54 protein-coding genes and 1 pseudogene (2 of these 55 running past the window's edge) are annotated in these 55303 nt (G+C 73.2%); 23 read left to right on the forward strand and 32 right to left on the reverse strand.

Features of this window, described 5'->3' with window-relative positions; all coding sequences use genetic code 11:
* A protein-coding gene (locus tag ACFW6A_RS17355) for an NAD(P)H-quinone dehydrogenase (protein ID WP_351850592.1) crosses the window boundary here: on the reverse strand, positions 1–1382 show its 5' portion. It extends 58 nt beyond the left edge of the window; the window shows 1382 of its 1440 coding nt (coding positions 1–1382); the start codon lies at positions 1380–1382; its stop codon lies off the left edge, out of view.
* 231 nt (positions 1383–1613) lie between these two features.
* Between ACFW6A_RS17355 and ACFW6A_RS17360 the strand changes: the two genes are divergently transcribed.
* The 3 genes from ACFW6A_RS17360 (at position 1614) to ACFW6A_RS17370 (ending at position 5035) form a co-directional block, all read left to right on the forward strand.
* A complete protein-coding gene (locus ACFW6A_RS17360; protein ID WP_043227006.1) occupies positions 1614–2051 on the forward strand; it encodes a gamma-glutamylcyclotransferase in 438 nt (145 codons plus the stop codon).
* Positions 2052–2225: 174 nt separating this feature from the next.
* On the forward strand, positions 2226–3029 hold the full coding sequence (locus tag ACFW6A_RS17365) for a purine-nucleoside phosphorylase (RefSeq protein WP_351099485.1): 804 nt from the start codon (positions 2226–2228) through the stop codon (positions 3027–3029).
* Between the two features lie 353 nt (positions 3030–3382).
* Positions 3383–5035, forward strand: a complete 1653-nt coding sequence (locus tag ACFW6A_RS17370; protein WP_351850591.1) for a phospho-sugar mutase — start codon at positions 3383–3385, stop codon at positions 5033–5035.
* A 145-nt stretch (positions 5036–5180) separates the two neighbouring features.
* On the opposite strand, the gene ACFW6A_RS17375 is transcribed toward ACFW6A_RS17370, so the two are convergent.
* The 6 genes from ACFW6A_RS17375 to ACFW6A_RS17400 form a co-directional block, all read right to left on the reverse strand.
* The gene (locus ACFW6A_RS17375) at positions 5181–6020 is read right to left on the reverse strand and encodes a phosphate ABC transporter ATP-binding protein (RefSeq protein ID WP_386641309.1); all 840 of its coding nucleotides are present in this window, start codon (positions 6018–6020) and stop codon (positions 5181–5183) included.
* 22 nt (positions 6021–6042) lie between these two features.
* Positions 6043–6465 carry a hypothetical protein gene (locus ACFW6A_RS17380; RefSeq protein WP_351850588.1) on the reverse strand — a complete coding sequence of 141 codons (423 nt, stop codon included), beginning with the start codon at positions 6463–6465 and terminating at the stop codon, positions 6043–6045.
* A gap of 78 nt (positions 6466–6543) precedes the next feature.
* A complete protein-coding gene (locus ACFW6A_RS17385; protein WP_386485042.1) occupies positions 6544–6915 on the reverse strand; it encodes a DUF1508 domain-containing protein in 372 nt (123 codons plus the stop codon).
* 142 nt (positions 6916–7057) lie between these two features.
* Positions 7058–7702 (reverse strand): PH domain-containing protein, encoded by a 645-nt coding sequence (locus ACFW6A_RS17390; protein WP_351850585.1) that lies wholly within the window; start codon positions 7700–7702, stop codon positions 7058–7060.
* Between the two features lie 217 nt (positions 7703–7919).
* The gene (locus ACFW6A_RS17395; protein ID WP_386641312.1) at positions 7920–8540 is read right to left on the reverse strand and encodes a class F sortase; all 621 of its coding nucleotides are present in this window, start codon (positions 8538–8540) and stop codon (positions 7920–7922) included.
* Between the two features lie 132 nt (positions 8541–8672).
* Positions 8673–10211, reverse strand: a complete 1539-nt coding sequence (locus tag ACFW6A_RS17400; RefSeq protein WP_386641315.1) for a hypothetical protein — start codon at positions 10209–10211, stop codon at positions 8673–8675.
* 437 nt (positions 10212–10648) lie between these two features.
* Between ACFW6A_RS17400 and deoC the strand changes: the two genes are divergently transcribed.
* The 4 genes from deoC to ACFW6A_RS17420 all read left to right on the forward strand — a co-directional run bounded on the left by deoC (position 10649) and on the right by ACFW6A_RS17420 (position 15432).
* The gene (deoC, locus tag ACFW6A_RS17405) at positions 10649–11608 is read left to right on the forward strand and encodes a deoxyribose-phosphate aldolase (RefSeq protein ID WP_351850580.1); all 960 of its coding nucleotides are present in this window, start codon (positions 10649–10651) and stop codon (positions 11606–11608) included.
* A 5-nt stretch (positions 11609–11613) separates the two neighbouring features.
* Entirely contained in the window at positions 11614–13050 is a 1437-nt protein-coding gene (locus tag ACFW6A_RS17410; protein ID WP_386485046.1) for an aldehyde dehydrogenase family protein, read from the forward strand.
* On the forward strand, positions 13043–13933 hold the full coding sequence (locus tag ACFW6A_RS17415) for an aldehyde dehydrogenase family protein (RefSeq protein ID WP_351850577.1): 891 nt from the start codon (positions 13043–13045) through the stop codon (positions 13931–13933). The genes ACFW6A_RS17410 and ACFW6A_RS17415 overlap by 8 nt, the downstream gene beginning before the upstream one ends.
* Positions 13934–14010: 77 nt before the next feature.
* On the forward strand, positions 14011–15432 hold the full coding sequence (locus ACFW6A_RS17420; protein WP_351850575.1) for a TerD family protein: 1422 nt from the start codon (positions 14011–14013) through the stop codon (positions 15430–15432).
* Positions 15433–15453: 21 nt separating this feature from the next.
* On the opposite strand, the gene ACFW6A_RS17425 is transcribed toward ACFW6A_RS17420, so the two are convergent.
* Positions 15454–15858 (reverse strand): hypothetical protein, encoded by a 405-nt coding sequence (locus tag ACFW6A_RS17425; RefSeq protein WP_386641320.1) that lies wholly within the window; start codon positions 15856–15858, stop codon positions 15454–15456.
* Positions 15859–15910: 52 nt separating this feature from the next.
* Between ACFW6A_RS17425 and ACFW6A_RS17430 the strand changes: the two genes are divergently transcribed.
* A complete protein-coding gene (locus ACFW6A_RS17430) occupies positions 15911–16606 on the forward strand; it encodes a hypothetical protein (RefSeq protein WP_351850571.1) in 696 nt (231 codons plus the stop codon).
* Positions 16607–16738: 132 nt separating this feature from the next.
* Here ACFW6A_RS17430 and ACFW6A_RS17435 read toward each other — a convergent pair whose 3' ends face one another.
* Complete coding sequence (locus ACFW6A_RS17435; protein WP_351850569.1) at positions 16739–17461, reverse strand: SigE family RNA polymerase sigma factor; 723 nt, start codon at positions 17459–17461, stop codon at positions 16739–16741.
* Positions 17462–17634: 173 nt separating this feature from the next.
* On the opposite strand from ACFW6A_RS17435, the gene afsQ1 reads away from it, so the two are divergent.
* The 5 genes from afsQ1 (at position 17635) to ACFW6A_RS17460 (ending at position 21367) form a co-directional block, all read left to right on the forward strand.
* Positions 17635–18312 carry a two-component system response regulator AfsQ1 gene (afsQ1, locus tag ACFW6A_RS17440; RefSeq protein ID WP_351850567.1) on the forward strand — a complete coding sequence of 226 codons (678 nt, stop codon included), beginning with the start codon at positions 17635–17637 and terminating at the stop codon, positions 18310–18312.
* Positions 18309–19868 (forward strand): ATP-binding protein, encoded by a 1560-nt coding sequence (locus ACFW6A_RS17445; RefSeq protein WP_351850566.1) that lies wholly within the window; start codon positions 18309–18311, stop codon positions 19866–19868. Before afsQ1 ends, ACFW6A_RS17445 begins: the two co-directional genes overlap by 4 nt.
* On the forward strand, positions 19865–20470 hold the full coding sequence (locus tag ACFW6A_RS17450) for a hypothetical protein (RefSeq protein ID WP_351850564.1): 606 nt from the start codon (positions 19865–19867) through the stop codon (positions 20468–20470). The genes ACFW6A_RS17445 and ACFW6A_RS17450 overlap by 4 nt, the downstream gene beginning before the upstream one ends.
* A 39-nt stretch (positions 20471–20509) precedes the next feature.
* Positions 20510–21070 carry a VanZ family protein gene (locus ACFW6A_RS17455; RefSeq protein WP_351850562.1) on the forward strand — a complete coding sequence of 187 codons (561 nt, stop codon included), beginning with the start codon at positions 20510–20512 and terminating at the stop codon, positions 21068–21070.
* Between the two features lie 90 nt (positions 21071–21160).
* Positions 21161–21367: a PspC domain-containing protein gene (locus ACFW6A_RS17460; RefSeq protein WP_351850561.1), complete on the forward strand. Its 207-nt coding sequence runs from the start codon at positions 21161–21163 to the stop codon at positions 21365–21367.
* Between the two features lie 73 nt (positions 21368–21440).
* On the opposite strand, the gene ACFW6A_RS17465 is transcribed toward ACFW6A_RS17460, so the two are convergent.
* Positions 21441–21827, reverse strand: coding sequence for a hypothetical protein (locus tag ACFW6A_RS17465; RefSeq protein WP_351850560.1), 387 nt, complete (start codon positions 21825–21827; stop codon positions 21441–21443).
* Between the two features lie 186 nt (positions 21828–22013).
* Positions 22014–23168: an adenosine deaminase gene (locus ACFW6A_RS17470; RefSeq protein ID WP_351850558.1), complete on the reverse strand. Its 1155-nt coding sequence runs from the start codon at positions 23166–23168 to the stop codon at positions 22014–22016.
* Between the two features lie 105 nt (positions 23169–23273).
* Between ACFW6A_RS17470 and ACFW6A_RS17475 the strand changes: the two genes are divergently transcribed.
* Together ACFW6A_RS17475 and ACFW6A_RS17480 are read left to right on the forward strand one after the other, a co-directional pair.
* Positions 23274–24071 (forward strand): GNAT family N-acetyltransferase, encoded by a 798-nt coding sequence (locus tag ACFW6A_RS17475; protein WP_386477147.1) that lies wholly within the window; start codon positions 23274–23276, stop codon positions 24069–24071.
* A gap of 88 nt (positions 24072–24159) precedes the next feature.
* On the forward strand, positions 24160–24939 hold the full coding sequence (locus ACFW6A_RS17480) for an alpha/beta hydrolase (protein WP_351850555.1): 780 nt from the start codon (positions 24160–24162) through the stop codon (positions 24937–24939).
* On the opposite strand, the gene ACFW6A_RS17485 is transcribed toward ACFW6A_RS17480, so the two are convergent.
* Positions 24925–25914, reverse strand: coding sequence for a LysR family transcriptional regulator (locus tag ACFW6A_RS17485; RefSeq protein WP_351850554.1), 990 nt, complete (start codon positions 25912–25914; stop codon positions 24925–24927). The two genes, ACFW6A_RS17480 and ACFW6A_RS17485, sit on opposite strands and share 15 nt — an antisense overlap.
* Positions 25915–25976: 62 nt before the next feature.
* Here ACFW6A_RS17485 and ACFW6A_RS17490 point away from each other — a divergent pair, with 62 nt between their 5' ends.
* The 3 genes from ACFW6A_RS17490 (at position 25977) to ACFW6A_RS17500 (ending at position 29109) form a co-directional block, all read left to right on the forward strand.
* Entirely contained in the window at positions 25977–27248 is a 1272-nt protein-coding gene (locus ACFW6A_RS17490) for an MFS transporter (protein ID WP_351850553.1), read from the forward strand.
* 101 nt (positions 27249–27349) lie between these two features.
* A complete protein-coding gene (locus ACFW6A_RS17495; protein ID WP_351850552.1) occupies positions 27350–28057 on the forward strand; it encodes a L,D-transpeptidase family protein in 708 nt (235 codons plus the stop codon).
* A gap of 80 nt (positions 28058–28137) precedes the next feature.
* A complete protein-coding gene (locus ACFW6A_RS17500; protein WP_351850550.1) occupies positions 28138–29109 on the forward strand; it encodes a sigma-70 family RNA polymerase sigma factor in 972 nt (323 codons plus the stop codon).
* A 4-nt stretch (positions 29110–29113) separates the two neighbouring features.
* Here the strand turns inward: ACFW6A_RS17500 and ACFW6A_RS17505 are convergent, their stop codons facing one another.
* On the reverse strand, positions 29114–29413 hold the full coding sequence (locus tag ACFW6A_RS17505; RefSeq protein ID WP_386477153.1) for an STAS domain-containing protein: 300 nt from the start codon (positions 29411–29413) through the stop codon (positions 29114–29116).
* Positions 29414–29431: 18 nt separating this feature from the next.
* Between ACFW6A_RS17505 and ACFW6A_RS17510 the strand changes: the two genes are divergently transcribed.
* Positions 29432–30085: an HAD family hydrolase gene (locus tag ACFW6A_RS17510; protein WP_351850548.1), complete on the forward strand. Its 654-nt coding sequence runs from the start codon at positions 29432–29434 to the stop codon at positions 30083–30085.
* Here ACFW6A_RS17510 and ACFW6A_RS17515 read toward each other — a convergent pair.
* From ACFW6A_RS17515 to ACFW6A_RS17570, 12 genes are all read right to left on the reverse strand, one after another.
* Entirely contained in the window at positions 30078–30668 is a 591-nt protein-coding gene (locus ACFW6A_RS17515) for a Uma2 family endonuclease (protein ID WP_386477157.1), read from the reverse strand. The genes ACFW6A_RS17510 and ACFW6A_RS17515 overlap by 8 nt on opposite strands.
* 107 nt (positions 30669–30775) lie before the next feature.
* On the reverse strand, positions 30776–32053 hold the full coding sequence (locus tag ACFW6A_RS17520) for a thymidine phosphorylase (RefSeq protein ID WP_351850544.1): 1278 nt from the start codon (positions 32051–32053) through the stop codon (positions 30776–30778).
* Between the two features lie 85 nt (positions 32054–32138).
* Positions 32139–32543 (reverse strand): cytidine deaminase, encoded by a 405-nt coding sequence (locus ACFW6A_RS17525; RefSeq protein ID WP_351850543.1) that lies wholly within the window; start codon positions 32541–32543, stop codon positions 32139–32141.
* The gene (locus tag ACFW6A_RS17530; protein ID WP_351850541.1) at positions 32540–33802 is read right to left on the reverse strand and encodes an ABC transporter permease; all 1263 of its coding nucleotides are present in this window, start codon (positions 33800–33802) and stop codon (positions 32540–32542) included. The genes ACFW6A_RS17525 and ACFW6A_RS17530 overlap by 4 nt, the downstream gene beginning before the upstream one ends.
* Positions 33799–34917 (reverse strand): ABC transporter permease, encoded by a 1119-nt coding sequence (locus tag ACFW6A_RS17535; RefSeq protein ID WP_351850539.1) that lies wholly within the window; start codon positions 34915–34917, stop codon positions 33799–33801. Before ACFW6A_RS17535 ends, ACFW6A_RS17530 begins: the two co-directional genes overlap by 4 nt.
* Positions 34914–36524, reverse strand: a complete 1611-nt coding sequence (locus ACFW6A_RS17540) for an ABC transporter ATP-binding protein (RefSeq protein ID WP_351850537.1) — start codon at positions 36522–36524, stop codon at positions 34914–34916. The genes ACFW6A_RS17535 and ACFW6A_RS17540 overlap by 4 nt, the downstream gene beginning before the upstream one ends.
* A gap of 214 nt (positions 36525–36738) precedes the next feature.
* A complete protein-coding gene (locus tag ACFW6A_RS17545; protein WP_351850535.1) occupies positions 36739–37791 on the reverse strand; it encodes a BMP family ABC transporter substrate-binding protein in 1053 nt (350 codons plus the stop codon).
* A gap of 237 nt (positions 37792–38028) precedes the next feature.
* Positions 38029–39252 (reverse strand): amidohydrolase, encoded by a 1224-nt coding sequence (locus tag ACFW6A_RS17550; RefSeq protein WP_351850533.1) that lies wholly within the window; start codon positions 39250–39252, stop codon positions 38029–38031.
* A gap of 192 nt (positions 39253–39444) precedes the next feature.
* Positions 39445–40545 (reverse strand): hypothetical protein, encoded by a 1101-nt coding sequence (locus ACFW6A_RS17555; protein WP_386641326.1) that lies wholly within the window; start codon positions 40543–40545, stop codon positions 39445–39447.
* Complete coding sequence (locus ACFW6A_RS17560; protein ID WP_351850531.1) at positions 40542–41435, reverse strand: N-acetylneuraminate synthase family protein; 894 nt, start codon at positions 41433–41435, stop codon at positions 40542–40544. The genes ACFW6A_RS17555 and ACFW6A_RS17560 overlap by 4 nt, the downstream gene beginning before the upstream one ends.
* 18 nt (positions 41436–41453) lie before the next feature.
* Entirely contained in the window at positions 41454–42659 is a 1206-nt protein-coding gene (locus tag ACFW6A_RS17565) for a cytidylyltransferase domain-containing protein (protein WP_386641329.1), read from the reverse strand.
* Positions 42659–43948: a DUF6716 putative glycosyltransferase gene (locus ACFW6A_RS17570; RefSeq protein WP_351850528.1), complete on the reverse strand. Its 1290-nt coding sequence runs from the start codon at positions 43946–43948 to the stop codon at positions 42659–42661. The genes ACFW6A_RS17565 and ACFW6A_RS17570 overlap by 1 nt, the downstream gene beginning before the upstream one ends.
* 219 nt (positions 43949–44167) lie before the next feature.
* Here ACFW6A_RS17570 and ACFW6A_RS17575 point away from each other — a divergent pair, with 219 nt between their 5' ends.
* Entirely contained in the window at positions 44168–45199 is a 1032-nt protein-coding gene (locus ACFW6A_RS17575) for a glycosyltransferase family 2 protein (protein WP_351850526.1), read from the forward strand.
* On the forward strand, positions 45196–46521 hold the full coding sequence (locus ACFW6A_RS17580) for a polysialyltransferase family glycosyltransferase (protein ID WP_351850524.1): 1326 nt from the start codon (positions 45196–45198) through the stop codon (positions 46519–46521). Before ACFW6A_RS17575 ends, ACFW6A_RS17580 begins: the two co-directional genes overlap by 4 nt.
* A 46-nt stretch (positions 46522–46567) precedes the next feature.
* Here the strand turns inward: ACFW6A_RS17580 and ACFW6A_RS17585 are convergent, their stop codons facing one another.
* The 4 genes and pseudogenes from ACFW6A_RS17585 to ACFW6A_RS17600 form a co-directional block, all read right to left on the reverse strand.
* Positions 46568–47389, reverse strand: coding sequence for a MerR family transcriptional regulator (locus ACFW6A_RS17585; RefSeq protein ID WP_351855751.1), 822 nt, complete (start codon positions 47387–47389; stop codon positions 46568–46570).
* Positions 47390–47426: 37 nt separating this feature from the next.
* Positions 47427–47813 (reverse strand): annotated as a pseudogene (locus ACFW6A_RS17590) (zinc ribbon domain-containing protein); the annotation flags it as partial.
* Between the two features lie 305 nt (positions 47814–48118).
* Positions 48119–48778 carry a leucine efflux protein LeuE gene (gene leuE / locus ACFW6A_RS17595; protein WP_351855749.1) on the reverse strand — a complete coding sequence of 220 codons (660 nt, stop codon included), beginning with the start codon at positions 48776–48778 and terminating at the stop codon, positions 48119–48121.
* A gap of 56 nt (positions 48779–48834) precedes the next feature.
* Positions 48835–50415: a methylmalonyl-CoA mutase family protein gene (locus ACFW6A_RS17600; RefSeq protein WP_351855746.1), complete on the reverse strand. Its 1581-nt coding sequence runs from the start codon at positions 50413–50415 to the stop codon at positions 48835–48837.
* A gap of 202 nt (positions 50416–50617) precedes the next feature.
* Here ACFW6A_RS17600 and ACFW6A_RS17605 point away from each other — a divergent pair, with 202 nt between their 5' ends.
* On the forward strand, positions 50618–51475 hold the full coding sequence (locus tag ACFW6A_RS17605; protein WP_386641334.1) for a L,D-transpeptidase family protein: 858 nt from the start codon (positions 50618–50620) through the stop codon (positions 51473–51475).
* Between the two features lie 157 nt (positions 51476–51632).
* Here ACFW6A_RS17605 and ACFW6A_RS17610 read toward each other — a convergent pair whose 3' ends face one another.
* On the reverse strand, positions 51633–52805 hold the full coding sequence (locus ACFW6A_RS17610) for a hypothetical protein (RefSeq protein WP_386641337.1): 1173 nt from the start codon (positions 52803–52805) through the stop codon (positions 51633–51635).
* On the reverse strand, positions 52805–53500 hold the full coding sequence (locus tag ACFW6A_RS17615; RefSeq protein WP_351855737.1) for an RNA polymerase sigma factor: 696 nt from the start codon (positions 53498–53500) through the stop codon (positions 52805–52807). Before ACFW6A_RS17615 ends, ACFW6A_RS17610 begins: the two co-directional genes overlap by 1 nt.
* A 601-nt stretch (positions 53501–54101) precedes the next feature.
* Here ACFW6A_RS17615 and ACFW6A_RS17620 point away from each other — a divergent pair.
* Positions 54102–54995 (forward strand): NAD(P)-binding domain-containing protein, encoded by an 894-nt coding sequence (locus tag ACFW6A_RS17620; RefSeq protein WP_351855736.1) that lies wholly within the window; start codon positions 54102–54104, stop codon positions 54993–54995.
* 201 nt (positions 54996–55196) lie between these two features.
* Here ACFW6A_RS17620 and ACFW6A_RS17625 read toward each other — a convergent pair whose 3' ends face one another.
* Positions 55197–55303 carry the end of an acyl-CoA dehydrogenase family protein gene (locus ACFW6A_RS17625; protein WP_386641340.1) on the reverse strand. Its footprint extends 1069 nt past the window's final position, so 107 of the gene's 1176 nt are visible here — the last part of the coding sequence; the start codon falls outside the window, past its right edge; its stop codon occupies positions 55197–55199.

Genomic DNA, 55303 nt, shown 5'->3' on the forward strand with positions numbered 1-55303 from the left:
CCCGACAGGGAGGGGTACACGGTGAAAGCATTTGCGATCTGTTCGACCGTCAGATTGTTGTCGACCGCGATCGAGATCGGGTGGATCAGCTCGCTCGCCCGGGGGGCGACGACACAGCCGCCGACCACGATGCCGGTGCCGGGGCGGCAGAAGATCTTGACGAAGCCGTCCCGGATGCCCTGCATCTTCGCGCGGGGGTTGCGCAGCAGCGGCAGCTTGACGACCCGGGCGTCGATCTTGCCCGCGTCCACGTCCGCCTGGGTGTAGCCGACGGTCGCGATCTCGGGGTCGGTGAAGACGTTCGACGAGACCGTCTTGAGGTTGAGCGGGGCCACCGCGTCGCCGAGGAAGTGGTACATCGCGATCCGGCCCTGCATGGCGGCGACCGAGGCGAGCGCGAAGACGCCGGTGACGTCGCCGGCGGCGTAGACGCCCGGGGCGGAGGTGCGGGAGACCTTGTCGGTCCAGATGTGGCCGGAGTCCTTGAGCCGGACGCCGGCCTCCTCCAGGCCCATCCCGGCGCTGTTCGGGATCGCGCCGACGGCCATCAGGCAGTGGGTGCCGGAGATGACCCGGCCGTCCGCGAGGGTGACCTCGACCCGGTCGCCGACCCGCTTGGCGGACTCGGCGCGGGAGCGGGCCATGACGTTCATGCCGCGGCGGCGGAAGACGTCCTCCAGGACCGCGGCGGCGTCGGGGTCCTCGCCCGGCAGCACGCGGTCGCGGCTGGACACCAGGGTGACGCGGGAGCCGAGGGCCTGGTAGGCGCCGGCGAACTCGGCGCCGGTCACGCCGGAACCGACCACGATGAGCTCCTCCGGGAGCTCCTTGAGGTCGTAGACCTGCGTCCAGTTCAGGATCCGCTCGCCGTCGGGCTGGGCGTCGGCCAGCTCGCGCGGGTGGCCGCCGGTCGCGATCAGCACCGCGTCGGCGGTCAGCGTCTCCTCGGTGCCGTCGGCCGCCGTCACGATCACCTGGCGGGAGCCGTCGACGGCCTGGCGGCCGGAGAGCCGGCCCCGGCCGCGCAGCACCCGGGCGCCGGCCCGGGTGACGGAGGCGGTGATGTCGTGCGACTGGGCGAGCGCGAGCCGCTTCACCCGTCGGTTGACCTTGCCGAGGTCCACGCCGACGACGCGGGCGGCCTGCTCCACGTGCGGGGTGTCGTCCGCGACGATGATGCCCAGCTCCTCGTAGGAGGAGTCGAAGGTGGTCATCACCTCGGCGGTGGCGATCAGGGTCTTGGAGGGGACGCAGTCGGTCAGGACGGACGCGCCGCCGAGGCCGTCGCAGTCGACGACGGTCACCTCCGCGCCGAGTTGGGCGCCCACCAGGGCCGCCTCGTATCCGCCGGGTCCGCCGCCGATGATCACGATCCGGGTCACTGGGATCTACGCCTCGCGCTCTCGTTCTGCCGGGGGTGTGCGGCCCCCGCTGGGCTGCAGTGCGTACGCCATTGTCCCGCACGCTTCAAGTGCGTACCCCATTGTCCCGTACCGGGCGGACTCCCTCGCGCCGGGGCCGGAAAAACCCCGCCGGGACGCGGCGGAGGCCCCCGTACGGCCGCCACCTCGGGGTTCGCCGGACACCCCCGTCCCTCCCGTACCCTCGGACCCATGTCGCTCTACGCCGCGTACGCCGGCAACCTCGACCCGCGGCTCATGACCCGCCGCGCCCCGCACTCCCCGCTGCGCGGCACCGGCTGGCTGAACGGCTGGCGGCTCACCTTCGGCGGGGAGCAGATGGGCTGGGAGGGCGCGCTCGCCACCCTCGTGGAGGCCCCGCGCCAGCAGGTCTTCGTGGCGCTGTACGACATCGCCCCGATGGACGAGGACTCCATGGACCGGTGGGAGGGCGTCGGGCTCGACATCTACCGGCGGATGCGGGTCCGGGTGCACACCCTCGACGGCGAGGAGCCGGCCTGGGTCTACGTGCTCAACGCGTACGAGGGCGGGCTGCCGTCCGCGCGCTACCTCGGCGAGGTCGCCGACGCGGCGGAGTCGGCGGGGGCGCCGCACGACTACGTGATGGAGATCCGCAAGCGGCCCTGCTGAGGCCTTCCCCCGTCCGGGCGCCGGAGCGCCTTCGTGGGAAACGACAAGACAACGATCGCATGTCCGTCCGCGCCGTCATCTACGCGCGTAGGAATTCTCCGGCTAGGCTTCTTCGCGAACGAATTCCGTCCGGGGCCACCTCCCTCGGACCCCCTCCCCGAGGCGAGAGAGCCAGTGAACGCTACTGCCACCCCGTACGAGGCCGCCGAGGCCGCAGCCGCGCGACTGCGCGAGCTGACCGGAGTCGAGAACCACGACGTCGCCCTGGTCATGGGCTCGGGCTGGGCCCCGGCCGTGGACGCCCTGGGCGCCCCCGAGGCCGAGTTCCCCGTCACCGAGCTGCCGGGCTTCCCGCCGCCGGCCGTCGAGGGCCACGGCGGCAAGGTCCGCTCGTACAAGATCGGGGAGAAGCGCGCCCTGGTCTTCCTCGGCCGCACCCACTTCTACGAGGGCCGCGGCGTCGCCTCCGTCGCACACGGCGTCCGCACCGCCGTCGCCGCCGGCGTGAAGACCGTCGTCCTCACCAACGGCTGCGGCGGCCTGCGCGAGGGCATGCGCCCCGGCCAGCCGGTCCTCATCAGCGACCACATCAACCTGACGGCCGCCTCGCCGATCGTCGGCGCGAACTTCGTCGACCTCACCGACCTGTACTCGCCGCGGCTGCGGGCCCTGTGCAAGGAGGTCGACGAGACGCTGGAGGAGGGCGTGTACGTCCAGTTCCCCGGCCCCCACTACGAGACCCCCGCCGAGATCAACATGGTCCGGGTCATGGGCGGCGACCTCGTCGGCATGTCCACCGTCCTGGAGGCCATCGCCGCGCGCGAGGCCGGCGCGGAGGTCCTCGGCATCTCCCTCGTCACCAACCTGGCGGCGGGGCTCTCGGGCGAGCCGCTGAACCACGAGGAGGTGCTCCAGGCGGGGCGCGACTCGGCGGCGCGGATGGGTGAACTGCTGACCCGGGTCCTCGACCGGATCTGACGTCCTCTCCGCGGCCCCCGCACCGCCGGCCCGGAGCCGGGCGGACGGCCGCGGGAGCGCGGGCCCGGCGGGACGGGGGCCGCTGCGCGGGGCCTCTCCCCGCCCCGCCCCTTCCCGAAACCGGGGCTCCGCCCCGGATCCCGGCCCTCAGGTGCCGGACGGGCTGATTTCAGCCCGTCCGGCACCTGAGGACACGGCCGAAGGCCGTACGGGGCCCGGGGGCTCGCCCCCGGTTTCGGGAAGGGGCGGGGTGGGGGAAGGCTCCGCGCAGCGGACCACCGCGCCCCACCCGCGCACCCCGCACCCTCCCCCACCACCCCACCACCCCGCCCGCACACGAAAGGCGCACCACCGTGACGCAGGACGAACTCCTCGCCCGGGCCCAGGCCTGGCTCGCCGAGGACCCCGACAGCGAGACGCGCGACGAACTCGCCGCGCTGATCGAGAACGGCGACACCGACGAGCTGACCGTCCGCTTCGCCGGGACGCTGCAGTTCGGCACCGCCGGGCTCCGCGGGGAGCTGGGCGCCGGGCCCATGCGGATGAACCGGGCCGTGGTGATCCGGGCCGCCGCAGGTCTCGCCGCGTACCTCAAGGCGCAGGGGCAGGCCGGCGGACTGGTCGTCATCGGGTACGACGCCCGCTACAAGTCCGAGGACTTCGCGCGCGACACCGCCGCCGTGATGACGGGCGCCGGGCTGCGCGCCGCGCTGCTGCCGCGCCCGCTGCCGACGCCGGTCCTCGCGTACGCCATAAGGCACCTGGGCGCGGTGGCCGGCGTCGAGGTGACGGCGAGCCACAACCCGCCGCGCGACAACGGCTACAAGGTGTACCTGGGCGACGGCTCGCAGATCGTGCCCCCGGCCGACGCCGGGATCGCGGCCGAGATCGACGCCGTGCGGGCGCTGGCGGACGTGCCGCGCCCGGACGGCGGCTGGGAGGTGCTCGGCGAGGAGGTCCTGGAGGCGTACCTGGCCCGCACCGACGCCGTCCTGACCCCCGGCTCGCCGCGGGGCGCGCGGACCGTCTACACCGCCATGCACGGGGTGGGGAAGGACGTCCTGACGGCGGCCTTCGCCCGGCACGGCTTCCCGCCGCCGGCGCTCGTCGCCGCGCAGGCCGAGCCCGACCCGGCGTTCCCGACCGTCGCCTTCCCGAACCCCGAGGAGCCGGGGGCCATGGACCTCGCCTTCGAGGCGGCCCGGGCCGTCGGCCCCGACCTGGTCATCGCCAACGACCCGGACGCCGACCGCTGCGCCGTGGCCGTGCCGGACGCGTCCGTGGAGGGCGGCTGGCGGATGCTCCGCGGCGACGAGGTCGGCGCGCTGCTCGCCGCGCACCTGGTGCACAAGGGGGCGCGGGGCGTCTTCGCGGAGTCGATCGTGTCGTCCTCGCTGCTCGGCCGGATCGCGGAGGCGGCCGGGGTCGGGTACGAGGAGACGCTGACCGGCTTCAAGTGGATCGCCCGCGTCGAGGGGCTGCGGTACGGCTACGAGGAGGCGCTCGGCTACTGCGTGGATCCGGAGGGCGTCCGCGACAAGGACGGCATCACGGCGGCGCTCCTCGTCGCCGAGCTGGCCTCGGAGCTGAAGGAGCGGGACCGGACGCTGACGGACCTGCTCGACGACCTGGCGGTCGCGCACGGCCTGCACGCCACGGACCAGCTGTCGGTGCGCGTGGAGGACCTCGGGATCATCGCGAACGCGATGGCCGCGCTGCGCGAGAAGCCCCCGGTGCGGCTCGCGGGGCTGGCCGTCGTCTCGGCGGAGGACCTGACGAAGGGCACGGAGTCGCTGCCGCCGACGGACGGCCTGCGCTACCACCTGGACGGCGACTTCAAGGCCCGCGTGATCGTCCGCCCCTCCGGCACCGAGCCCAAGCTCAAGTGCTACCTGGAGGTCGTGGTCCCGGTCGCCGACGCGAGCGGCCTGGCCTCGGCGCGGGCGACCGGCGCCGAGGTGCTGGGCGCGCTGAAGAAGGACCTGGCGGCGGCCGCGGGGCTGTGACCGGGGCGTGAGGCACGGGGAAGGGCCGGTACGGGGTTCCGTACCGGCCCTTCCCCGTGCCCCGCCGCCGGTTCCGGTTCCGGTTCCGGCTCCGACCCCGGCTCCGGTTCCGGTTCCGCCGCCGTCGTCGTCGGCCCGGGTTCCGTCAGCCGAAGCGGCCGCTGACGTAGTCCTCCGTGCGGGGGTCGGCCGGGGAGCCGAACATCGTCTCCGTGGGGCCGTGCTCGACGATGACGCCGGGCGTGCCCTGTTCGGCGAGGAAGAAGGCGCAGGAGTCGGAGACCCGGGCGGCCTGCTGCATGTTGTGGGTGACGATCACGATCGTCACCTCGGACTTGAGCTCGGCGACGGTCTCCTCGACCCGGTGGGTGGAGGTCGGGTCGAGGGCCGAGCAGGGCTCGTCCATGAGGAGCACGCGGGGGCGGACGGCGAGCGCGCGGGCGATGCAGAGGCGCTGCTGCTGGCCGCCGGAGAGGGCGCCGCCGGGCTGCCGGAGCCGGTCCCTGACCTCGTTCCAGAGCCCGGCCCTGGTCAGGCACTCCTCGACGAGGGCGTCCTTCTCCTCGCGGCTCGCCCGGACGCCGCCGAGCCTGAGGCCGGCGAGGACGTTCTCGTACAGGGACATCGCGGGGAAGGGGTTGGGCTTCTGGAAGACCATGCCGATCTCGCGGCGGGCGTGGGTGATGCGGCGGCCCCGGTCGTAGATGTCGGCGCCGTCGAGGAGGACGCGGACCGACAGGGCGGCGGAGCCGACGAGTTCGTGCATTCGGTTGAGGATGCGCAGGAAGGTGGACTTGCCGCAGCCCGACGGTCCGATGAGGGCGGTCACCTCGTGGGCGGGCATGGCGAGCGAGACCCGGTCGAGGACCTTGCGGTCGCCGAACCAGGCGGAGACGGCCTCGGCTTCGAGCGCGCCGGCGCGGCCGGCCGGGGGCGCCGGCGCGGGGACGGGCGGCAGGGTGGCGGTGGCGGCGGGGTCGGTCATGCGGGCATCAGCTCCACGGCTTTCAGAGGAGGTTGGGGAGGAGTCGGGTCAGTTCGCCGGAGACGAGGACGCCGAGTGCGACGAGCACCGGGGTGGCGGCGGTCCAGGTCTGGCGGGGGCCCCAGCGGCGGCGGGCGACGACGGTGAGGACGGCGGCGATGCCGAACCGTCCGGCGTCCGGCTCCCAGTTCTCGGTGGTGAGGAAGGAGCCGCCGGCCCGGCCGAGGGCCTGCCGGGCGCGGTGCAGCAGGAAGCCGCCGACGAGGAGCATCACGGCGAGGACGAGGCCGCCGCCGGCGCGGGCGACGCCGCGGAAGACCCGGTCGGCGGGGCCGGGGTCGGCGTGCAGCCGTCTGGGCGTGTCGGGCGGGCCGTCGGGCCGCGCGTCAGGGGCGCCCGGCGGCGCGGTCGGCGGCGCGCTCGGGTCGGTCGTCTCGGTCGTCACGGGAAGGACGTAAGTCCCGCCCGGTTGACGTGTTCGCCACGAGGCGTGAACGAGGGGCGCCCGAGGGGCAACTTCCGTTCACCATAAGGCGGTCGAGGCCCACCGGGCGGCCTCGGAGGCCAGCAGGGCGCGGAAGCGGTCGTAGGCGGAGCGGCAGGTGGAGTGGCGCTCGTACGCCCTCCCGGAGAGCGCCGCGGTCCGTCCCTCGGCGTCGCGCAGCAGCCAGACCCAGCCGTTGCCGCCCGCGGTGTGCTGCACCCCGCCCCCCAGGGTCGCGTGCTCCGCGCAGAGCGCCGCGAAGGCGGTCCGGCAGGCGGTGTGGTCGGCGAAGCACTGCCCCGACCGCGCCACCACCCGTCCGTTCTGCGCGACCAGCCGCCAGCCGTACCGGCCGTCGGCTCTCACGTCCACCAGACAGCGCGTCCCGGACACACCGGTGTCCTTGGTCATTGCCCCCCACCCCCACAGTCTCGGCACGGGCAATCTATTGACGCCGCCGGGATCGTTGGGGAGTAAACCAACCGCGGGAGGCATGCTTCACCCCGCCGTTGCCCCTAGGACACCGGCGGGGTGGAGGGGGTGCGGGCCGGTCTCAGCCGGTCGCGGCGAGCACCACGAAGAGGACCAGTCCGACGGCGGCCGGGGCGAGGATCTCGTACGCCCAGCGGATCTGCGGCGCGCCCTGCGCCCCTGGCCGGCCCTGGTACCGCTCGGCCATCTCCCGCAGGTCGGCGACGTTCTGGTCGCTGGGGGCGACGCGCGAGGCGGAGTCCCGGACGTCGGCGGTGACGGAGGTGCGTCCGTGCGGGTCGTCCTGGGAGGCGCGGGCGGCCCGGCGGGCGGCCCGCTTGCGCTGCCGCAGCGAGACGGGGACGGCCCACAGCTGGTACTTGGCGCCCTCCTGCGTGAAGACCTCGCTGGAGTAGCCGGCCCGGACGTCGGCGACGGAGGCCCAGGGCAGCAGGATCGAGCGGAAGGGGTTGCGGATCCGGAGCCGGTCCTCGTTCGCGTACACGGCGGGCCGGATGGTGAAGGCGAGGACCAGCGGCACGACGAGCAGGAGTCCCGCCATCGCCAGCCAGGGCGTCCGGCCCTCGCCGCGCAGCACCGCGTCGCCGGCGAAGACGAGCGTCAGGGCGAGCAGGAAGACGCCTCCCACGATGCCGGCGGTGGAGCGGTAGACGCGGTCGGCGAAGGTCGGCTCGGGGTTCGGATCGGAGGGCGAGGGGCTCGTCATGCCGCCGATTCTGCCTCAGGAGCCCCCACGGGGCTCGACCACCCCGCCCCGGACGGGGCCCCGGCGGGACGCGGCGACCGAGGTGCGGCGCAGTGGCCCCGGCCGCCGTGCCGGGCGGTCAGGACCCCGGGCGGTCAGGACTCCCGGGCGATCAGGCCCCCGGGCGGTCAGGACCCCGGGCGATCAGACCTCCCAGGCGGTCAGGCTCCCCGGGCGGTCAGGCCCGTCGGGTGGCGACCAGGTCCGCGTACAGGATGATGTTGTCCGGGCGGTGCCCGTCGACGAGCTCGCCGCCGCAGGTGATCACGCGCAGTTCGGGGCGGCGGGTGTCGCCGTAGACCTTCTCCGTCGGGAAGGCGTCCTTGTCGACCTGCTGGAGCTCGCGGACGCGGAAGACCGCGGCGGTGCCGTCCGCGCGGGTCACCGTGATCTCGTCGCCGACCCGGACCTTCGCGACGTCCTTCAGGACGGCGGGGCCGCGCGCGGTGTCGAAGTGCCCGATGAGGACGGCGGGGCCGGTCTCGCCGGGCGTGACGCCCTTGTCGTACCAGCCGATCCGGTCGGCCTGGGCGACCGGGGGCACCTCGACGGTCCCGTCGGCGTTCAGCCCGAGGTTCAGGACGCCCCGGGCGTCGACGGCGGCGGCGGGCAGCCGGACCCGCACCGGCAGCGAGCGGGCGAGCGGCTTCACGGGGGCGGCGGCGGTGCCGGCGGGCGCCGGGGCGGCCGACTCCGCGATCCGGGCGGGCGGGGTGGTGGCGGTGGTCCCGCCCTCCGCCGAGCAGCCGGCGAGGGCGGCCACGAGGAGGACGGCGGCGGTGAGGGTACGGCGGCGCATGGGACGGCTCCGGGTGGACGGGTGCGGCCGGCCGTCGTGGGGTGTCGACGGCCGGCCGGGAGGGTTCGGGGCTCCGGCTCGGGTCAGGGGCGAGGAGCGGGGCGCACGGGTCGTGCGCGCGGGGCGTGCGGGTCAGCCCCGGACGGCGGCGGCGCGGCGGCGCAGCACGGTGAAGCCGAGCCCGGCGGCGGCCAGCGAGGCGGCGCCGGCGCCGATCGCGACGAGCGTGGCGGAACCCTCCTCGGCGGTGAGTTCGGCACCGGCCGCGACCCCGCCCCGCGGGACGACGGAGGTCTGCCCGCCCTGCGCCTGGGCGCCGGTGCCCGTGCCGGCGGTGCCGCCGGTCTGCGTCCCGCCGGCCGGGACCGGCTCCAGGACGCAGCCCTTCGGGAGCCGGGGGAAGGGGTGGCTGGAGCCCTCGGCGTCGCCGCCCTCGACCTTGGCGTACAGGGACGGGGTGGCGCTGAAGGCGTCGTCGATCCGGGCGACGATGCCGGCGCTCGCGGGCAGCGAGGGGTGCTCGCGGTCGAGGACGCCGATGACCTTCTCGTCCCCGGCGGTGACGAGCTTCGCCTTCGGGCCCTTGGTGGTCATGGTCAGCTGGGCCTGGGTGCCCGCGCCGATGGGGAACTCGGTGCTCTGCGGCAGGCAGTGGTCGACCTTGCCCGTCTCCAGGTTGTACGGCTGCGGCGCGGACTGCTCGGTCTGGCCCGGGACGAAGGCGGCGAAGTAGCCGGGCGACTCCAGGACGACGACGGCCTTGCCGAGGAAGTAGACCTTGCGGTCGCCGGCGGTGAGGTAGACGAAGCCGCCGCCCTTGCCGGTGGCCGGGTCGACGGTCCGGAGGCCGTAGTAGCCGTCCTTCTCGCCGACCTCGACGATCGTGCCGTCCGCGAGGCGGTAGTGGCCGGACTTGGCGGGGGCGGAGTTGCCGATCCAGTTGTGGGTCGAGCCGTCCGGGTTGAGGACGAGGAACTCGCCGTTGTCCTGGCCCGCGACGGAGCGGGTGACCGCGTGCAGCTCGCCGACCTTGCGGTCGCCGCGGAAGAGCTCGGCGAACCAGTTCTGCTCCTGGAGCTTGTAGATCTTGGCGACGGTGCCGCTGAGCAGCTTGTCGGTGCGGACGAGCGTGGCGTGCTCGGGGCCGGCCTCGACGGCGGTCACCTCGCCCTCGGCGTCCAGGGTCACCGCGTACCCGGCGAAGACCCCGGTCTCCTCGCCGGCGTGGCCGCCGCCGGCCTTCAGCTCGCCCAGCACGGTGGTGCCGCGCAGGACGGTGGCGGTGAAGTACCGGTGCTGGGTGCCCTGGTCGTAGACCTTGGCGGTGAGGCCGCCGTCGAGCTCGACGGTGCGGACCAGGACGTCGGCGTCGGCATCGGCGTCGGCGGCCGGGGCGGTGGCGGCCGGAGCGGTCGTCGGAGCGGTCGCCGCCGGGGTCTTGGCGGCCGGGGCGGTGGTCGGGGCGGTGGTCGCCGGGGTCTTGGCGGCGGGGGCGGCGGTGGCGGCAGCAGCCGGCTTGGCGGCGGTCTTCGCGGGCGCGGTGGCCGGGGTGCTCACGGTCGGCGCCGGGGTCGTACCGGCGGCGAAGGCGCTGCCGGCCGCGAGGACCGGGGTGGCGGCGACGCCGGCGACGAGAGCGGTGGCGAGGGCGGTGCGAAGGGCGGTGCGCATAACGACTCCCGAGAGGTTTCGGTGGTGGATGGAGAAGAGCCGCATGCCTGGCTGATGTCTCGTTCGGGGAGGGCCGGTGAGTTCTCGCTGGCTGCTGATAAAGAATCTAAAGATCTTGTATGGGGGATCGGTCCGCTCCGTGTCACGGGCGTGTGACAGCCGTCACCGCCCCCGACGGACCTTTCCGCCCCCTCCCTCCGCGCCCCGCGCACGCCGGCGCGAAGCCCCCGCTCCGCCCGGGCGCCCCGCCACGCGGAACCCCCGCCCCGCCCGACCACCACACCGCCACGGACCCCCCGCCCCGCCCGACCGCCACACCACTGCGGAACCCCCGCGCCGCCCGGGCACCACGCCGGTGCGGGCCCGTGACCTCGGCCTCCCCGGACGCCCTCCCCTGTACAGGTCGCTACGCGCGTAGATATGCTCGACTGGTGACCATGCCCACCACCGCATCCGCAGCAGCGGCCTTCGCCGACGTGACCGCGTCCGAGAGCACGCTGCGCCGCTTCCTCCACGGGCTGCCCGGCGTCGACGCCGTGGGCCTGGAGGCGCGCGCCGCGTCCCTCGGCACCCGCTCGATCAAGACCACGTCCAAGGCGTACGCCATCGACCTGGCCATCTCCATGATCGACCTGACCACGCTCGAAGGCGCGGACACCCCGGGCAAGGTCCGGGCCCTCGCCGCCAAGGCCGTCCACCCCGACCCGACCGACCGCACGACCCCGACGACCGCCGCCGTCTGCGTCTACCCCGACATGGTGGCCACCGCGAAGGCCGCCCTCGCGGGCGCGGACGTCAAGGTCGCCTCGGTCGCCACCGCCTTCCCGGCGGGCCGCGCCGCCCTCCCCGTGAAGCTGGCCGACACCGCCGACGCGATCGCCGCCGGCGCCGACGAGATCGACATGGTCATCGACCGTGGCGCCTTCCTCGCCGGCCGCTACCTGGAGGTGTACGACCAGATCGCCGCGATCAAGGCCGAGTGCGGCGACCGCGCCCGCCTCAAGGTGATCTTCGAGACCGGCGAGCTGTCCACGTACGACAACATCCGCCGCGCCTCCTGGCTCGGCATGATGGCCGGCGCCGACTTCATCAAGACCTCGACCGGCAAGGTCGCGGTCAACGCCACCCCGGCGAACACCCTGCTCATGCTGGAGGCGGTGCGCGACTTCCGCGCCCAGACCGGCGTGCAGATCGGCGTGAAGCCCGCCGGCGGCATCCGCAACACCAAGGAAGCCATCAAGTTCCTGGTGCTGGTCAACGAGACCGCGGGCGCGGACTGGCTGGACAACCACTGGTTCCGCTTCGGCGCCTCCAGCCTGCTCAACGACCTGCTGATGCAGCGCCAGAAGATGGCGACCGGCCACTACTCCGGCCCCGATTACGTGACGGTGGACTGATCGACATGACCTCCCCCTTCGAGTACGCCCCCGCGCCCGAGTCGCGCGCGGTCGTCGACATCGCCCCGAGCTACGGCCTGTTCATCGACGGCGAGTTCACCGACGCGGCCGACGGCAAGGTCTTCAAGACCGTCTCCCCCTCCACCGAGGAGGTCCTGTCCGAGATCGCCCAGGCGGGCGAGGCGGACGTGGACCGCGCGGTGAAGGCCGCCCGCCGGGCCTTCGAGAAGTGGTCCGCGCTGCCCGGTTCCGAGCGCGCCAAGTACCTCTTCCGGATCGCCCGGATCATCCAGGAGCGCAGCCGCGAGCTGGCCGTCCTGGAGACCCTGGACAACGGAAAGCCGATCAAGGAGACCCGCGACGCGGACCTCCCCCTGGTCGCCGCCCACTTCTTCTACTACGCGGGCTGGGCCGACAAGCTCGACCACGCGGGCTACGGCGCGGACCCGCGCCCGCTCGGCGTCGCCGGCCAGGTCATCCCGTGGAACTTCCCGCTGCTCATGCTGGCGTGGAAGATCGCCCCGGCGCTCGCGACCGGCAACACGGTCGTCCTCAAGCCGGCCGAGACCACCCCGCTCTCCGCCCTGTTCTTCGCGGACGTCTGCCGCCAGGCGGGCCTGCCGAAGGGCGTCGTCAACATCCTCCCCGGGTACGGGGACACCGGCGCCGCCCTGGTCGCGCACCCGGACGTGAACAAGGTCGCCTTCACCGGCTCGACCGCCGTCGGCAAGCTGATCGCCCGCACGGTCGCCGGCACCGACAAGAAGCTCACGCTGGAGCTGGGCGGCAAGGGCGCCAACATCGTCTTCGACGACGCCCCCATCGACCAGGCCGTCGAGGGGATCGTCAACGGCATCTTCTTCAACCAGGGCCAGGTCTGCTGCGCGGGCTCCCGCCTGCTGGTCCAGGAGTCGATCCAGGACGAGCTGCTGGACAGCCTCAAGCGCCGCCTGTCGACGCTCCGCCTCGGCGACCCGCTCGACAAGAACACCGACATCGGCGCCATCAACTCCGAGGAGCAGCTGGCCCGCATCACCTCGCTGGTGGAGCGGGGCGAGGCGGAGGGCGCCGAGCGCTGGACCGCCGCCTGCGACCTGCCGGAGGCGGGCTACTGGTTCGCCCCGACGCTCTTCACGAACGTCACCCAGGCGCACACCATCGCCCGCGACGAGGTCTTCGGCCCGGTCCTGTCGGTGCTGACCTTCCGCACCCCGGACGAGGCCGTCGCCAAGGCCAACAACAGCCAGTACGGCCTCTCCGCCGGCATCTGGACGGAGAAGGGCTCCCGCATCCTCGCGGTCGCGAACAAGCTCCGCGCCGGTGTCGTCTGGGCCAACACGTTCAACAAGTTCGACCCGACCTCGCCGTTCGGCGGCTACAAGGAGTCGGGCTTCGGCCGCGAGGGCGGCCGCCACGGCCTGGAGGCGTACCTCGATGTCTGACACGACCCGACTCTCCGTCTTCAAGACCTACAAGCTGTACGTCGGGGGCAAGTTCCCCCGCTCCGAGAGCGGCCGGGTGTACGAGGTGAGCGACTCCAAGGGCAACTGGCTGGCCAACGCGCCGCTGTCCTCCCGCAAGGACGCCCGTGACGCGGTCGTCGCCGCCCGCAAGGCGCAGGGCGGCTGGGCGGGCGCGACCGCCTACCTGCGCGGGCAGATCCTCTACCGCGTCGCCGAGATGCTGGAGGGCCGCCGGGACCAGTTCGTCCGCGAGGTCGCGGACGCCGAGGGCCTGTCGAAGTCGAAGGCCGCGGCGCAGGTGGACGCCGCGATCGACCGCTGGGTCTGGTACGCCGGCTGGACCGACAAGATCGCCCAGGTCGTCGGCGGCGCCAACCCGGTCGCCGGCCCCTACTTCAACCTCTCCACCCCGGAGCCGACCGGCGTCGTCACCGTGCTCGCCCCCCAGGAGTCGTCCTTCCTGGGCCTGGTCTCGGTGATCGCCCCGGTCATCGCGACGGGCAACACCGCCGTCGTCATCGCCTCGGAGAAGGCCCCGCTCCCCGCCCTCTCCCTGGGCGAGGTCCTGGCCACCTCCGACCTCCCCGGCGGCGTGGTCAACATCCTCTCCGGCAAGGCCTCCGAGATGGGCCCGCACCTCGCGGCCCACCTGGACGTCAACGCGATCGACCTGACGGGCGCGGACGCCGACCTGGCCCGCGAGCTGGAGGTCGCGGCCGCGGAGAACCTCAAGCGCGTCCTGCGCCCCCGCGCCGAGGACTTCGCCGAGTCCCCCGGCACGGACCGCATGACCGCCTTCCTGGAGACCAAGACCGTCTGGCACCCCACGGGCTCGCTGGGCGCCTCCGGCTCCTCGTACTAGCCCCGTCCGCGCGAGGCCCCCGGGTGTCCGCACCCGGGGGCCTTGCGCACGCCCGTGGGGGACCGGATGATCCGGTCATGCTGAGGGGACTGATCAAGGGAGACAACGCCTTCGTCCCGACGGCGGCGCTGCGTGTCGCCGTCCGGAGCGGGGTGGACGTCGCGGCACTGCTCGTGACGGAGCGGGGCAGGGTCCGGGGGGACGCCGACATCGTGTTCGACGGCGCTCCGGCGCACGCGTCGGGCGCGGTGCGGCTCGCCGCGGGCGAGGACGGCACGGTGTGGCTGGACGCCGACCTCGCGGGCGTCGAGGAGGCCGTCGCCCGCGTCCTCGTCGTCGCGTCGACGGAGGAGGGCGCCCTGCGGGACGCGCCCGCCCTGTCCGTGGAGGTCCTCGGGCCGGACGGCGGGACGGTCGTGGCGTACGAGGTCACCGACGCGGGCCCCGAGACGGCGATGGTCGTCGCGGAGCTGTACCGCCGCTCGGGCGGCTGGAAGTTCCGCGCGGTGGGCCAGGGGTACGTCGACGGGCTGACCGGTCTGGCGGTGGACCACGGGGTGGACGTGGGCGAGGAGCCGCAGGAGGCCCCGGCACCGGTCCCGGCCCCCGCCGCTCCGGCCCGGGCGGAGGCCCCGGCGCCTGCGGAGGCGCCGGCGGAGGCCCCGGCGGACGTCCCGGCGCAGGGCCGGCGCCCCACCCGTGACCAGCTCCTGGACATGACCCCGGACCAGATCCGGGCCCTGGCCCGGGCCCAGCGGCAGGCCGGGGCCGAGCCCGGGACCCCGCCGGCGTCCGTCCCGTCCGTGCCGCCGCCCGACCCGTCGGCCTGGACCTGCGGGCCCGACTTCAAGCCGCGCACCGTCACCGGCCGGGACAACGACGTGATCACCGTGGAGGACCTCCCGGCCGGTCCCGTCATGGTCGAACTGGCCGTGAAGGGCGAGCACTACACCGGGCTGTGGCCCCTCGACGACTCCAACGCCAAGGGGCGTTACCTCGTCAACAGCACGGAGAAGGACTTCCGGGGCCGGGTGATCGCCTCCGTCCCCGCGCACGGACGGCTGCGCCTGCGGCTGGAGGCGAGCGGCTCCTGGCAGGTGCGGATCCTGCCGCTGGCGGAGGCCCGGCGCCTGACCGAGAGCCGGCTGGAGGCCTGGGGCCCCGAGGTCCTGCTCCACACCCGGGGGACGGCCGACGTCGCCTTCCACTACAAGGGCGGCGGCAACTTCATCGTCCACCTCTACCGGCTGGCGGGGCACACGGACACCACCGCGCTCCCCAAGCCCGGCCGGGCCGTCGTCAACGAGATCGGCGCGCGCAAGGAGACCCTGCCGCTGCCCGAGGGCCCGCTCCTCGTCCACGTGTCCGCCGCGGACGCCCCCTGGACCGCTCGCCTGAAGGACGTGCGGCCCCACAGCAGCGGCCGGAACGCCGGCGGTCCGATGAAGTCGGCCGAGCCCCGCGGGGCACTGGGCTGGCTGCGCCGCGCGAGGCGCTGAGGGGCGCGGGCCGCGCGGGCCCTACGGAAGCAGCTTCTGCGTCAGCGGGCCCGCGACCGGCAGGTCCGCGACCGCGCCGCCCTTCGTGACGTGGTCGGTGACCAGGTTCGTGCCGACCGGCTTGAAGTCGGCGACCTGGGTGCCGATGCCGTTGGCCAGCGGGTCGACGCCGGTGTTGGCCAGCGGGTCGAGCTGGAGCCTCGTCAGCGGGCCCACCCCGTGCGTGACGCCGGCCAGGGCGCCCGCACCGGCCGCGCCGGCGTCCGTGCGGGTCAGCGAGTCCACCGGCAGCGGCACGGCGGCGCCCGGGGCGGCCTGGGCCGCCGCCGACGCCCCGAACACGGCGGCACCGGCCGCGGTGACGCCGAGACCGGCCTTCCACAGGAGGCCGCGGCGGGGGGTCTTCGGCTCTGCGTGACGCGCCATGAGGTTCCTTCCGAGGGGTGAGCGGGCGGCCACCGACAGTAGTGGAGGTGTGATGCTCGATACCAACGGCCCTCCTCGGTGGTCCCCTGGACGGGGGAATGCCTCACACTGGTGTTCCGTGAGTTCCCAACCGATCCCGACCCGGGTCGTCCTGCTCGCGGGCCCCTCCGGCTCCGGCAAGTCGTCCCTCGCCGCCGCCGCGGGCCTTCCGGTGCTGCGCCTCGACGACTTCTACAAGGAGGCCGGCGACCCGACGCTCCCGCTCGTCGACGGCAGCAGTGACACCGACTGGGACTCCCCGCGTTCCTGGGACGCGGACGCCGCCGTCGCCGCGATCACCGAGCTGTGCCGCACGGGCCGCACCCACGTCCCGGTGTACGACATCGCGACCAGCTCCCGCACCGGCAGCGACCGCCTCGACATCGGGCGGACCCCGCTCTTCATCGCCGAGGGCATCTTCGCCGCCGAGATCGTGAGCCGCTGCCGGGAGCTCGGCGTGCTGGCCGACGCGCTCTGCCTGCGCGGCCGCCCCTCCACCACCTTCCGCCGCCGGCTCCTGCGCGACCTGCGGGAGGGCCGCAAGTCGGTCCCGGTGCTGCTGCGCCGCGGCTGGCGCCTGATGCGCGCCGAGCGCGCGATCGTCACCCGCCAGACCGCCCTGGGCGCCCATCCCTGCGCCAAGCCGGAGGCCCTCGGCCGCCTCGCCGCCGCCGCGGCGGGCCGCCACCGGACCCCCGCGAGCCGCTGACACCCCCGTACACGCGCGAAGCGGGCCCTACGAGACCCCCCGGACTCGTACGACCCGCTTCGCTTTTTCCCCCGTGGGCCCCAGATCCCCCCTGGAGCCGTCCCCCGTGTTTCCCCCGTGTTCCCCCGATCCTCAGGCGACGAGTTCGCCGAAGGACTCCTCCTCGTCACGGCCGAAGCTCAGCACCTCGTCCTCGCGCAGCCGCCGCAGCGACCGCCAGATGCTCGACTTCACCGTGCCGACACTGATGTCCAGGATCTCCGCGATCTCCGGGTCGGTCCGGCCCTCGTAGTAGCGCAGCACCAGCATGGTCCGCTGGAGCTCGGGCAGGCGGGCCAGGGCCTGCCACAGCACCGCGCGCAGCTCGGTGCCGCGCATCGCGTCCGTCTCGCCGACCGTCTCCGGCAGCTCCTCGGTCGGGTACTCGTTGACCTTCCGCCGGCGCCAGGCGCTGATGTGCAGGTTGGTCATCGTGCGGCGCAGGTAACCGCCGACGGCGGCCTTGTCGCTGATCCGCTCCCAGGCGCGGTACGTGGAGAACAGCGCGCTCTGGAGCAGGTCCTCGGCCTCGAAACGGTCACCGGTCAGGTGGTAGGCGGTGGCGTACAGGGAGGCCCGGCGCTCCTGGACGTAGGCCGTGAACTCGGCCTCCGAGCAGGAACGCTCCCCCGTGGCCTCCCCGTACACCGCTCCCCCGTCAGCGACGGCGACCATGTAGGGCGCCTTGCGCTGACGCCCGACGGTTCGAACGCACCCCCGTCCGTTCGTTGCACCGCCGGACTTCTCGGTGCTCCGCACGACGTCGTGGAGCCGCGTGACGACTGCGCTGGAGGTGGTGCTGTGCAGTGCGTTCATCTCGCGCCCCCCTGTCGGTCGGAGTCCTTCGTTTCGGTCCGTGTGCCAAGAAGCTTGCCCGGCGGACTTCATGGCGTTGTCCGCCGACTGTCACAGACGTGTCACAGGGACGGCCGCGGAAGCGCGCCTCCGGGCGGTCGAACTCGGACGGCTCATGAGCCAGAATGACCTCCGTGCCTTTTCTGCTGCTGATCGAGGACGACGACGCCATCCGCACGGCCCTCGAACTCTCCCTGTCCCGGCAGGGCCACCGGGTGGCCACCGCCGCGTCGGGCGAGGACGGCCTGCTGCTGCTCAAGGAGCAGCGGCCGGACCTGATCGTGCTGGACGTGATGCTGCCCGGCATCGACGGGTTCGAGGTGTGCCGGCGGATCCGCCGCACCGACCAGCTCCCGATCATCCTGCTCACCGCGCGCAACGACGACATCGACGTGGTCGTGGGGCTGGAGTCGGGCGCCGACGACTACGTGGTGAAGCCGGTGCAGGGGCGGGTGCTCGACGCCCGCATCCGGGCCGTGCTGCGGCGCGGCGAGCGGGAGTCGACGGATTCGGCGAGCTTCGGCTCGCTGGTGATCGACCGGGCCGCGATGACCGTGACGAAGAACGGCGCGGACCTCCAGCTGACCCCGACCGAGCTGCGGCTGCTGCTCGAACTGAGCCGGCGGCCCGGACAGGCGCTGTCCCGGCAGCAGTTGCTGCGGCTGGTCTGGGAGCACGACTACCTGGGCGACTCGCGCCTGGTGGACGCGTGCGTGCAGCGGCTGCGGGCGAAGGTGGAGGACGTGCCGTCCTCGCCGACCCTGATCCGCACGGTGCGCGGCGTCGGCTACCGGCTGGACGTCCCTGCGTGACGAAGGGGAACAAGGGGGTGTTCGCCCGGCTGCGGCTGTCCAGCCTGCGCCTGCGGCTCGTGGTGGTGTTCGCGCTGGTGGCGCTGACGGCCGCGGTGTCGGCGTCGGGGATCGCGTACTGGCTGAACCGCGAGGCGGTGCTCAAGCGGACCCAGGACAGCGCGCTGAACGACTTCCGGCAGGAGATGCAGAACCGGGCGGCGACGCTGCCGCTGCGGCCGACGCAGGAGGACCTGCGGCGCACCTCCGAGGAGATGACGGCGGGCGGCGCCGGCTACCAGGTGCTCCTGCTCGGCGAACGGGCCGCGGGGAAGCCGATCGTGGGCGCCTCGGACCCGGACGTGTTCACGCTGGCCGACGTGCCGGCGTCGCTGCGGGCGGCGGTGGACACCCGGCGCCCGGTGACGGACGCGAACCCGTATCCGTACCACCTGTTCTGGCAGCGGACGGAGCGGGGCGGGACGCCGTACCTGGTGGGCGGGACGCGGATCGACGGCGGCGGTCCGGCCGGCTACATGTTCAAGTCGCTGGCGGCGGAGAAGGCGGACCTCAACTCGCTGGCCTGGTCGCTGGGGATCGCGACGGGACTCGCGGTGATCGGTTCGGTGCTGCTGGCGCAGGTGGCGGCGTCGACGGTGCTGCGGCCGGTGCGGCGGCTCGGCGAGGCGGCCCGGCAGCTCGGCGAGGGCAAGCTGGACACCCGGCTGCGGGTGACCGGCGCGGACGAGCTGTCCGATCTGTCGCGGACGTTCAACAGCGCGGCGGAGAACCTGCAGAAGAAGGTGGCGGACATGAGCGCCCGGGAGGAGTCCTCCCGGCGGTTCGTCGCCGACATGTCGCACGAGCTGCGGACCCCGCTGACGGCGCTGACGGCGGTGACGGAGGTCCTGGAGGACGAGCAGGACTCGCTGGACCCGATGATCGCCCCGGCGGTGGCGCTGGTGGTGAGCGAGACCCGGCGGCTCAACGACCTGGTGGAGAACCTGATGGAGGTGACCCGCTTCGACGCGGGCACCGCCCGGCTGGTCCTGGACGACGTGGACATCGCCGACCAGATCACCGCGTGCATCGACGCGCGGGCCTGGCTGGACGCGGTGGACCTGGACGCGGACCGCGGCGTCGTGTGCCGGCTCGACCCGCGCCGCCTCGACGTGATCCTGGCGAACCTCATCGGGAACGCGCTGAAGCACGGCGGTTCCCCGGTGCGGGTCGCGGTGCGCACCGAGCCGGACCCGGACCCGGACGGCGAGGAGGAGCTGGTCATCACGGTGCGGGACCACGGTCCCGGCATTCCCGAGGAGGTGCTGCCGCACGTCTTCGACCGGTTCTACAAGGCGAGCGCGCAGCGGCCCCGCTCCGACGGCTCCGGGCTCGGGCTGTCGATCGCCATGGAGAACGCGCTGATCCACGGCGGCACGATCACCGCCGACAACTCGGTGGGCGGGGACGGCGCGGTGGACGGCGCGGTGTTCGTGCTGCGGCTGCCCCGGGACGCGTCGGCGGTCGCCCGCGCCCTGGGCACCGGCACCCGGCAGGGCAAGGGAGAGGACGAGTGAGGCTGCGTACGGTGGCGGCGGTCCTTCCGGCGGTGGCGCTCGCCGCGCTGGTCACCGGCTGCGGGATCAGGACGACGTCGGTGCCGGTGGACGCGGGCGCGGCCCCGTCCCGGGTGCCGTGCAACGTGCCGGAGGCGTCGGCGCCCGCGCCGGGGGTGCCGGTGCGGGCGTTCCTGGTGTGCGGTTCGCAGCTGGAGCCGGTGGACCGCAGGTCGCCGCAGCCGGAGGACAAGGCGAGCGGCGATCCGGTGCGGACGGCTTCGGCGCTGCTCGCGCAGCTGCTCGCGGAGCCGTCGGAAGCGGAGCGGCAGGCCGGTTTCACCACGGCGGTACGGGCTCCGCTGTCGGTGGCGCGCGGCCGGGCGGGCGATCCGGAGGGCACGCTGCGGCTGAGCCGGCAGCCGGAGGACCTGGCGCCGGCGGCGCTGTCGCAGCTGGTGTGCACCTTCGCGGAGAGTTCGGCGGGCGCGGGCGGGCACACGGTGCTGCTCGCGGGCCCGGGGGCGTACCCGCCGAAGCGCTACCGCTGTACGACGGAGCTGCGGGAGCGGCCCGAGTCGGCGCCGCCGACGGCGGCCGTCCAGGTGACGCCGGCGGGCTGAACCGGAACCGTTTCCGGCGCGGGCCGCGTCTTGGGGGGCGTGCAGCGTCAAGGTTCGGGCGGGAACGCCGCCGTGGTCGTCCGCGTGATCGGGTTCGTGCTCCTGATCGCGCATCTGCTGCTCGTCGCCTGGACCGGCCTGCTCCCACGGGACGTGGCCTGGGTGACCGCCCCGAACACGGTGCCGCTGGCCGGGCTGCGGGCCGATCTGGCGCTGGGGCCCGCCGCGGCGGCCCGGCCGATCGCCGGGGGACTGCTGCTGCTCGCCCCGCTCGGGGTGCTGCTGCCGATGTGCGACGGGCGGCTCGACGCCTCGCGGTGGGGGTCGCTGACCCGGACGACGGCGGCGGGGGCGCTGGTGTCGCTGGCCCTGGAGCTGCTCCAGACCGCGGTGCCGGGGCAGGTCGTGGACGTGGACTCGGTGCTCCTGAACACGCTCGGGGTGGCGCTCGCGCATCTCCTGGTGGTGCCGGCGGCGCGGGCGCGGCTGCGGCGCCGGCGGGAATCCCGGGAGGGGCGCCCCCAGGGTCGCGTCCTGACCGGGAACGGGCGGGCTCAGGGTCGTACCCCGAGGATTCCCAGGGTTCCGATCGCCCGGTAGACCGACGTCGGCGGGGTGGGCGCGGCGGCACCATGGAGTCGTCGGGAGGCCCGGAGGAGCGGCTTCCCGGAACCGACGAAGGAGCCCACCATGGCCGCACTTGTCCGCCCCCGCGACGGCCGGATGCTCGGCGGTGTGTGCGCGGCGCTCGCCCGGCGCTTCGGCACCTCCGCCCCGACGATGCGTGTGATCTTCCTGGCCTCGTGCCTGCTGCCCGGCCCGCAGGTCCTGCTCTACGCGGCGCTGTGGCTGCTGCTGCCGGGCGAGTCGCGGGCCACGAAGGCGGCGGCCTGGTAGCGGGCCCCGGAGCACGCCGGAGGGGCGCGGACCCGGATCTTCCGGGTGCGCGCCCCTCCGGCGTGTGCGCGGGTCAGCCGATCGGCAGGCCGCCGGCGCCGAGCGGGAGGCCGCCGAGCAGGCCGGTGGCGGCGCCGAGCGGGGTGGCGCCGAGGGCGCCGGCGGCGGCGTCGGTCGGCAGGTTCTGGGTGGCCTGGCCGGCCGCCGCGGGGAGGGTCTTGACGCCCTGGTCGAGGCCCTGGCCGAGGGCGCCCTGGCCGGCCCCGAGGGCCTCGCCGGCTCCGTCGGGCAGCTCGGTGAGGCCGTCGCCCAGGGGGGCGAGCTGGGTCACGGAGCCCAGCGCGTCGGCGCCGTCGAGCGGTGCCGGGAGCGGGGCCGCGGAGGCCGTGCCGGCGGCGGCAGCGGCGAATGCGGCGCCGAGAGCGGCGACACCGAGCTTCTTGGCGGCAGACTGCTTCATCTGAAAATCTTCCTTGGGCTTGGGGAGCTGAGCTTCGGGACATCAGGAGAACGATCCGGAACAGGGGAATCCGGACATGCAGAGCAGCTCCGCAAACTAACCGCCCCGCCTTCGCTCCGCAAACACCGGAAAGCCGCCGGGTGTCGCGCCTCCCCGGCGGCTCCGTACCCCTCCGCGCGCCTTTCCTCAGCCCTCCTGGCCGGAAGAAGCGCTGGTCGTGGCGGTCTGCCGGAAAAGCCACTCGGATTTCAGTTCGGCATATCCGGGCTTGATCACGTCGTTGATCATGGCCAGTCGTTCATCGAAAGGAATGAACGCTGATTTCATCGCATTGACCGTGAACCACTGGAGGTCGTCGAGCGTGTAGTCGAAGGCGTCGACCAGCAGCTCGAATTCCCGGCTCATGCTGGTGCCGCTCATCAGCCGGTTGTCGGTGTTCACCGTCGCGCGGAAGTGGAGCTTGCGGAGCAGCCCGATGGGGTGTTCCGCGTACGAGGCGGCGGCGCCGGTCTGGAGGTTGGAGGTGGGGCACATCTCCAGCGGGATCCGCTTGTCGCGGACGTACGCGGCGAGCCGGCCGAGCCGCACCGAGCCGTCCTCGGCCACCTCGATGTCGTCGATGATCCGCACCCCGTGGCCGAGCCGGTCGGCGCCGCACCACTGGAGCGCCTGCCAGATCGAGGGCAGGCCGAAGGCCTCGCCGGCGTGGATGGTGAAGTGGTTGTTCTCCCGCTTGAGGTACTCGAAGGCGTCGAGGTGGCGGGTGGGCGGGTAGCCGGCCTCGGCGCCCGCGATGTCGAAGCCGACCACGCCGTCGTCGCGGTAGCGGTTGGCGAGTTCGGCGATCTCCAGGGCGCGGGCCGCGTGCCGCATGGCGGTGAGCAGGGCGCCGACCCTGATCCGGTGGCCGGCCTCGCGGGCCCGGCGCTCGCCCTCGCGGAAGCCCTCGTTGACCGCCTCGACGACCTCCTCCAGGGTCAGCCCGGCCTCCAGGTGCTGCTCGGGGGCGTACCGCACCTCGGCGTAGACCACGCCGTCCTCGGCGAGGTCGACGGCGCACTCGGCGGCGACGCGGAAGAGCGCCTCGCGGGTCTGCATGACGGCGCAGGTGTGCGCGAAGGTCTCCAGGTAGCGCTCCAGGGAGCCGGAGTCGGCGGCCTCGCGGAACCAGATGCCGAGCTTGTCGGGCTCCGTCTCGGGCAGCTTCGAGTAGCCCTGCTCCCGGGCGAGTTCGATGATCGTGCCGGGGCGCAGTCCGCCGTCGAGGTGGTCGTGGAGCAGCACCTTCGGGGCACGGCGGACCTGGTCCGCGGTGGGGACGTGGGATGTCTGGCTCGTCATTGCCGCACTCTAGCCCCTACGCGCGTAGAACGCGCCTTGTCGACGCCGGGGACGACGGGGTTTTCCCGGGTGCGCGGCCGGGCCTCGGCCGCCTACCCTGACCGCATGAGCACCGCGTCCGGACCCGCCGCGCCCGTCGCCGCCGACCCCGCCGAACTCCGTCGCATCCACGGCTTCGTGTCCGCCTTCACCCGCCGGCAGGCGGCCCGGACCGTCGACTTCCCCGGCGGGTTCGCCGCGCTCGACGACGCCTACGCCCTGTCCCGCGGCAACAACCACCTCCTCGTGGACGGCCCGACCGACCCCGGGGCACTGCCCGGCCGGGCCGACGAACTCCTCGCCCACCTCCCCCACCGGGCGGTGTACGTGCTCGACGGACCGACCGCGGCCGCCTGCGCGGAGCCGCTGGCCCGGGCCGGGTACACCCGCGCGACCGTCCTCCTCATGCGCCACGAGGGCCCGGTGCCGGAGCTCGGCGGGGCGCGCGAGGTGGACCTGCCGTCCCTGGCGGGGCCGGTCGCCGACAGCTGGCGCCGCTTCCTGCCGGACGCGGGGGACGAGGTGGTCCGGGACCTGGTCGGCCGCCGGGCGGCCCGCCTCAGGGGCGCGCCCGACGTCCGCTTCCTCGCCTCCCACGACGAGTGGGGCGAGGTGGCCGCCTGGGGCGACCTCTACCTGGACCCGGCCTCGGGGGTGGCCCAGATCGAGGACCTGGTGACGGCCGCCTCCCATCTGCGGCAGGGGCACGCCGGGGTGGTCCTGGACACGGCGCTGCGCACGGCGGCCGGCGCCGGCTGCGCCACCGTCTTCCTCACCGCGCTCGCGGACGACTGGCCGCGCCACTGGTACGAGCGGCGGGGCTTCGCTCCCGTCGGCACCGTGCACTGCTTCGAACGCGCGTAGAGCGGACGGCGGTTCGCCGGGACGGCGATACGTAACAGAGACCGCGCGTACGACTGCCGTACACCTCGGCTTCTGAGACTGTTCTGTCATGGCGCAGTACGCACTCGTGGGGACTGCCGACGGCCGGAGACCCCGGCTCGGTCGGCCTGTCGGGGTTTCACGGTCCGCGGCGGCGGTGGGCGGCGTGGCGCTGCTCCTGCCGGACGGGGAGCCGGTGTCCGGCCGCCGGGCCTCGGCCCGCGCGCACGCCGCCGCACTGCCGCTGGGGCGCGAACTCGCCCGCGCGGGGCGGCCGGAGGGGCTCGTCGCACAGGTGGTGCGCTACCGGGGACGCGGCTGGAACGGCACCGACGCGGAGCTCGCGGCGGACGCCTCCTGGGCGGTCGCCGAGGCGGTACGGCGCTACGGCGACGTCCCGGTCTGCCTGGTCGGCCACGGGATGGGCGCCCGGGCGGCGCTGCGGGCGGCCGGACACCCGGCGGTCGGCGCGGTCCTGGCGCTCGCGCCCTGGCTGCCCGAGGAGGACGTGGCCGCCGAGCCCGAGCCCGTGCGGCAGCTGGTGGGACGCCGGGTGCTGATCGTGCACGGCACCAACGACGCCAGGACCGACCCCGAACTGTCCTTCCGCTACGCGGCCCGCGCCAAGAAGGCGAACCGGGAGACCTGCCGCTTCGAGGTCCACGCGGACGGGCACGGGCTGCGCCAGTACGCCGACGAGGTGCGGGAGCTCGCCGCCGACTTCGTCCTCGGCGCGCTCTTCGCCCGGCCGGTCACCCGCCCCCTGACGGACGCGATGGCGGCCCCGCCGCCGATCGGCCTGCGGATGCCGCTGGCCGCCGGGTTCACCAGCGGCTCACGCCGGCGCTGAGTCGTCCCGCGGCGGCTGCGACCCCTTCGGGAGGAGGTGGCCTCGGCGGCTCAGCAGGAACTTCTTGAAGGCGGCCACCGGGGCGGTGTCCGGGTGGCCGTCCAGCCAGGCGACGCCGATCTCGCGGACGGCGCGCGGGGCCGTGACGGTCAGCTCGACGACGCCGGGGCGGGCCACGGCCGGCGGCGGGAGCAGCGCCACGCCGAGCCCGGCCGCGACCAGGCCGCGCAGGGTCTCGGCCTCCTCGCCCTCGAAGGCGACCCGGGGCGTGAAGCCCGCCTCCGCGCACAGGTCGTCGGTGATGCGGCGGAGCCCGTAGCCCGGTTCGAGGGTCACGAAGGTCTCCTCGGCGGCCTCGGCGAGCCGGATGCGGCGGCGGCCGGCCAGCCGGTGGTCGTCGGGGACGACCAGCCGCAGCCGCTGCTCGTCGAGCCGGCGGCCGACCAGGTCGGGGGCGTCCGGCACCGGGGAGGTCAGGCACAGGTCCAGCTCGCCGGCGCGGAGCCGCTCGATCATCGCCTCGCCGTAGTTCTGGACGAGGGTGAAGCGGACCTTCGGGTGGTCGACCCGGAAGGCTCGGATCAGCGCCGGGACCGTCTCCGAGCCCATGGTGTGCAGGAAGCCGAAGGCGACCCGCCCCGCGGTGGGGTCCGCGTCGGCCCGTACGGTGTCGGCGGCCCGCTCGACCTCGGCGAGGGCCCGCTCGGCGGCGGTCAGGAAGCGGCGGCCGGCCGGGGTGAGCGCGACCGTGCGACCCCGGCGGGCGAAGAGCGCCACCCCGAGGTCCTCCTCCAGCCGGACCATGGCCCGCGAGAGCGTCGACTGGGGCACGCCCAGCTCGGCCGCCGCCCTGGTCACGTGCTCGTGCCGGGCCACCGCGGCGAAGTACGCGAGCCGTGGCGCGAGCACCGGCCCCATGTCTTCTTCGTTACTGTTCGGTGACAGCCGAGGCTGTGACCTGTACTCATGCACCACGGGAACGATTACAGCAGATCCATGCATTGGACGCATGAATCGGAGCGTCCTACGTTCGTGGCATGCCTTCCGCCAGTACCAAGGCGGACGCCACCCACGCGTCCGCCGACACCGCAGCCGACACCCGCCTCGCCCCGGGCGCCCCCGGCCACCGCCGGATGAGCCTCGCGCTCTTCGCCGCCGGCCTCGCCGCCTTCGCGCTCCTCTACTCCACCCAGGCCCTCCTCCCGGCGATCTCCGCCGAGTTCGGCGCCACCGCGTCGGCCGCCTCCTGGACCGTCTCCGCCGCGACCGGCGCGCTCGCCCTGTGCGTGCTGCCGCTCAGCGCGCTGTCGGAGCGCTTCGGCCGGCGCACGATGATGACCGCCTCCCTCGCCGTCGCGGTCGGCGTGGCGCTCCTGGTGCCCTTCGCGCCCAGCCTGGAGGTCCTGATCGCGCTGCGGGCGCTGCAGGGCGCGGCACTGGCCGGGCTGCCGGCCTCGGCGATGGCGTACCTGGCCGAGGAGGTGCGGCCCCGGGCGCTGATCGGCGCCATCGGCCTCTTCGTCGCGGGCAACTCGATCGGCGGCATGAGCGGCCGGATCGTCACCGGCTGGGTCGCGCAGCTGTGGGGCTGGCGGGCCGGTCTGGCCGCCGTCGGCCTGACCTCCCTGGTGTGCGCGCTCGTCTTCCGGGCGCTGCTCCCGAAGGCACGCCACTTCACCCCCGGCACGCTGAACCCGAAGGCGCTCGCCGCCACGGTGAAGGGCCACCTCGCGGACCCGCTGCTCATGCGGCTGTACGGGATCGGCGCCCTGTTCATGACGGTCTTCGGCGCCGTGTACACGGTGATCGGCTACCGGCTGGCCGAGGCTCCGTTCTCGCTGCCGCAGGGCGTGATCGGCTCGATCTTCCTGGTCTACCTGGTCGGCACGGTCTCCTCCGCGGCGGCCGGGAGGCTCGTCGGCCGGCTGGGCCGGCGCGGGGCGCTCTACCTGGCGGTCTCCACCACCGCGGCGGGCCTGCTGCTCTCGCTCTCCGCGTCGCTGGCCGCGGTCCTCGCGGGCCTGGTCCTCATCACCGCCGGCTTCTTCGCGGGCCACGCGGTGGCGTCCTCCTCGGTGAGCCGGACGGCGAAGACGGGCCGCGCGCAGGCCTCGGCGCTCTACCAGTCCGCGTACTACCTGGGCTCCAGCGCGGGCGGCACGCTCGGCGCGATCGCCTTCCACGCGGGCGGCTGGGCCGGCACGGTCGGGATCGGTCTGGTGGCGGTGCTCGGCGTCGTCTCGATCACGCTGTACGGCTCGCACAGCGCGCGCGTCGAGGCGCGGCGGATCCACCCGGTGACGGCCTGAGCACGCCCGGATGACCGTACCGTCACGATTCCGGGCCCGGTGCAACTGAACCACTCCCCCGCACGTCTCGCATGTCAGGACTCTAGGGGGAGTTGACGATCATGAACCGATTCGCGAACCGGGTGGGGAAGAGGGCCGGCATAGCCGCCGGCCTCACCTCGCTGCTCGTGCCGGCCGCCCTCGTGCTGGGTGCCGCGCCGGCCCAGGCCGCGTCGTGCAACGTGACGACGGGGCCGTACCAGAAGCAGGTCGAGAAGTTCCTCGGCCGCACCGTCGACGGCCGCCAGTCGCTCGGCGACTGCCAGGCCATCCAGGCCTTCCAGCGCAAGCACGGCATCACCCCGACCGTGGGGTACGCGGGCCCGCTGACCTGGCGCACCATGAACACGATGATCCAGCAGAAGGCGGCCGGGACCAACCCCAACAAGGACCGCAAGTGTCCGACGAACAAGGGCCGGATCGCCTGCGTGGACCTCACCCGCCAGCTCAGCTGGATCCAGGACGGCTCGCGCCTCAAGTACGGCCCGGTGCCGGTGCGCACCGGCAAGGACGGCACCGAGACCCGTACCGGCCTGAAGAAGATCTACTGGCGGAACATCAACCACTGGTCGACGATCTACCACGTGTCGATGCCGTACTCGCAGTTCTTCGACGGCGGCCAGGCCTTCCACTCGACGACCAAGTCCATGTGGAACCCGCCCGGTTCGGGCGGCTGCGTCAACATGCGCTCGGCGGACGCCAAGGCCTACTGGAACCTGCTGCGCAACGGCGACGACGTCTACGTGTACGGACGCAAGCCGGGAACCTGACCCCGACTGTCGGTGGGCTGCGGTAGCTTCGCTCTCACCGGTGCCGAACGCCGGCGCCGGTGAGGGGTGATGGGGACGCGATGGGCGAGACCGCCGTGGTGACGACCGATGAACTCGACAAGTACCGGCGCGAGCTGACCGGTTACTGCTACCGGATGCTCGGTTCCTCCTTCGAGGCCGAGGACGCGGTGCAGGACACGATGGTGCGGGCTTGGAAGGCGATGGACTCCTTCGAGGGCCGCTCCAGCCTGCGGTCCTGGCTCTACCGGATCGCGACCAACGTCTGCCTCGACGCGCTCAGCGCGGGCAACAAGCGGGCCCGGCCCATGGACCTCTCCGGGCCGACGCCGGTCGCCCAGGCGCAGCTCGTCAAGCAGCCGGAGATCACCTGGCTGGAGCCGATCCCGGACGGGCGCGTGATGCCGACCGCCGGCGACCCGGCGGAGGCGGCGCTGCACCGCGAGACCGTGCGGCTCGCCTTCGTCGCCGCGCTCCAGCACCTGGCGCCCAAGCAGCGTGCCGTGCTGATCCTGCGCGAGGTCCTCGCGTGGAAGGCCGCCGAGGTCGCCGAGCTGCTCGACACCTCCGTCGCCTCGGTGAACAGCGCGCTCCAGCGGGCCCGGGCGACCATCGCCGAGCAGGCCCCCGCCGAGTCCGACGCGGCGAACCCGCTCGACGAGGAGCAGCAGGCGCTCCTGGAGCGGTACGTGGCGGCCTTCGAGGGCTACGACATGAAGGCGCTGACCGCGCTCCTCCACGAGGACGCGACCATGACCATGCCGCCGTTCGACCTGTGGCTCCGGGGCCACGACGACATCGTCGGCTGGATGCTGGGCGTCGGCGACGTGTGCCGCGGCTCGAAGCTCGTCCCGACCGTCGCCAACGGCTCGCCGGCCTTCGCGCACTACCACCCGGACCCGGAGGGCGGTTACAGCCCGTGGGCCCTGATCGTGCTGGAGGTGCGGGACGGCAAGGTGGCCGGGATGGACTTCTTCCTGGACACCCCGCGCTGGTTCCCGCTCTTCGACCTGCCGGAGCGGCTGGAGGCGTAGTCCTTCACAGGACCTCGTCGAGGCCGGTGAGGCGGAGCAGGGCCGTGAGGTCGGGTCCCGCTCCGTCGAAGGTCAGCCGGTGGCCCGCGCGCCGGGCCGCGAGCGCCAGGCGGGCCAGCGCGTCCACGGCCGCGAGGCCGCGGGCGCGCGGGTCGACCTCGCACCGCACGTCCCCCGGCGGGGCGGCGGCCAGCTCGGCGCAGAGCCGGGCGACCTCCTCGCGGGTGGGCGCGGCGGGCAGGGTCACGACGAGGGGCTGACTGGTGTCCACGAGGGGGTGACCGCCCCGGGGCGGGAAAGTCATCGCGCTAGGCTCGCGATCATGACTTCTCACCCCGTCGAACTGGTGATCTTCGACTGTGACGGTGTTCTGGTGGACAGCGAGCGGCTCTACTGCCGGGTCGACCGGGAGGTCTTCGCCGAGCTGGGGGCCGAGTTCACCGAGGCGGAGTTGGTCGAGCACTTCGTGGGCTCCCCGCACGAGATCTGGACGGCCCTCGTCGAGGAGCGCCGGGGCCGACCGCTGGAACCGGGGTGGCAGGAGCCGTACCGCGTCCGGTACGAGACGGTGCTGGACGCCGAGCTGACGGCGGTCGAGGGGGTCACGGAGGTGCTGGACGCGCTGGCGGTCCCGTACTGCCTCGCCTCCAACGGCAGCCACGCCGAGATCCGCCGCAACCTCGCCCGCACCGGCCTGCTGGACCGCTTCGAGGGCCGGATCTTCTCCGCCCGGGACGTCGCGAAGGGGAAGCCCGCCCCGGACCTCTTCCTGCACGCGGCGGCCACGATGGGCGTGCCGCCGGAGCGGTGCGCGGTGGTGGAGGACAGCCCGTACGGCGTCCGCGCGGCGCGGGCGGCGGGGATGCGGGCGTACGGCTATACGGGGGGCCTGACCCCGGCCCACCGGCTGGAGGGGGCGGGCACGGTGGTCTTCGGCGACATGCGGGAGCTGACGGGGCTGCTGGGGGTCAGCTGACGGGGAACTCGGCGGTGTCGAGGGTCAGGTCGAAGGGGGCGGGGAGGTGGATCTTCTCGCCGAACGGGACAGCGCTCAGGACCCGGTAGACGGAGTCCTTCGGCTCGCCGTAGAGGGTGACGGTGGGGCCGCCGGGGGCCCAGCGATCGACCAGCAGGTAGAGCGGTACGCCTGCCGTCGCATAGCCGGCGGCCTTCGCGATCCGGTCGTGGTTCGCGTTCGACGGCGAGGTGATCTCCACGACGAGTTCCGCTTCCGTGGCGGGGACGGAGTGGCCGGCTTCGCCCAGTGCCGCCTCAGGTGCGACCAGGAGGTCGGGGATGTACATGCCCGACCTTGCCGGAATCGCCACGGCCTGAGTCTGGTAGATCCCCCAGTCCTCCGGGATGGCCTGGTACAGACGGCGCTGGATCTTCCCCGCGATGCTGTTGTGGTGGTTGGCAGGTGACGGTGCCACGGTGATGATCCCCTCGATGATCTCCACCTTGCAGCCCTCGGGCCAGTCCATCGACTCCCAGCGACGGACCAGGTCCTCCCAGCCGTTGCCCGCGTCGGCGTGGGGCTCGGCAGCGAGTGCGCTCATGGTGTGCTCCTCAATCGGTCGTCACCGATCCCAGCATGCCGAACGGGACCGGTGGGGGTCCACCGGTCCCGTTCACCCGAAGGTGTCAGCGGCACATGCCAGGGCCGTTACGCGATGCGGTCCAGGACGATCGGGGTCGGGGTGAAGTCGGTGCCCGCCGGGGCGATGTCCCAGGCGCCCTCCAGGGAGCCGAGGGCGTAGTCGAACTTCTCCGGGGTGTCCGTGTGGAGGGTGAGGAGGGGCTGGCCCGCCGTCACCGTGTCGCCCGGCTTGGCGTGCAGCTCGACGCCCGCGCCGGCCTGCACCGGGTCCTCCTTGCGGGCGCGGCCGGCGCCGAGGCGCCAGGCGGCGATGCCGATGTCGTACGCGTCGAGGCGGGTCAGGACGCCCGAGGACGGGGCCGTGACGACGTGCTGCTCGCGGGCGACCGGGAGGGCCGCGTCCGGGTCGCCGCCCTGGGCCGCGATCATCCGGCGCCAGACGTCCATCGCCGAGCCGTCCTTGAGGGCCTTCGCCGGGTCGGCGTCCTTGATGCCGGCCGCGGCCAGCATCTCGGCGGCCAGGGCGATCGTCAGGTCGACGACGTCCTGCGGGCCGCCGCCGGCGAGGACCTCGACGGACTCGCGGACCTCCAGGGCGTTGCCGGCGGTGAGGCCGAGCGGGGTCGACATGTCGGTGAGGAGCGCGACCGTCTTCACGCCGCTGTCGGTGCCGAGGGCGACCATGGTGGAGGCCAGCTCGCGGGCGTCCTCGATGGTCTTCATGAAGGCGCCGGTGCCGACCTTGACGTCGAGGACGAGGGAGCCGGTGCCCTCGGCGATCTTCTTCGACATGATCGAGGAGGCGATCAGCGGGATCGCCTCGACCGTGCCGGTGACGTCGCGGAGCGCGTACAGCTTCTTGTCGGCGGGGGCCAGGCCGTCGCCGGCGGCGCAGATGACGGCGCCCGTGGTGTCGAGGACGTGCAGCATCTCCTCGTTGGAGAGCAGCGCGCGCCAGCCGGGGATGGACTCCAGCTTGTCGAGGGTGCCGCCGGTGTGGCCGAGGCCGCGGCCGGAGAGCTGCGGGACGGCCGCGCCGCAGGCGGCGACGAGCGGGGCGAGCGGAAGGGTGATCTTGTCGCCGACGCCGCCGGTGGAGTGCTTGTCGGCGGTCGGGCGGGAGAGCGCGTCGAAGTTCATGCGCTCGCCGGAGGCGATCATGGCCGCCGTCCAGCGGGCGATCTCGTCGCGGTTCATGCCGTTGAGCAGGATCGCCATGGCCAGGGCCGACATCTGCTCGTCTGCGACCGTGCCGCGGGTGTAGGCGTCGATGACCCAGTCGATCTGCTCCGGGCTCAGCTCGCCCTTGTCCCGCTTGGTCCGGATGACGGAGATGACGTCCATGTCGTGGTGCCTCTTTCTACGCGCATAGAGGGGGGAACGGGAGGAGCGGCCCCTCCCATGGTGCCGGAAGGGCCGCTCCGAGGTGCTACTTGGCGAGGTGGTCCGGGCCGAAGGCCTGCGGCAGCATCTCCGCCAGGGTGAGGAACCCCGCGGGCGTCTCCAGGACGAGGTCGGGGCCGCCGAACTCGTACAGGAGCTGCCGGCACCGGCCGCAGGGGACCAGCGGGTCGCCGAGGCCGTCCACGCACACGAAGTGGGTGAGCCGGCCGCCGCCGGTGGCCTGGAGCTGCGAGACCAGACCGCACTCGGCGCACAGGCCGAGCCCGAAGGAGGCGTTCTCGACGTTGCAGCCGGAGACCGTCCGGCCGTCGTCGACGAGGGCGGCCGCGCCGACCGGGAAGCCGGAGTACGGGGCGTACGCGCGGGCCATCGCGGCCCGGGCCTCCGTCCGCAGGGCGTCCCAGTCGGGCTCGGTCGGGGCGGTCGTCACTTGCCCTGGCCCTTCCGGTAGGGCAGGCCGTCCGCCTTGGGCATCCTCAGCCGCTGTGCCGACAGGGCCAGCACGAGCAGGGTGGTGATGTACGGGGCGGCGTCGACGAACTGGCTCGGGACCTGGTCGGTGAGCGCGTACCAGAGGAAGAAGCCGACCGCGAAGACGGCGGCGATCACGGCGGGCACGTACTTCTTCTTGTACAGCTGCCAGGCGGCGGCCAGCACCAGGAGGATCGCGACGAGCAGCAGCAGCGCGTGGACGTTCTCGGCGCCGCCGCGGATCTTGAGGCTGTCGGTGAAGCCGAAGAGGCCCGCGCCGAGCGCCATGCCGCCCGGCATCCAGTTGCCGAAGATCATCGCGGCGAGACCGATGTAGCCGCGGCCGCCGGTCTGGCCCTCCTGGTAGATGCCGGTGGAGACGATCGCCAGGAACGCGCCGCCGAGGCCGGCGAGGGCGCCGGACACGGTGACGGCGATGTACTTGTACTTGTAGACGTTGACGCCGAGGGACTCGGCGGCGACCGGGTTCTCGCCGCAGGAGCGCAGCCGCAGGCCGAAGGCCGTGCGCCACAGCACCCACCAGGTGGCGGGGACCAGCAGGATCGCGACGACGGTGAGCAGCGACAGGTTGGTGACCAGGCCGCCGAGGATGCCGGCGAGGTCGGAGATCAGGAACCAGTGCTTCTGCTGGAGGTCCATCAGCCAGTCCGAGAGCCCCGGGATGGTGATGTCGGTGATCGGGTCGATGCGCGGGGACTGCTTGGAGGAGCCGCCCTCGGCCTCGCCGAACGTGAAGTTCGACAGGTACTGGGTGAAGCCGACCGCGAGGATGTTGATCGCCACACCGGAGACGATGTGGTTCACGTTGAAGGTGACGGTGATGATCGCGTGCAGCAGACCGCCGATCGCGCCGCCGAGGAGACCGACGACGACGCCCGTCCACGGGCCCCACTGGTAGCCGGCCCAGGCGCCGAACCAGGTGCCGAGCACCATCATGCCCTCGAGGCCGATGTTGACCACGCCCGCGCGCTCGGACCACAGGCCGCCGAGGCCGGCGAGGCCGATCGGGATGGCGAGCTGGAGCGCGCCGGAGACCTGGCCGACGGAGGTCAGGTCGTCGGCGCCGGAGACGACGCGGACGAGCGAGAAGAGGACGAGGCCGGCCGCGACGATCAGCAGGATCCACGGCCAGGTGAGCTTGCGGCGCCCGGCCTTCTTCGGTGCGGCGCTCGGCTTGGCGGCGGTGGCGGTGCTCATGCCGAGACCTCCTTGTCGGTCTTGATGGCACCGCCGGCGGCGAGTTCCTCGCCGACCTTCTGCTGCTGGCGGCGGGTGCCGTAACGGCGGACGAGTTCGTAGGAGACGACCACGGCGATCACGATGATGCCCTGCATGATCTGCGTGATCTCCTTCGGGTAGCCCTCGACGTCGAGCGACGAGGACGCCTTGTCGAGGAACGCGAAGAGCAGGGCCGCGAAGAGGATGCCGACCGGGTTGTTGCGGCCGAGCAGGGCGATCGTGATGGCGGTGAAGCCGACGCCGACCGGGAAGGACAGGCTGTACGTGTGGGTGTCGCCGAGCAGCGTGGGCATGCCGGAGAGGCCCGCCAGACCGCCGGAGATGAGCATCGAGGTGAGGATCATCTTCTTGGCGTCGACGCCGCTGGCCTGGGCCGCGGACTCGCTCTCGCCGGTGGCGCGCAGGTCGAAGCCGAAGCGGGTGCGGTTGAGGACGAACCAGTAGACGACGCCGAGGGCGAGCGCCACGAAGGTGAAGCCGTAGATCTCGCCGTTGCCCTGGCCCATGTCGATGCCGGGGAACCAGCCGGACTCGGCGATCTCACCGGTGGTGAGGTCGTTGGAGCCCTCGGGCTGGACGCCGAGGTTCTTCGGCAGGATCAGCCAGGCGATCAGGGAGGTCGCGATGGCGTTGAGCATGATCGTCGAGACGACCTCGGAGACGCCCCGGGTGGTCTTCAGGATGCCGGCGATGCCGGCCCAGAAGGCACCGGTGAGGGTGGCGACGACCACGATCAGCAGGATGTGCAGCGGGCCGGGCAGCTCGACCGAGGCGCCGACCACGGCCGAGAGCATCGCGGCGAGGCGGTACTGGCCGTCGACGCCGATGTTGAAGAGGTTCATCCGGAAGCCGATGGCGACGGCCAGGGCTGCCAGGTAGTAGATCCCCGTCTGGTTGACGATCAGGACCTGGATGTCCGCGTACCCGGCGTTCTCGATCATCAGCTGGATCGGCTCGATCGGGTCGAGGCCCGTCGCGAGCAGCACCAGCATGGTGAGCACGAACGAGGAGACGAGCGCGAGCACCGGGCCGGCGGCCCCGATGAGCAGCTTGTCCTTGTCGATCTTCATCATCGGGCGTCACCGTCTTCGGACTGCTCGGTGCCTTCGAGGTGGCCGGTGGCCGCGCCGGTCATGGCGGAGCCCAGCTGCTCGGGCGTGATGGTGGCGGGGTCCGCGTCCGCGACGAGCTTGCCGCGGTACATGACCCGGAGGGTGTCGGAGAGGCCGATCAGCTCGTCGAGGTCGGCCGAGATCAGCAGGACGGCCAGGCCCTCGCGGCGGGCGTCCCGGATCGCGTCCCAGATCTGCGCCTGCGCGCCGACGTCCACACCGCGGGTGGGGTGGGCGGCGATCAGGAACTTGGGGTTGTGGCTCATCTCGCGGCCGACGATCAGCTTCTGCTGGTTGCCGCCGGAGAGGGAGGCCGCGGTCACGTCGATGCCCGGGGTGCGGACGTCGTACTCGCGGACGATCCGCTCGGTGTCCTTGCGGGCGGCCTTCGGGTCGAGGACGCCGCGCTTGGAGTTGGGGGCCTCGGTGACGTGGCCGAGGATGCGGTTCTCCCAGAGGGGGGCCTCCAGGAGCAGGCCGTGGCGGTGGCGGTCCTCGGGGATGTAGCCGATGCCCCCCTCGCGACGCTTGCGCACCGAGACCTTGGAGATGTCCTCGCCGTCGAGCGTGATGACGCCCGCGTCGGGGACGGTCATGCCCATCAGGGCCTCGATGAGCTCGGTCTGGCCGTTGCCCTCGACGCCGGCGATGCCGAGGATCTCGCCCTTGTGGATGGTGAGCGAGACGTCGTCGAGCAGCTTGCGGCCGACCGCGGCCTCCTCGTGGACGATCGTCGTGCTCGACGGGTCCGCGGGGGCGGCGGTGGTCAGCGGGGCGCCGGTGGCACCGCCCTCCAGGAGGGTGAGGTTCTCGACCCGCAGCATGGCGACGTCGGTGACGGTCGACTCGCGGGTCTCCGGCGAGGGCAGCTCGCTGCCGACCATCAGCTCGGCGAGCTGCTTGGTGGTGGCGGTCTTCGGGTCGGCGGTGCCGACGGTGGTGCCGCGCCGGATGACGGTGATGTCGTCGGCGACCTTCAGGACCTCGCCCAGCTTGTGCGAGATGAAGATGACGGTGAGGCCCTCGGCCTTGAGCTCGCGCAGGTTGTCGAAGAGCGCGTCGACCTCCTGCGGGACGAGCACGGCGGTCGGCTCGTCGAGGATGAGGATCCTGGCGCCGCGGTAGAGGACCTTGAGGATCTCCACGCGCTGGCGGTCGGCGACGCCGAGGTCCTCGACGAGGGCGTCGGGGCGGACGCCGAGGCCGTACGCGTCGGAGATCTCCTGGATCTTCTTGCGGGCCTTGGCACCGATGCCGTACAGCTTCTCGCCGCCGAGGACGACGTTCTCCAGGACGGTGAGGTTGTCGGCGAGCATGAAGTGCTGGTGCACCATGCCGATGCCGCGCGCGATGGCGTCACCGGGGCTGGAGAAGCTGACCTGCTCCCCGTCGATGGCGATGGTGCCCTCGTCCGGCTTCTGCATGCCGTAGAGGATCTTCATGAGGGTCGACTTGCCGGCACCGTTCTCACCGATCAGGGCATGGACGGTGCCCTTCCGGACGGTGATCGCGATGTCCTTGTTGGCGACGACGCCGGGGAAGCGCTTGGTGATGCCGTGGAGTTCCACGGCAGGGGGGCTGGACGCGTTGATGACGCACTCTCCTTGGCCGAAAGGAGTGGGAGGCGAGGGCAGGGCGGGGCGAAGTTATCGTGCCGGTGCGACATCTACACGCGTAGCGCTGCCGAAAAGTGAAAACCCGTACGGGAATGGGCCCGGGGCCCGGTCCTGGTGGGAGTCCCACCGGGGCCGGGCCCGCGGACGACTGGTCGTGACGCGCGCCTTACGGGGCGGTCTTGACCGTGATCTTGCCGTCGACGATGTCCTTCTTCGCCTTGTCCACCGCGGCGATCAGGTCGGTCATCGACTTGTACTTCGGGTTCGAGTCGGCGAGGCCGACACCGTCGGTGGCGAGGCCGTAGCGGACCTCACCGGTCTGCGGCTTGCCGTCCTTGACCGACTTGATCAGGTTGTAGACGGAGTCGGAGACGTCCTTGGTGACCGAGGTCAGGATCGAGTCCTTGTACGCGGCGAGACCGGCCTGGTTGTACTGGTCGGAGTCGACGCCGATGGACCACTTGCCGGCCTTGGAGGCGGCCTCGATCGCACCGGAGCCCGCGAGACCGGCGGCGGCGTAGATCACGTCGGCGCCCTTGTCGAGCTGGCCCTGGGCGGCGGCCTTGCCGAGGTCGGGCTTGGCGAAGCCGTCGAAGTTCGGCGGCTGGGTCAGGTACTGGGTGAGCACCTTCGCCTTGGGGTTGGTGTCCTTGACGCCCTGGACGTAGCCGGCCTCGAACTTCTTGATCAGCGGGACCTCGACGCCGCCGATGAAGCCGACCGTGCCGGACTTGGACGCCTTGGCGGCGGCGACGCCGGCCAGGTAGGAGCCCTGCTCCTCGTTGAAGACGAGGTTGGCGATGTTCTTGCCGGTCACCGAGGTGTCGTCGATGATGCCGAAGGTCGTGTCCGGGAACTGCGCGGCGACCTTCTTGATGGCCGGGGCGTAGGCGAAGCCGACGCCGATGACCGGGTTGTTGCCGGCGCGGGCCAGCGAGGTGAGGCGCTGCACCTTGTCGGCGTCACCCTCGCCGGACGACGGCTCGGCCTCGGCGCCCTTGACGCCCAGGTCGTCCTCGGCCTTCTTCAGGCCCGCGTAGGCGGCGTCGTTGAAGGACTGGTCGCCGCGACCACCGATGTCGTACGCGATGGCGGCCTTGGTCGCCTTCGAGTCGGAACCGGAGCCCGAGTCGTTCGAAGACTTGCCACAGGCGGTGGCGGAGAGCGCGAGCGCCGCGGAGGCGATGCCCACGGTGGTGATCCTGGTGATCCGGCGCAAGAGGAGGGTCCCTTCAAGACTGACCGAAAGCGCCTCTTCCGGCGCTGGCTTTGCGGCGATCGTAACGCGCGTAGATGTCAGTTAAAGACCCGTTCATGAGTCGTTACCGTATCGACGCGAACCCACGGGTCACAGTACCCGTACACACTTCGCGATCAAGGCGCAACCCCGTGTCATCAGCCGAGATGACGGCGCCGCCCCCGCGCGGGCGCGGGGGCGGCGGCGGTGCGGCGGGGGTCAGCCCTCGGCGCCGTCGGCGTCGATGAGGGCGGCCGCGGTGAAGAGCTCCACGGCGGTCTGGATGGACCGCTCGTCCACGTCGAAGTCACCCGCGTGGAGGTCGCGGACGCGCGGGTCGCCGGGGGTGCGGACGCCGAGCCGGGCCATCGCGCCGGGCACGTGCTCCAGGTACCAGGAGAAGTCCTCGCCGCCCAGGCTCTGCTCGGTGTCCTCGACCGCGTCGGCGCCGCGGCGGGCGGTCATGGCGTCCCGGAGCAGCTCCACGACCGCCGCGTCGTTGACCACCGGGGGGACGCCGCGGACGTAGTTCACGGTGGACTTGGCGCGGTGCAGCGCGGCGACCTCGTCGACGGCGGCGTGCACCAGGTCGGGCGCGTCGCGCCAGGCGGGCAGGTCGAGGCAGCGGACGGTGCCGGAGAGCTCGGCGTGCTGCGGGATGACGTTGGGCGCGTGGCCGGCCTCGATGCGGCCCCAGGTGAGGGAGAGGCCGGAGCGGGCGTCGACCCGGCGGGCCAGCACGGCCGGCACGTCGGTGGCGATCCGGGCGGCGGCGGTCACCAGGTCGGTGGTGAGGTGCGGGCGGGCGGTGTGCCCGCCGGGGCCGTCGAGGGTGACCTCCAGCCGGTCGCAGGCGGAGGTGATGGGGCCGACGCGCAGCCCGATCTTCCCGGCGTCGACCTTGGGGTCGCAGTGGACGGCGATGATGCGGCCGACGCCGTCGAGGACGCCGGCCGCGACCGCGTCGGCCGCGCCGCCGGGCAGGACCTCCTCGGCGGGCTGGAAGAGCAGCCGCACCGGGCGCGGCAGCCGGCCCTCGCGCTCCAGCTCGGCGAGGACCAGGCCGGCGCCGAGGACGGTGGTGGTGTGCACGTCGTGGCCGCAGGCGTGCGCGCGGTGGGGCACGGTGGAGCGGTACGGGACGGTCTTGACGTCCGGGATGGGCAGGGCGTCGAGGTCGGCGCGGACGGCGAGCATGGGCCGCCCGCCGTCCCAGGTGCCGATGTCACAGATGAGTCCCGTGCCGCCCGGGAGTACGCGCGGCGCGAGGCCGGCCGCCTCCAGGCGGGCCTTGAGCGCGGCGGTGGTGCGGAACTCCTGGTTGCCCAGCTCGGGGTGCATGTGCAGGTCCCTGCGGAAGGCGATCAGTTCGCCGCGCAGGGAGGAGGACAGCGTTCCGGGCAGGGTGACGGAGCCTGGCTCACGGGACTTCAACTGGTTCACCCTTTGAAGCGTAGGCCCAACCGGTGATCAACTGCCCGTTGATCACGAAAAGTTCAGCCCGTTAGGGGAAAGAATCTCGGTTTGCCGTGCATGGGCCACGTTCCGTGTGGGTAAGCTCACCCGATTTCGCGCCGGACGGTCGTATACGAAACGGGTCCTCCCTCCGTGCGGCGGGGCGCCGCCCCGCCCCGGTCAGCCGAACTCGAGCCGGTCCGCCCCGGACGCCGTGCCGACGACGCCCGCGAGGAAGCCCTGGGCCCGCGGCGAGGCGGTGGCCTTCAGCCACTCGGGCGCGATCTCGCAGACCACGACCTTCACCCCGGTGCCCGCCAGGGCGAGCGGCAGGGTGTGCACGACGGTGGACGGGAAGCTGACGACGGTGGCGCCCACCGGTCCGCGCCGGGCGATCAGCTCCAGCGGCAGCTCCGGCCGGACCACCTGGAGGCCGGTCTCGACCGCGATGTGGTGCAGCTTCTCCGGGGTCTCGCGGCGGTGGGCGAAGTAGCGGGTGGCGCCGTGGGTGCGGGCGAGCCGGCCGACGACCCGCAGGTAGTGCTCCGCGTCCACCACGCCGGTCTCGACGAGCGAGGTGCCGACCAGGTCGGCGCCGCCGGTCAGCGCGGGCGGTCCGAAGCGGGCCCGGGTCCACGCGTAGGCGTTCTCGGTGACCTCGGTGCCGGGCGGGGCCTGGACGGGCAGCGAGGTGAAGATCTCGACGGTCCGGTGGGGTCCCGGGGCGAGCCGGCGCCGGGCCAGCGAGGTGACCGGGGCGAGCAGCAGCTCGCGCGGCCCGAGGTCGCCCTTGCGGTGCCAGCGGACCAGCCGCTCCCCGCCCGCGAGCTGGGCGGCGAACTCCATGGTCGCGGTGCCGTCGTCGACGACCGTGACGTGGCGGGGCCCGAAGAGGGTGAGCAGCAGCTGGACGTAGCGGGAGAACGGGTCGCCGACGATCACGCGCTCGGCGGCGCGCAGCGGCCCGCCCAGCTCCCGCAGGGTGCGCACCAGGGCGCCGCGCCCGGCCCGCGCCTCCTGCCAGTGGACCGTGAACCCCTCGTCGCGGGCCAGCTGGGCCATCCGGCGCAGCTGGCCGCGCGACATGGGGTCGTTCGGCGAGAGGACGACGATGCCGAGGTCGTCGGGGGCGGGGGCGGGGCCGGGCGCCGGGGCGGGGACCGCCGCGGCGCCCGGCCCGGGGGCGGCGGCCGGGACGGGGCCCCGGCCGCGCGCGTGCGCCCACTCCAGGACGTTCAGGAGCTGGACGGGGCTCTCGACGAACGCCAGGCGGCCGGTCATGCGGAGACGGGCTCCATGACGCGGCGGAGCTTCTTCATCGGGCCGAGCTCCGACTCGTACACCTTCTTCACGCCGTCGCCGAGGGCGGTCTCGATGGTGCGGATGTCGCGGACCAGGCGCTCCAGGCCCTGCGGCTCGACGGAGGCCGCCTGGTCCGAGCCCCACATGGCGCGGTCGAGGGTGATGTGGCGCTCGACGAAGGTGGCGCCGAGGGCGACCGCCGCGAGGGTGGTCTGGAGGCCGGTCTCGTGGCCGGAGTAGCCGATCGGGACGTTCGGGTACTCCTCCTGGAGCGTCTGGATGACGCGCAGGTTCAGCTCCTCGGCCTTGGCCGGGTAGGTGGAGGTGGCGTGGCAGAGCAGGATGTTCGCGCTGCCCAGGACCTCGACCGCGTGGCGGATCTGCGCCGGGGTCGACATGCCGGTGGAGAGGATGACGGTGCGGCCGGTGGCGCGCAGCTCGCGCAGCAGCTCGTCGTCGGTGAGGGAGGCGGAGGCGACCTTGTGGGCCGGGACGTCGAACTTCTCCAGGAAGGCGACGGCCTCGGTGTCCCACGGGGAGGCGAACCAGTCGATGCCGCGCTTCTTGCAGTGCTCGTCGATCTGGCGGTACTCGTCCTCGCCGAACTCGACGCGGTGGCGGTAGTCGATGTACGTCATCCGGCCCCAGGGGGTGTCGCGCTCGATGTCCCACTGGTCGCGCGGGGTGCAGATCTCCGGGGTGCGCTTCTGGAACTTCACGGCGTCGCAGCCGGCCTCGGCGGCCACGTCGATCAGCTTGAAGGCGTTCTCGAGGTCGCCGTTGTGGTTGATGCCGATCTCGCCGCAGATGTAGACGGGCCGACCGGGACCGGCGGTCTTCGGGCCGAGGGTGCGCAGACGGGTGCTCATGGTGGTGCTTCCTTCGGTTCAGTTCGGGAGAGGGGTGGGGGTGTTCAGCTCGGGTCCGAGGAGCCAGGCCGCGATCTCGCGGATCGCTCCGAAGCCGCCCGGGGTGACGGTGACCGCCCGGGCGGCGGCCCGTACGGAGTCGTGGGCGCTGGCCACCGCGACGGGCCAGCCGACGAGGTGGAAGCAGGGCAGGTCGTTGACGTCGTTGCCGGCGTAGAGGACGCGCGCGGGGTCGATGGACTCGGCCTCGCACCACTCCTTGAGCGCCAGGTCCTTGCGGTCGATCCCGTGCAGGACGGGGATCTTCAGCTTGCGGGCGCGGGCGGCGACGACGGGGTTCTGCTCGGTGGAGAGGATGAGGACGGGCAGTCCGGCGCGGCGCAGGGCCGCGATGCCGAGGCCGTCGCCGCGGTGGGCGGAGACGAACTCCCGGCCCTCCGCGTCGAGGTGGACCCGGTCGTCGGTCTGGGTGCCGTCGAAGTCGAGGACGACCGCGTCGACGTCGGCGAAGGACGGGGTGGCGGGCTCGTCGAGGAGCGGCGCGAGGGCCTTGGCGCGGGCCAGGTCGTGCGGGTCGTCGATCTCCAGGACGCGGGCCGGGTCGGTGACGACGACGGCGGTGCGGCCGAAGAAGCGGTGGCCGTGGGCGCGGAACCCGGCCGCGTCCATCGCGTAGACGGAGCCGGTCTCCAGGTACTCGGGCTCGCGGTCCTGGCGGCGCGGGCGGTGCGCCTTGTCGTGGTTGACGCCGGTGGCGCCGTCGGCCGTGTCCTTCCACAGGAAGCCGTGCGAGGGGGCGGCGGTGAAGGCGGTGTCGGCCTCCCCGCCGGCGATCCGGGCGACGGCCTCGGCGACCTCGGCGGAGGTGAGGAAGGGGCTGGTGCACTGGACGAGGAGGACCACGTCGGCGGTGCGGCCGGCGGTTGCCTCGAAGGCGTCCAGGGCGTGCAGGACGGCGGACTCGCTGGTGGCGGTGTCGCCGGCGAGGGCGGCGGGCCGCCGGACGGCCTCGGCGCCGAAGGAGCGGGCGGCGGCGGCGATGGCGTGGTCGTCGGTGGAGACGACGACGTCGGTGACGCCGGCCGCGCCGAGGCAGGCCCGGACGGCCCGGCCGACCAGCGGGATCCCGGCGACCGGGGCGAGGTTCTTGGCGGGGACGCCCTTGGAGCCGCCCCGCGCGGGGATGACGGCGAGCACGGTGGGGTTCGGCTTCGGGGTGGGCATCACAGTTCTCCCAGGCGTCGGACGACGGGGGCCACGCGCTGGACGCCGTGGCGGTAGGCGCCGCGCGCCGCCTCGCGGACGATCCGGCGCAGCCCGCTGTCGCGGACCGGCGGCGCGGTGACGTCCAGGCGGTGGCGGGCGAGGATCCCCGGCAGGTAGCCGGGGGCCGTCTCCGCGGTGTAGTAGGGGCTGATCGGGGGGAGGGCGGGCAGCGCGAGGAGCCGCGCGACGCGCTCGCGGGCGGCGTCGAAGGCGGAGTCGTAACCGCCGTCGGCTCCGACGCCCTGCCGGGCCAGCCACTCCTCGTCGGGCCCGGGCACCTCGCCGCGGTCGAGCCGGTCGAAGGAGGTGAGGAGGCCGGAGCCGATGAAGTGGTGGTTGCCGTTCACCTCGCGGACCCCGCAGTCGGTGAGGACCGCGGTGGGGATCCGGCGGTGCAGGGCCTCCAGGGCGGCCGTGGAGGAGACGGTGACCAGCAGGTCGGTGCGGTCCAGGACCTCGCCCATGTGTCCGTACACGAGACGGAAGTTGGCGGGCGGGTCCAGGTCGCGCACCAGCTTCTGGTACGGGTGCTCCTCCAGGTGCGTGGTGTGCTCGCCCGGCTTGGAGCGGAGCTTGAGGAGGACCTCGCGCCCGGGGTGCAGCCGGGCGTGCCGGACGAGCCGCTCCAGGACGTACGCCCGCTCGGCCCGGGTGACCGGGACGGACGGCTGGGCGGCGAACACCAGGGTGTCGCGGCCCTCCTCGGGGCGGTACGGGGCGCCGCCGAGGAACGGCAGGGCGGCCTCGACGACCGATCCGGCGCCCGCGCCGACCCCTTCGTACACGGCGCGGAACCGGTCGGCGTCGTGACGGGAGTTGGCGAGGACGACGTCGGCGCCGTGGCGCAGCAGCAGCCCGTCGGCCAGCTTCTCGTAGACCACGCCGACGTAGCCCGTGACGACCACCGGCCGCCGGTCGAGACCGAGGTCGGCCAGGCCCTGGAGGACGGCCCGGACGGTGCCGCCGACCAGCGCGAGGACGACGACGTCGTACCGCTCGCCGCGCGCCTCGGCATCCCGCACCTCGCGCAGGAACTCCGCGCCGGTCACCTCGCGCGGGGCGGCCGTGGAGGCCCCCGTCTCGGCGAGCTGGCGGGCGGTGGGCGTGGCCCGGCCGCGCAGGACGAAACCGGTGGGTTCGGCGTCCGCCGCGGTGATGCGGCGCGCGGTGAGCGCACCCCATTTCCACCGGGTGTCGGAATCGGCGAGTACGGCGACCCGTATCGCTTCACTGGAACTTGCTGGCACGTCGAGGACGCTAGAAGGGCATTCCGGTCTACGGCCCAACTGAACGGCAACAAACGGTGAACAGCATCTCTCCGCGATCTGAAGCGCCCCGGGATTCAGCCGTTGGACCGCCCGAAATCCCCTTGGGTAAAGGCGGTTAAGAAGCCCGCCGCTTCGTGTTCACCGAAAATCCCCCGGCCGGTCGGCGAAGCGGCCGGGGCGGCGCCTAGCGTCGGCCGCGTGGTCAAGCTCTCCGTCGTCGTGCCGTTCTTCAACGTGCAGACATACGCCCCCGACACGCTCGCCAGTCTGCGCGCCAACGCCCGCGACGACGTCGAGTTCCTCCTCGTCGACGACTGCTCGTCCGACGACACCCCGGACATCCTCGAACGGGCCGCCCGCGAACTGCCCGGCGCCGTCCTCATCCGGCACGAGCGGAACGAGGGCCTGGCGACCGCCCGCAACACCGGCCTCGACGCCGCCCGCGGCGAGTGGATCACCTTCCTCGACGGGGACGACTGGCTCTCCCCCGGCTACTACGGGCGCCTGGTCGCCGCCGCCGAAGGGCTCGGCTGCGACTTCCTGCGCACCGACCACACCTCGGTCACCGGCCGCGCCCGCTCGGTCCGCCGGGTGCCCGTGCCGCGCCGCGCCGAGGTCCTCGACCCGCGCGGGGCGATCCTCCCCGCCCACCGCACCACCTCCGTCGACTACCCCTTCGCGTGGGCCGGGATCTACCACCGCCGGCTCCTCGACCGGGGCCTGCTGCACTTCCCGCACGGGCTGCGCACCGCCGAGGACCGGCCGTGGATATGGCGGCTGCACCGCGAGGCGGAATCCTTCGCCGCCATCGGCGAACTCGGCGTCTTCTACCGGCGCGGAGTGGCGACCTCGCTCACCCAGATCGGCGACGTCCGGCAATTGGATTTCATCCGCGCTTTCGACCAGGTGGTCGAGGAGACGGCCCGGGACGAGGACGCGGACCGTTTTCTCCCGAAGGCCGTCCGCACCTATTGCGCGGTGATCGCCCACCACGTCGGCTCGATCGAGAAGTTCGAGCCGGAGGTGGCCCGGCAGCTGAAGGCGATGAGCGCGGGCGCGCTGCGCCGCATGCCGCAGGACGTCCTCGACGAGGCGCTGACCGCGATGGGCGGCGAGCGCGCCGCGGTCCTGCGCAAGCTGCGCCGCCGGCGCCCCGCGCCGCCGCCGCCGGCCCCGCCGGGCGGCCGCGGTCCCGCCGCCGGCCCGACCCCCTCGGAGGTGGCCGCGTGAGCACGGCCCGTACGACCCAGATCTTCGCCGCGTCCACCCTGTACGGCGCTGTCACCCTGGCCGCCGCCATAGACAGCGGCTGCTTCGACAGCGCCGCCCGCCGGATCCTCCTCGTCACGAACAACGCGCCGATCCCGGAGACCACCCCGGCCTTCGACTCCTCCGAGGGCTTCGGCCGGATCCGCGACCGCTTCGACGAGGTGCTGTCCTGGAACGAGACCATCTCGCCGCTCCACCCCGGCGGCTGGACCCCGCGCGGCCAGGACGTGCCGATGCTCCAGCGCCACCTCCACAAGCTGTGGGGGCTCGGCGACGACCGGATCGAGCTCGTCCTGGAGTCCATCCAGGTCACCCCGGCCCTCGCCCTCGCCACCCTGCTCCCGGAGGCGGCGATCACCGTCTACGCGGACGGCCTGATGAGCTACGGCCCGACCCGCAACAAGATCGACCCGCTGATCGGCGGCCGGGCCGCCCGCCTCCTCCACCTCGACCTGGTGCCCGGCCTGCGGCCGCTGCTGCTCGGCGAGTTCGGCGCGGAGCCGGAGACGGTGCCGGCGGAGGCCTTCACCAAGGCCGTCGGGGAACTGGCGGGCACCGGCGCGCCCGCCGCCGCCGGCGAGGGCCCCGCGCTGCTCCTCGGCCAGTACCTGGCCGCGCTCCACCTGATGACGGCCGCCGAGGAGGAGGAGCTGCACCTGGACATGGTGCGCGGCGCGGTCGCCCGCGGCCACCGGCGGCTCGTCTTCAAGCCGCACCCCACCGCCCCCGACTCCTGGACGCGCTCGCTGGGCGAGGAGGCGGCCCGGCTGGGCGCCGAACTGACCGTGGAGACCCGCCCGGTGCTCGCCGAGGTGCTCTACCGCGAGCTGCGGCCCGTCCTGGTCGTCGGCTGCTTCTCGACGGCGCTGATGACCGCCCGCGCCTTCTACGGCCTGCCGGTGGCCCGGGTCGGCACCCGGGAGCTGCTCCAGCGGCTGACCCCGTTCCAGAACAGCAACCGGATCCCGCTGACGGTCGTCGACGCGGTCGTCCCGCCGCTGGTGCCGGGCCCGGAGGACGAGGAGCCGGTGACGGACGCCGCCCGCCTCGACGACCTGGTCGCCGCCGTCGGCTTCGCGATGCAGCCGAACATACGGGCCGACCTGCGGGCGGCGGCGGTGCGCCACCTTTCCGGGCCGTACGCCGAGCGCACCCGGCACCACTTCACCCGCCGCCGGCTCACCGTCCTCGACCTCCCGGGCGGCCTGCCGGTCCCCCGGCACCCGAAGGTCCGCCGGCTGGCGCGGCGGGCCCTGCGGCTGCGCAGGGCCCTGAAGAAGTAGCCCGCGGGAGGGCCCGGGACCCGTGCGGGGTCCCGGGCCCCCGCGGTCACCGCCGGCTGATCGGCTCCTGGATCTCGGTCACCCACCCGGCCGGGTCCTCCGGGCACTCCAGGTACAGCTCGCGGGCGAAGCCGGCCGACGCGTACCCGTTGGTGTCGATCCAGGCGGCGAGCGTCTGCGAGGTCGTCAGGACGTCGTCCATCGAACCCCGGTGGACGACGGTCGCCGCCTCCTCGAACCCGGGCAGCACGTGTACCCGCACGCCCTCCGCCCGGGTGCCCTCGGGCACGCTCATGCCGGCGTGCACGACGACCGACCCGTCGCCCTTCCCGGCGTCCTCGTAGTACGCGATCCCGGGCCCGAACCCGGTGACCCCGGCGGCCTCCAGCCGGCCGCACAGCTCCTCGTACAGCGGCCCGATGACGGGCGTGATGGCCTCCGGCTCGAAGCCGCCGGCCTCCGCGCTCAGCTCCGCGATCCGGACCGCGGGGATCTTCTTGACGACGACGTCCTGCGTGGACATGCGTCCCTCGCTCTCGATGGCTCGGAGCCTCGCGCCGACCTGGGCGAGCCGGGCCCGCGCCGCTTCCAGGGCCGCCTCCAGCTCGGCCTGCCGCAGCCGCAGCATCCCCCGCAGCTCCTCCGCGCCGATCTCGTCCCCGAGGATGGCCCCCACCTGTTCCAGGGTGAAGCCGAGGTCCTTGAGCGCGATGACGCGGTTGAGCCGCGCGAGCTGGTCCGCCGAGTAGAAGCGGTACCCGCTGTACGGGTCGACGTGGGCCGGGCGCAGCAGCCCGATGCTGTCGTAGTGACGCAGCATCCGGACCGACACCCGCCCGTGCCGGGCGAAGTCTCCGATGGCGAACATGACGACTCCTACGGGATGCCCTGACACGGTGTGAGGGTCAACTGCGTCCCGAAAGCGTAAGCCGTGGCGAAGTCTCCGATGTTGAAGGCTCCCAGCCCCCAAGGGGGCCGGGATTCCTGGCCCGGGTCGCCTCCTGGAGCCACGCTCCAGGAGGTCTCGTATCCTCGGCGCCAGCCGGGTCCGGACCTGCCCGGACGAGCATCACGCGGGCCGAGTTCTTGTCCCTCGGGGACATCGTTCCGCACGCGTTGCACGTGTAGGTGCGTTCCGACAGCGGCAGGGCGTGCTCGGCTCTCGCTCCGCACCGCGCGCAGTCCAGGGTGGTGTGGGCCGGGTCCACGAGACGGACATCCCGCCCGTGCTTGCGGCCCATTTCGATCAGTGCGTTCTTGGTCGCGCCGATCGCCGCGTCGGCGGCCTCACGCTTCTTCTTGTACGCGGGCAGTCCCGCCCGCCGCCGAACGGGCAGACGATCCTCGATGTCCTTCAGCGCCTTCGTGCGGGCCCTGCCGAAGTCGCGGATAAGTCGTTGCTGCGGCATCGATCCCACTCCCCGAGCAGCGCGGCCGGTGCCGTGGACGACACACGAAGCCGGTACGAGTACCGGGCGTACGCCGTGCCACCGGCTGCTGCGGAGGAGATCGCCATGATGCGACGGTATGACCGCCTTCGGCCGTTCCTTCGAGCATCCAAAGGCTTCACACGAACGAGCGACCGGACGCCGTCAGGTCAGGCGGCGCTGCTCAGGGAGAGTTTCACGGCGAAGCCGAGGAAGAGGGCGCCGGCGGCGGAGGTGGCGCCGGCGGAGAGGCGCTTGCGGCGGCGGAAGGCGGCGGAGAGGCGGGTGCCGCTGAAGATCAGGGTGGTGAGGTAGAGGAAGCTGCCGAGCTGGAGCAGGGTGCCGAGGACCAGGAAGGAGAGCGCCGGGTAGGCGTAGGAGGGGTCCACGAACTGCACGAAGAAGGAGATCAGGAAGAGGATCGCCTTCGGGTTGAAGAGGCTGATGACGAGGGCCCGGCGGTAGGGGTGCTCGGTGGAGCCGCTCGCGGCCGCGGTGTCGGGCGCGTCCCCGGCGGGCTCGCGGCGGGAGCGCCACATGGCGAGGGCGGCGCGGAGCATGCCGTACGCCATCCAGGCCAGGTAGCCGGCGCCCGCGTACTTGACGATCGTGAAGAGCAGCGGCGTGGTCTGGAGCAGGGAGGCCGCGCCGAGGGCGGCCAGGGTCATCAGGATCGTGTCGCCGGTGAAGACGCCGGCCGCGGCCTTGTAGCCGGTCCTGGTGCCCTTGCGGGCGGCCACGGAGAGCACGTAGAGCGAGTTCGGCCCCGGGAGGAGGATGATGAGGACGAGCCCGGCGAGATAGGTCGGCAGATCGGTGACACCCAGCATGGGCGGAGTGTCGCACACGGGTGCGACACTCCGCTGTGAGCTGCGTCTACGTGAGATCAGAAGACGTCGCTGGGGACGTAGGTGCCCCAGACCTCGCGCAGGGCGTCGCAGACCTCGCCGACGGTGGCGCGGGCCTTGAGGGCGTCCTTCATCGGGTAGAGGACGTTGTCCGTGCCCTCCGCGGCCTTCTTGAGGGCGGCGAGGGCGGCGTCGACGGCCGGCTGGTCGCGCTCGGCGCGCAGCTTGGCGAGGCGGTCGGCCTGCTGGGCCTCGATCGCCGGGTCGACGCGCAGCGGCTCGTAGGGCTCCTCGACGTCGATCGTGTACCGGTTGACGCCGACGACGACCCGCTCGCCGGAGTCCGTCTCCTGCGCGATGCGGTAGGCGGAGCGCTCGATCTCGCTCTTCTGGAAGCCGCGCTCGATGGCGTTGACCGCGCCGCCCATCTCCTCCACCTTGGCCATCAGCTCCAGGGCGGCGGCCTCGACGTCGTCGGTCATCTTCTCGACGACGTACGAGCCGGCGAAGGGGTCGACCGTGGCCGTCACGTCCGTCTCGTACGCCAGGACCTGCTGGGTGCGCAGGGCGAGGCGGGCGGACTTGTCCGTCGGCAGGGCGATGGCCTCGTCGAAGGAGTTGGTGTGCAGCGACTGGGTGCCGCCGAGCACGGCCGCGAGGCCCTGGACGGCGACGCGGACGAGGTTGACCTCCGGCTGCTGGGCCGTCAGCTGCACGCCCGCGGTCTGGGTGTGGAAGCGGAGCATCAGCGACTTGGGGTTCTTCGCGCCGAACTCCTCCTTCATCACCCGCGCCCAGATCCGGCGGGCGGCGCGGAACTTCGCGACCTCCTCCAGGATCGTCGTGCGGGCCACGAAGAAGAAGGAGAGCCGGGGGGCGAAGTCGTCGACGTCCATGCCGGCGGCGACGGCGGTGCGGACGTACTCGATGCCGTCGGCCAGCGTGAAGGCGATCTCCTGCGCGGGCGAGGCGCCGGCCTCGGCCATGTGGTAGCCGGAGATCGAGATCGTGTTCCACTTCGGGATCTCGGCGCGGCAGTACTTGAAGATGTCCGCGATCAGCCGCAGCGAGGGCTTGGGCGGGAAGATGTACGTGCCGCGGGCGATGTACTCCTTGAGCACGTCGTTCTGGATGGTGCCCGTCAGCTTGTCCGCCGGGACGCCCTGCTCCTCGCCGACGAGCTGGTACATCAGCAGCAGCAGCGAGGCGGGGGCGTTGATCGTCATCGACGTCGACACCTTGTCCAGGGGGATGCCGTCGAACAGCACGCGCATGTCGTCGATCGAGTCGATCGCCACGCCGACCTTGCCGACCTCGCCCGACGCGATCGCCGCGTCCGAGTCGTGGCCCATCTGGGTGGGCAGGTCGAAGGCGACCGACAGGCCCATCGTGCCGTTGTCGATGAGCTGCTTGTAGCGGGCGTTCGACTCCACGGCGGTGCCGAAACCGGCGTACTGCCGCATGGTCCACGGCCGTCCCGTGTACATCGACGGGTACACGCCGCGGGTGAAGGGGTACGCGCCCGGCTCCCCCAGCTTCTCCGCCGGATCCCAGCCGTCCAGGGCATCCGCGCCGTACACCGGCTCGATGGGCAGTCCCGACTCCGACTCGCGCGCCATTGCTTGTGCCTCCCGATTGACCTGCTGCCGCTCTTCGGCGGTACCGACCCTCGCGACGGACTGTAGCCGTGGGCGTGCGGCCCGGTGGAGGCCAGCACGCTGGGACCTTCCTCACAGCATGGCGGCTCGTCGGCGGGGGTGCGCAACCGAGGGCGGGCGGGAAGCATCCCTATGGGCACAGTTCGTTCCTCGGGGGGCCACCATGAAGCGTTCCGTCATCAGCAGAGCCGTTCTCGCGACCGTCGCCGTCGCGCTCGCCGCCACGGGTTGTACGGCCCAGGCCGCGGGGACCGGGGGCGGGAAGCCGTCGGCTCCGTCCGCTCCGTCCGCGTCGTCCGCGCCGACGGCCACCGCGTCCGCGCGTCCGTCCGCGTCCGCGTCCGGTGCGGCGACGCCGGACGGGAAGCCGTCGTCGCCCGCGCCCGCCGCGAAGGCGCTCATGAAGGACGGCGACGAGAACGAGCAGGTGCGGGAGCTCCAGGCGCGGCTGCGGCAGCTGGACCACTTCGACCGGGCGCCGACCGGGTTCTACGGCTCGATCACGGCGAAGGCGGTCTCGGCCTTCCAGAAGAAGCGGGGGCTGCCCGCGACGGGTTCGGTGGACGGGACGACCTGGCAGCGGCTGCTCGGCACGACGAAGAAGCCGACGGCGAACGAGCTGAAGCCGTCCACCACCAACGAGCTGGACACGCCGGACGCGCGCTGCATGAAGGGCCGGGTGCTCTGCATCAGCAAGGAGAGCCGGACCCTCGCCTGGATGATCGACGGCCGGGTGGTGTCGTCGATGGACGTGCGCTTCGGCTCGGAGAACACGCCGACCCGCGAGGGCACCTTCGCGGTGGGCTGGAAGGCCCGGGACTGGACGTCGACGATCTACCACACGCCGATGCCGTACGCGATGTTCTTCAGCGGCGGCCAGGCCGTGCACTACTCGGCGGACTTCGCGGCGCGCGGCTACAACGGGGCCTCGCACGGCTGCGTGAACGTCCGGGACCGGGCGAAGATCTCGGCCCTCTTCGACCAGGTGAAGGTCGGCGACAAGGTCGTCGTCCACTGGTAGCGGACGGGGAGGGGAGAAGGGGCGCGGGTGGGACCGGGGGAACGTGCCCCACCCGCGCCGGGTGCGCGGAGCCGTAGGTACGGGGGGAACCCCGGCTCTCTGCGCGGGCCGATGACCAGTCGGCTCACTCCGTACTGCGCCGGCGGGCCCGAAAGTGTCACACCCCCGTGCGCGGGGCTCCCGTCGGGCAGGGCTCCGGGGCCCGCGCGGCCGCCGCGGCGGGCGTCTCCCGCCGGGTCTCCCGCCGCGCGTCCGGCTCCGGCTGCGCCGTCGCCCGGGCCTGCGTCTTCGTCCTGGGCCGGTCCTTCGGGTCGGGCCGGTCCGTGCCGTCGTCCCTGGCGCGCTTGCGGCCGGAGTCGGCGGGGGTGGGGGCGGTGGCGTGGCCGGCGTCCCGGCCGTTGTCCCGGTTCCCGTCGCTCCCCCCGCTCCCGTCCTTCTCCTCGTCGCCCTTGTCCCCGCCCTTGTCGCCGTTCTTGTCCCCGTCCCCGCCCTTGTCCCTGCCCTCTCCGGCCGCGGGCGTTCCGTCCTCGGCCGTTCCGGTCGCGAGGAGCCGGTCGCAGTAGACGCGCAGGGTCTCCCCGGTGCGCAGGGCCCCGGCGAGCTGCCGGCGGCCGGCCGCGTCGAGGCGGCCGGCGCGGTACGCGCGGCAGGCCTGGGCCCTGCCTCCGCCGGCGGCGTCGTTCCGGCTCCCCGTGGTCGGGGCGGCCGTGCCCCGGCCGGGGGTTTCGGAGGGGGTGGCGCCGGGCCGGGCCGTGGGGGTGGTGCCGGGGGCGGGCGTGCCGGCCTCGTGGCCGGGGCCGGCGCTCCGGGAGGGGTCCGGGTGGCGTTCGATCCCGGTGGAGGGCGTGCCCGGTCCGGGCGGGGTGGCGGTCTCGGCGGCGGTGACCGTGCGGGAGGGTTCCCGGTCGACCAGCGGGAGGACCCCGGTCCCCGCGGCGACGGCGACCCCGCCGACGGTGACGGCGGCGAGCGCGGCCGCCAGCCCGTAGCGCAGGGAGCGCCCCCACGGCCGGCCGGCGGCGGGGACGGGGGCGAGCCGCACCCGTCCGAGGTCGGCGGAGGCGACGGGTGCGGCGGCGGCCGTGCCGGCCCGGGCGGCGGTGGCCCGGGCGGCGGTGGCGGTGCGGAAGGCGGCGAGGGCGGCCTCCTCCCCGGCGAGCGGGACGCCGGGGGCGGGGGCGGCGGCGCGGGCCGCGTCGAGGGCGGCGGCGAGGGCCGCGGCCCGGGCGCGGGCCGCGGGGTCGGCGGGGTCGGCGGGGTCGACCGGCTCGCCCCGGAGCAGCCGCTCCGCGGTTTCCGGGTCGAGCCACTGGTACCGCTCGTCGGCCATCACATGTCCTTCTGCGTACGCGGACGCCAATGCGTCACACCGCCGGGGGCTGTGAACCCCGGGTTCCGGCCGCGCTGGGGGGGCATTCCGTCGAGTCCCCGCACGCCGTCGGCGGGCTCCTCGCCCGGCTCGGGACCGGTCGTGCCGTCGACGCCGAGGAGTTCGGCGAGCTTCTTCAGGCCGCGGTGGGCGGCGGTGCGGACGGCGCCGGGGCGCTTGCCGAGGGCCTCGGCGGCCGACTTGGCGTCGAGGCCGACGACGACGCGCAGGACGACGGCCTCGGCCTGGTCCTGCGGGAGGCGGGCGATGAGGCGGAGGGTGTCGCCGGTGGTCAGCGCCTCCATGGCCTCGCGCGCGGTGTCGGAGTCGGCGGGCTTGTCGGTCAGCTCGGTCTCGTCGCCGCCGGAGGCGGGCCGGCGGCCGCGCATCCGGAGGTGGTCGAGGGCGCGGTTGCGGGCGATCCGGGCCGCCCAGCCGCGGAAGCGGTCCGCGTCGCCGCTGAAGCGGTCGAGGTCACGGGCGATCTGGAGCCAGGACTCCGAGGTGACGTCCTCGGCGTCGGCCTCTCCGACCAGTGTGCGCATGTAGCCCAGCAGACGGGGGTGCACGGCGCGGTACACAGTACGGAAGGCGTCCTCGTCCCCGTCCTGCGCAGCGAGCACCGCGGCCGTCAGCTCCGCGTCGTCCCCCAGCACTCCCCAAACCCTGTCCGTCGGTCGCGTTCCGCGTGCGCGTCAGCGTGTCGGTCGCGGAGTCGGGGCTGGTCATCGCCGCCGAGTCCGCCTCGCGCTCCAGCACGCTACGTCGAATCCGGGCGCCGCGTCCACGCGGGTACCCGCACCTTGTACAAGCTGCAACCTTCCTGCCGGAGGCGGGTGGGTGTGACAGAAACCGCACCACCGGCGCTGTAGGGAGTACGGAGCCGTGCTGCGGCTCCGTAGATGACGACCGGGGCCTCTCCTGTGGGGGGTGGCGGCCCCGGTCGTCCGTCGTTTCTCCCCTCCCGCGGACAAGTACGCGAAGGGTCACACCGGGGACCGCGCGTGCCGCTTCCGCCGGTACGAGACCGCCGGCCCGAAGATCCACGACTACGGCCGGAGCACTAACCACGTGGTAAGTGGGCACTTGAAGGTAAGTACTTGATCGGACCTTCGCGATCGGCGAGCCTGAAATCACCGCCGCCTGAGGAGATCCTTCAACGCCCCTCGGCGGCGGCCGTATGCCATCGAGAGTCAGGAGGAGGGACGCGTGGTCTCGCGCCGCGCCGCCCTTCCCGAACACGCGCTAGGAGCTGCAATGGCGGGCAACGATCGCTCTCCGGTCACGGTCATCGGCCTGGGCCTGATGGGACAGGCGCTGGCCTCCGCATTTCTGAAGGCCGGACACCCGACCACCGTCTGGAACCGCTCGCCGGAGAAGGCCGACGAACTCGTCCGGCAGGGAGCCGTGCTCGCCGCCGACCCGCGGGCCGCTGTCACCGCGAGCGAACTGATCGTCGTGTGCGTGTCGACCTACGACGTCATGCACGACGTCCTCGACCCGCTGGACGGGGCCCTCGAGGGCCGGGTCCTCGCCAACCTCACCTCCGGTTCCTCGGAGCAGGCCCGCGAGACCTTCGACTGGGCGGCCGCCCGGGGTGCCGAGTACCTCGACGGTGCGATCATGGCCATTCCCGCGACCATCGGCTCGGCCGAGTCCGTCCTCTTCTACAGCGGCTCCAAGGGTGCTTTCGAGAAGCACGAGTCCACGCTGAGGCTGCTGGGCGGCCGCACCACTCACGTCGGCGAGGAGCCGGGCCTCGCGGTCCTCTACGACGTCGCGCTGCTCGGCGTCATGTGGGGCACCCTGAACAGCTTCATCCACGGTGCGGCGCTCCTCAAGAGCGCGAACATCGACGCGCAGACCTTCCTGCCGTGGGCGACCTCCTGGATCGACGCCGTCAAGCTCTTCGCCACCGACTACGCCGGCCAGATCGACGCCGGCGACGGGAAGTACCCGGCGAACGACGCCAAGATCGAGACCCACTTCGCCTCGATCGAGCACCTCCTGCACGAGAGCCGGACGCAGGGCGTGGACACCGAGATCCCCACCTTCGTCCACGACCTGGCGAAGAAGGCCATCTCCAAGGGCTTCGCCGAGAACAGCTACGCGGCCATGATCGAGCTGCTCCAGGCCCCCAAGAAGTCGTAACCGAGAAAGCCGGAGAATCCGGAGAAGCCGGAGAACCCCAAGAGACCGAAGAGGCTCGCACAGGCCTCGGAAGACGAAGATCCCGTCCGATCGTTCCTCGATCGGGCGGGATCTTCGCGTGGGAAGAGACCTCGCGCGGGGAGAGAACGACGGTGGCCTCCCCGACCGGCCGGGGTCGGGGAGGCCACCGTCGGCCCGGGATCAGAGGAAGTCCGTCTCCGGGTCCAGACCGAGCAGGACCCGGCCCTGCACCTCCAGGTTGGCGTTGAGCTGCACCAGCGCGTGCAGCGAGAAGCCCTGGATGTCCC

Origin of the sequence: Streptomyces sp. NPDC058758 (assembly GCF_042746075.1) — a bacterium.
In the GTDB taxonomy this organism is placed as follows: Bacteria; Actinomycetota; Actinomycetes; order Streptomycetales; family Streptomycetaceae; genus Streptomyces.

Coding starts and splice junctions, on each gene's coding strand:
- ACFW6A_RS17515 (WP_386477157.1), bottom strand. CDS start 30,668: ATGAGCGCACTCGCTGCCGAGCCCCACGCCGACGCGGGCAACGGCTGG.
- ACFW6A_RS17390 (WP_351850585.1), bottom strand. CDS start 7,702: ATGACGAGCCCCTCGCCCTCCGATCCGAACCCCGAGCCGACCTTCGCC.
- ACFW6A_RS17385 (WP_386485042.1), bottom strand. CDS start 6,915: ATGACCAAGGACACCGGTGTGTCCGGGACGCGCTGTCTGGTGGACGTG.
- ACFW6A_RS17430 (WP_351850571.1), top strand. CDS start 15,911: ATGCTCGATACCAACGGCCCTCCTCGGTGGTCCCCTGGACGGGGGAAT.
- ACFW6A_RS17560 (WP_351850531.1), bottom strand. CDS start 41,435: ATGAGCACCCGTCTGCGCACCCTCGGCCCGAAGACCGCCGGTCCCGGT.
- ACFW6A_RS17435 (WP_351850569.1), bottom strand. CDS start 17,461: ATGAACGCACTGCACAGCACCACCTCCAGCGCAGTCGTCACGCGGCTC.
- ACFW6A_RS17510 (WP_351850548.1), top strand. CDS start 29,432: ATGACTTCTCACCCCGTCGAACTGGTGATCTTCGACTGTGACGGTGTT.
- deoC (WP_351850580.1), top strand. CDS start 10,649: ATGCCCACCACCGCATCCGCAGCAGCGGCCTTCGCCGACGTGACCGCG.
- ACFW6A_RS17565 (WP_386641329.1), bottom strand. CDS start 42,659: ATGCCCACCCCGAAGCCGAACCCCACCGTGCTCGCCGTCATCCCCGCG.
- ACFW6A_RS17465 (WP_351850560.1), bottom strand. CDS start 21,827: ATGAAGCAGTCTGCCGCCAAGAAGCTCGGTGTCGCCGCTCTCGGCGCC.
- ACFW6A_RS17605 (WP_386641334.1), top strand. CDS start 50,618: ATGAAGCGTTCCGTCATCAGCAGAGCCGTTCTCGCGACCGTCGCCGTC.
- ACFW6A_RS17620 (WP_351855736.1), top strand. CDS start 54,102: ATGGCGGGCAACGATCGCTCTCCGGTCACGGTCATCGGCCTGGGCCTG.
- ACFW6A_RS17555 (WP_386641326.1), bottom strand. CDS start 40,545: ATGACCGGCCGCCTGGCGTTCGTCGAGAGCCCCGTCCAGCTCCTGAAC.
- ACFW6A_RS17480 (WP_351850555.1), top strand. CDS start 24,160: ATGGCGCAGTACGCACTCGTGGGGACTGCCGACGGCCGGAGACCCCGG.
- ACFW6A_RS17530 (WP_351850541.1), bottom strand. CDS start 33,802: ATGAGCACCGCCACCGCCGCCAAGCCGAGCGCCGCACCGAAGAAGGCC.
- ACFW6A_RS17360 (WP_043227006.1), top strand. CDS start 1,614: ATGTCGCTCTACGCCGCGTACGCCGGCAACCTCGACCCGCGGCTCATG.
- ACFW6A_RS17395 (WP_386641312.1), bottom strand. CDS start 8,540: ATGCGCCGCCGTACCCTCACCGCCGCCGTCCTCCTCGTGGCCGCCCTC.
- ACFW6A_RS17535 (WP_351850539.1), bottom strand. CDS start 34,917: ATGATGAAGATCGACAAGGACAAGCTGCTCATCGGGGCCGCCGGCCCG.
- ACFW6A_RS17470 (WP_351850558.1), bottom strand. CDS start 23,168: ATGACGAGCCAGACATCCCACGTCCCCACCGCGGACCAGGTCCGCCGT.
- ACFW6A_RS17600 (WP_351855746.1), bottom strand. CDS start 50,415: ATGGCGCGCGAGTCGGAGTCGGGACTGCCCATCGAGCCGGTGTACGGC.
- ACFW6A_RS17520 (WP_351850544.1), bottom strand. CDS start 32,053: ATGGACGTCATCTCCGTCATCCGGACCAAGCGGGACAAGGGCGAGCTG.
- ACFW6A_RS17400 (WP_386641315.1), bottom strand. CDS start 10,211: ATGCGCACCGCCCTTCGCACCGCCCTCGCCACCGCTCTCGTCGCCGGC.
- ACFW6A_RS17375 (WP_386641309.1), bottom strand. CDS start 6,020: ATGACCGACCCCGCCGCCACCGCCACCCTGCCGCCCGTCCCCGCGCCG.
- ACFW6A_RS17475 (WP_386477147.1), top strand. CDS start 23,274: ATGAGCACCGCGTCCGGACCCGCCGCGCCCGTCGCCGCCGACCCCGCC.
- ACFW6A_RS17505 (WP_386477153.1), bottom strand. CDS start 29,413: ATGACTTTCCCGCCCCGGGGCGGTCACCCCCTCGTGGACACCAGTCAG.
- ACFW6A_RS17490 (WP_351850553.1), top strand. CDS start 25,977: ATGCCTTCCGCCAGTACCAAGGCGGACGCCACCCACGCGTCCGCCGAC.
- ACFW6A_RS17460 (WP_351850561.1), top strand. CDS start 21,161: ATGGCCGCACTTGTCCGCCCCCGCGACGGCCGGATGCTCGGCGGTGTG.
- ACFW6A_RS17495 (WP_351850552.1), top strand. CDS start 27,350: ATGAACCGATTCGCGAACCGGGTGGGGAAGAGGGCCGGCATAGCCGCC.
- ACFW6A_RS17420 (WP_351850575.1), top strand. CDS start 14,011: ATGCTGAGGGGACTGATCAAGGGAGACAACGCCTTCGTCCCGACGGCG.
- ACFW6A_RS17425 (WP_386641320.1), bottom strand. CDS start 15,858: ATGGCGCGTCACGCAGAGCCGAAGACCCCCCGCCGCGGCCTCCTGTGG.
- leuE (WP_351855749.1), bottom strand. CDS start 48,778: ATGCTGGGTGTCACCGATCTGCCGACCTATCTCGCCGGGCTCGTCCTC.
- ACFW6A_RS17610 (WP_386641337.1), bottom strand. CDS start 52,805: ATGGCCGACGAGCGGTACCAGTGGCTCGACCCGGAAACCGCGGAGCGG.
- ACFW6A_RS17585 (WP_351855751.1), bottom strand. CDS start 47,389: ATGTTCGCCATCGGAGACTTCGCCCGGCACGGGCGGGTGTCGGTCCGG.
- ACFW6A_RS17415 (WP_351850577.1), top strand. CDS start 13,043: ATGTCTGACACGACCCGACTCTCCGTCTTCAAGACCTACAAGCTGTAC.
- ACFW6A_RS17500 (WP_351850550.1), top strand. CDS start 28,138: ATGGGCGAGACCGCCGTGGTGACGACCGATGAACTCGACAAGTACCGG.
- ACFW6A_RS17410 (WP_386485046.1), top strand. CDS start 11,614: ATGACCTCCCCCTTCGAGTACGCCCCCGCGCCCGAGTCGCGCGCGGTC.